At 66.6% G+C, this 45,270-nt stretch carries 47 protein-coding genes and 1 pseudogene (1 of these 48 cut by a window edge); 29 read left to right on the top strand and 19 right to left on the bottom strand.

Features of this window, described 5'->3' with window-relative positions; all coding sequences use genetic code 11:
* Positions 1–93: 93 nt before the first annotated feature.
* The 3 genes from FFS09_RS14250 to rsgA are packed head-to-tail and all read left to right on the top strand — an operon-like array spanning position 94 to position 2,627.
* Positions 94–1,356, top strand: a complete 1,263-nt coding sequence (locus FFS09_RS14250; RefSeq protein ID WP_137919551.1) for a M48 family metallopeptidase — start codon at positions 94–96, stop codon at positions 1,354–1,356.
* 12 nt (positions 1,357–1,368) lie between these two features.
* Entirely contained in the window at positions 1,369–1,689 is a 321-nt protein-coding gene (locus tag FFS09_RS14245) for a 4a-hydroxytetrahydrobiopterin dehydratase (RefSeq protein ID WP_137919550.1), read from the top strand.
* Positions 1,689–2,627, top strand: coding sequence for a ribosome small subunit-dependent GTPase A (gene rsgA / locus FFS09_RS14240; RefSeq protein WP_137919549.1), 939 nt, complete (start codon positions 1,689–1,691; stop codon positions 2,625–2,627). The genes FFS09_RS14245 and rsgA overlap by 1 nt, the downstream gene beginning before the upstream one ends.
* Positions 2,628–2,637: 10 nt before the next feature.
* On the opposite strand, the gene FFS09_RS14235 is transcribed toward rsgA, so the two are convergent.
* The 6 genes from FFS09_RS14235 to rpsP form a co-directional block, all read right to left on the bottom strand.
* The gene (locus tag FFS09_RS14235; RefSeq protein ID WP_137919548.1) at positions 2,638–3,567 is read right to left on the bottom strand and encodes a CobD/CbiB family protein; all 930 of its coding nucleotides are present in this window, start codon (positions 3,565–3,567) and stop codon (positions 2,638–2,640) included.
* Positions 3,568–3,630: 63 nt separating this feature from the next.
* Positions 3,631–4,314 (bottom strand): CoA pyrophosphatase, encoded by a 684-nt coding sequence (locus FFS09_RS14230; protein WP_137919547.1) that lies wholly within the window; start codon positions 4,312–4,314, stop codon positions 3,631–3,633.
* Between the two features lie 146 nt (positions 4,315–4,460).
* Complete coding sequence (rplS, locus tag FFS09_RS14225; protein WP_137919558.1) at positions 4,461–4,817, bottom strand: 50S ribosomal protein L19; 357 nt, start codon at positions 4,815–4,817, stop codon at positions 4,461–4,463.
* 132 nt (positions 4,818–4,949) lie between these two features.
* Positions 4,950–5,714 (bottom strand): tRNA (guanosine(37)-N1)-methyltransferase TrmD, encoded by a 765-nt coding sequence (gene trmD, locus FFS09_RS14220; protein ID WP_137919546.1) that lies wholly within the window; start codon positions 5,712–5,714, stop codon positions 4,950–4,952.
* Positions 5,715–5,736: 22 nt separating this feature from the next.
* Positions 5,737–6,336 carry a ribosome maturation factor RimM gene (gene rimM / locus FFS09_RS14215; RefSeq protein ID WP_137919545.1) on the bottom strand — a complete coding sequence of 200 codons (600 nt, stop codon included), beginning with the start codon at positions 6,334–6,336 and terminating at the stop codon, positions 5,737–5,739.
* A 16-nt stretch (positions 6,337–6,352) separates the two neighbouring features.
* The gene (gene rpsP / locus FFS09_RS14210) at positions 6,353–6,607 is read right to left on the bottom strand and encodes a 30S ribosomal protein S16 (RefSeq protein WP_137919544.1); all 255 of its coding nucleotides are present in this window, start codon (positions 6,605–6,607) and stop codon (positions 6,353–6,355) included.
* A gap of 179 nt (positions 6,608–6,786) precedes the next feature.
* Between rpsP and FFS09_RS14205 the strand changes: the two genes are divergently transcribed.
* Together FFS09_RS14205 and FFS09_RS14200 are read left to right on the top strand one after the other, a co-directional pair.
* A complete protein-coding gene (locus FFS09_RS14205) occupies positions 6,787–7,317 on the top strand; it encodes a GNAT family N-acetyltransferase (RefSeq protein WP_137919543.1) in 531 nt (176 codons plus the stop codon).
* 5 nt (positions 7,318–7,322) lie between these two features.
* Positions 7,323–7,772 (top strand): TM2 domain-containing protein, encoded by a 450-nt coding sequence (locus FFS09_RS14200; protein ID WP_137919557.1) that lies wholly within the window; start codon positions 7,323–7,325, stop codon positions 7,770–7,772.
* 9 nt (positions 7,773–7,781) lie between these two features.
* On the opposite strand, the gene FFS09_RS14195 is transcribed toward FFS09_RS14200, so the two are convergent.
* Genes FFS09_RS14195 through FFS09_RS14185 form a run of 3 tightly spaced genes read right to left on the bottom strand, consistent with a single transcriptional unit; the run spans position 7,782 to position 9,505 of the window.
* A complete protein-coding gene (locus FFS09_RS14195) occupies positions 7,782–8,738 on the bottom strand; it encodes an AEC family transporter (protein WP_137919542.1) in 957 nt (318 codons plus the stop codon).
* Between the two features lie 42 nt (positions 8,739–8,780).
* Positions 8,781–9,026 carry a hypothetical protein gene (locus FFS09_RS14190; protein ID WP_137919541.1) on the bottom strand — a complete coding sequence of 82 codons (246 nt, stop codon included), beginning with the start codon at positions 9,024–9,026 and terminating at the stop codon, positions 8,781–8,783.
* A gap of 17 nt (positions 9,027–9,043) precedes the next feature.
* A complete protein-coding gene (locus tag FFS09_RS14185) occupies positions 9,044–9,505 on the bottom strand; it encodes a Fur family transcriptional regulator (protein WP_137919540.1) in 462 nt (153 codons plus the stop codon).
* 115 nt (positions 9,506–9,620) lie between these two features.
* Between FFS09_RS14185 and FFS09_RS14180 the strand changes: the two genes are divergently transcribed.
* Positions 9,621–10,499, top strand: coding sequence for an EamA family transporter (locus tag FFS09_RS14180; RefSeq protein ID WP_212745100.1), 879 nt, complete (start codon positions 9,621–9,623; stop codon positions 10,497–10,499).
* A gap of 86 nt (positions 10,500–10,585) precedes the next feature.
* Entirely contained in the window at positions 10,586–11,137 is a 552-nt protein-coding gene (locus tag FFS09_RS14175) for a fasciclin domain-containing protein (RefSeq protein ID WP_137919538.1), read from the top strand.
* 69 nt (positions 11,138–11,206) lie between these two features.
* Here FFS09_RS14175 and msrA read toward each other — a convergent pair whose 3' ends face one another.
* Entirely contained in the window at positions 11,207–11,743 is a 537-nt protein-coding gene (gene msrA, locus FFS09_RS14170) for a peptide-methionine (S)-S-oxide reductase MsrA (RefSeq protein WP_137919537.1), read from the bottom strand.
* Between the two features lie 21 nt (positions 11,744–11,764).
* Positions 11,765–12,655, bottom strand: a complete 891-nt coding sequence (locus tag FFS09_RS14165) for a LysR family transcriptional regulator (protein ID WP_137919536.1) — start codon at positions 12,653–12,655, stop codon at positions 11,765–11,767.
* 111 nt (positions 12,656–12,766) lie between these two features.
* On the opposite strand from FFS09_RS14165, the gene FFS09_RS14160 reads away from it, so the two are divergent.
* Positions 12,767–13,951 (top strand): acyl-CoA dehydrogenase, encoded by a 1,185-nt coding sequence (locus FFS09_RS14160; protein WP_137919535.1) that lies wholly within the window; start codon positions 12,767–12,769, stop codon positions 13,949–13,951.
* Positions 13,952–14,017: 66 nt separating this feature from the next.
* Here FFS09_RS14160 and FFS09_RS14155 read toward each other — a convergent pair whose 3' ends face one another.
* The gene (locus tag FFS09_RS14155) at positions 14,018–14,830 is read right to left on the bottom strand and encodes a class I SAM-dependent methyltransferase (protein ID WP_137919534.1); all 813 of its coding nucleotides are present in this window, start codon (positions 14,828–14,830) and stop codon (positions 14,018–14,020) included.
* A 252-nt stretch (positions 14,831–15,082) separates the two neighbouring features.
* Between FFS09_RS14155 and FFS09_RS14150 the strand changes: the two genes are divergently transcribed.
* From FFS09_RS14150 to FFS09_RS14080, 14 genes and pseudogenes are all read left to right on the top strand, one after another.
* Positions 15,083–15,718: a class I SAM-dependent methyltransferase gene (locus FFS09_RS14150; protein ID WP_137919533.1), complete on the top strand. Its 636-nt coding sequence runs from the start codon at positions 15,083–15,085 to the stop codon at positions 15,716–15,718.
* Positions 15,719–16,013: 295 nt separating this feature from the next.
* Positions 16,014–16,706 (top strand): 2OG-Fe(II) oxygenase, encoded by a 693-nt coding sequence (locus FFS09_RS14145; RefSeq protein ID WP_137919556.1) that lies wholly within the window; start codon positions 16,014–16,016, stop codon positions 16,704–16,706.
* A 2-nt stretch (positions 16,707–16,708) separates the two neighbouring features.
* Positions 16,709–17,359 (top strand): DNA oxidative demethylase AlkB, encoded by a 651-nt coding sequence (alkB, locus tag FFS09_RS14140; protein WP_137919532.1) that lies wholly within the window; start codon positions 16,709–16,711, stop codon positions 17,357–17,359.
* An 89-nt stretch (positions 17,360–17,448) separates the two neighbouring features.
* Positions 17,449–18,105, top strand: a pseudogene (locus tag FFS09_RS14135) (bifunctional transcriptional activator/DNA repair enzyme AdaA); the annotation flags it as partial.
* A gap of 10 nt (positions 18,106–18,115) precedes the next feature.
* Complete coding sequence (locus tag FFS09_RS31685; protein ID WP_502703733.1) at positions 18,116–18,973, top strand: 2OG-Fe(II) oxygenase; 858 nt, start codon at positions 18,116–18,118, stop codon at positions 18,971–18,973.
* 335 nt (positions 18,974–19,308) lie between these two features.
* The gene (locus tag FFS09_RS14120; RefSeq protein WP_137919530.1) at positions 19,309–20,454 is read left to right on the top strand and encodes an efflux RND transporter periplasmic adaptor subunit; all 1,146 of its coding nucleotides are present in this window, start codon (positions 19,309–19,311) and stop codon (positions 20,452–20,454) included.
* Between the two features lie 12 nt (positions 20,455–20,466).
* Positions 20,467–23,643 (top strand): efflux RND transporter permease subunit, encoded by a 3,177-nt coding sequence (locus tag FFS09_RS14115; protein ID WP_137919529.1) that lies wholly within the window; start codon positions 20,467–20,469, stop codon positions 23,641–23,643.
* A 52-nt stretch (positions 23,644–23,695) separates the two neighbouring features.
* A complete protein-coding gene (locus FFS09_RS14110; protein WP_137919528.1) occupies positions 23,696–24,388 on the top strand; it encodes a protein-L-isoaspartate O-methyltransferase family protein in 693 nt (230 codons plus the stop codon).
* 13 nt (positions 24,389–24,401) lie between these two features.
* The gene (locus FFS09_RS14105) at positions 24,402–24,752 is read left to right on the top strand and encodes a rhodanese-like domain-containing protein (protein ID WP_137919527.1); all 351 of its coding nucleotides are present in this window, start codon (positions 24,402–24,404) and stop codon (positions 24,750–24,752) included.
* Between the two features lie 46 nt (positions 24,753–24,798).
* Positions 24,799–26,175, top strand: a complete 1,377-nt coding sequence (locus FFS09_RS14100) for a TolC family outer membrane protein (protein ID WP_502703732.1) — start codon at positions 24,799–24,801, stop codon at positions 26,173–26,175.
* A gap of 76 nt (positions 26,176–26,251) precedes the next feature.
* Positions 26,252–26,992, top strand: coding sequence for a glycosyltransferase (locus FFS09_RS14095; RefSeq protein ID WP_137919526.1), 741 nt, complete (start codon positions 26,252–26,254; stop codon positions 26,990–26,992).
* Positions 26,968–29,010 (top strand): 3-deoxy-D-manno-octulosonic acid kinase, encoded by a 2,043-nt coding sequence (locus FFS09_RS14090; protein WP_137919525.1) that lies wholly within the window; start codon positions 26,968–26,970, stop codon positions 29,008–29,010. The genes FFS09_RS14095 and FFS09_RS14090 overlap by 25 nt, the downstream gene beginning before the upstream one ends.
* A gap of 34 nt (positions 29,011–29,044) precedes the next feature.
* Positions 29,045–30,271, top strand: a complete 1,227-nt coding sequence (locus FFS09_RS14085) for an O-antigen ligase family protein (RefSeq protein ID WP_171020026.1) — start codon at positions 29,045–29,047, stop codon at positions 30,269–30,271.
* A complete protein-coding gene (locus tag FFS09_RS14080) occupies positions 30,268–31,335 on the top strand; it encodes a hypothetical protein (RefSeq protein ID WP_137919523.1) in 1,068 nt (355 codons plus the stop codon). Before FFS09_RS14085 ends, FFS09_RS14080 begins: the two co-directional genes overlap by 4 nt.
* Positions 31,336–31,353: 18 nt before the next feature.
* Here FFS09_RS14080 and FFS09_RS14075 read toward each other — a convergent pair whose 3' ends face one another.
* Genes FFS09_RS14075 through FFS09_RS14065 form a run of 3 tightly spaced genes read right to left on the bottom strand, consistent with a single transcriptional unit; the run spans position 31,354 to position 34,549 of the window.
* On the bottom strand, positions 31,354–32,253 hold the full coding sequence (locus tag FFS09_RS14075) for a glycosyltransferase family 17 protein (RefSeq protein ID WP_171020025.1): 900 nt from the start codon (positions 32,251–32,253) through the stop codon (positions 31,354–31,356).
* Between the two features lie 41 nt (positions 32,254–32,294).
* Complete coding sequence (locus tag FFS09_RS14070; RefSeq protein ID WP_137919521.1) at positions 32,295–33,170, bottom strand: glycosyltransferase family 2 protein; 876 nt, start codon at positions 33,168–33,170, stop codon at positions 32,295–32,297.
* Positions 33,167–34,549 (bottom strand): phosphomannomutase/phosphoglucomutase, encoded by a 1,383-nt coding sequence (locus tag FFS09_RS14065; protein WP_137919520.1) that lies wholly within the window; start codon positions 34,547–34,549, stop codon positions 33,167–33,169. Before FFS09_RS14065 ends, FFS09_RS14070 begins: the two co-directional genes overlap by 4 nt.
* 106 nt (positions 34,550–34,655) lie before the next feature.
* Here FFS09_RS14065 and FFS09_RS14060 point away from each other — a divergent pair, with 106 nt between their 5' ends.
* From FFS09_RS14060 to FFS09_RS14050, 3 genes are all read left to right on the top strand, one after another.
* Positions 34,656–36,173 carry a DNA-3-methyladenine glycosylase 2 family protein gene (locus tag FFS09_RS14060; protein ID WP_137919519.1) on the top strand — a complete coding sequence of 506 codons (1,518 nt, stop codon included), beginning with the start codon at positions 34,656–34,658 and terminating at the stop codon, positions 36,171–36,173.
* Positions 36,170–36,667 (top strand): methylated-DNA--[protein]-cysteine S-methyltransferase, encoded by a 498-nt coding sequence (locus tag FFS09_RS14055; protein WP_137919518.1) that lies wholly within the window; start codon positions 36,170–36,172, stop codon positions 36,665–36,667. The genes FFS09_RS14060 and FFS09_RS14055 overlap by 4 nt, the downstream gene beginning before the upstream one ends.
* 87 nt (positions 36,668–36,754) lie before the next feature.
* Complete coding sequence (locus tag FFS09_RS14050; RefSeq protein WP_137919517.1) at positions 36,755–37,669, top strand: DMT family transporter; 915 nt, start codon at positions 36,755–36,757, stop codon at positions 37,667–37,669.
* Here FFS09_RS14050 and FFS09_RS14045 read toward each other — a convergent pair whose 3' ends face one another.
* A complete protein-coding gene (locus FFS09_RS14045) occupies positions 37,670–38,638 on the bottom strand; it encodes a LysR family transcriptional regulator (RefSeq protein WP_137919516.1) in 969 nt (322 codons plus the stop codon).
* A 112-nt stretch (positions 38,639–38,750) separates the two neighbouring features.
* On the opposite strand from FFS09_RS14045, the gene FFS09_RS14040 reads away from it, so the two are divergent.
* The 4 genes from FFS09_RS14040 (at position 38,751) to FFS09_RS14025 (ending at position 43,173) form a co-directional block, all read left to right on the top strand.
* Entirely contained in the window at positions 38,751–39,710 is a 960-nt protein-coding gene (locus tag FFS09_RS14040) for a Bug family tripartite tricarboxylate transporter substrate binding protein (RefSeq protein ID WP_137919515.1), read from the top strand.
* Positions 39,711–39,853: 143 nt separating this feature from the next.
* Positions 39,854–41,008: an iron-containing alcohol dehydrogenase gene (locus tag FFS09_RS14035; RefSeq protein ID WP_137919514.1), complete on the top strand. Its 1,155-nt coding sequence runs from the start codon at positions 39,854–39,856 to the stop codon at positions 41,006–41,008.
* Between the two features lie 3 nt (positions 41,009–41,011).
* Complete coding sequence (locus FFS09_RS14030; RefSeq protein ID WP_137919513.1) at positions 41,012–42,484, top strand: aldehyde dehydrogenase; 1,473 nt, start codon at positions 41,012–41,014, stop codon at positions 42,482–42,484.
* Positions 42,485–42,531: 47 nt separating this feature from the next.
* Complete coding sequence (locus tag FFS09_RS14025) at positions 42,532–43,173, top strand: LysE family translocator (protein ID WP_137919512.1); 642 nt, start codon at positions 42,532–42,534, stop codon at positions 43,171–43,173.
* A gap of 2 nt (positions 43,174–43,175) precedes the next feature.
* Here FFS09_RS14025 and FFS09_RS14020 read toward each other — a convergent pair whose 3' ends face one another.
* The 3 genes in view from FFS09_RS14020 to FFS09_RS14010 are tightly spaced (at most 3 nt apart) and all read right to left on the bottom strand, a layout consistent with a single transcriptional unit that may run on beyond the window.
* Positions 43,176–44,585, bottom strand: coding sequence for a TRAP transporter large permease (locus FFS09_RS14020; protein ID WP_137919511.1), 1,410 nt, complete (start codon positions 44,583–44,585; stop codon positions 43,176–43,178).
* Positions 44,586–45,185, bottom strand: a complete 600-nt coding sequence (locus FFS09_RS14015) for a TRAP transporter small permease subunit (protein WP_137919510.1) — start codon at positions 45,183–45,185, stop codon at positions 44,586–44,588.
* 3 nt (positions 45,186–45,188) lie between these two features.
* A protein-coding gene (locus tag FFS09_RS14010; RefSeq protein ID WP_171020024.1) for a TRAP transporter substrate-binding protein crosses the window boundary here: on the bottom strand, positions 45,189–45,270 show its 3' portion. Its footprint extends 989 nt past the window's final position; the window shows 82 of its 1,071 coding nt (coding positions 990–1,071); the start codon falls outside the window, past its right edge; its stop codon occupies positions 45,189–45,191.

Genomic DNA, 45,270 nt, shown 5'->3' with positions numbered 1-45,270 from the left:
GGGGAGGGGCAGAAGTCATGGCGGGGATTTTCGCCGATCCGCTGGAAGGCCCATCGGCGCGCGATCCGGGCCCATTTCGATAGACTCGGCCCCATGGACACCGCCTCGCTCTCTTTCACCGCCCTTTTCTGCGCCTTGCTGGTGCTTGGCCTGGTCGTGCGCACCGTGCTTGCCAGCCGGCAAATGCGCCACGTCGCACGCCACCGCGGGGCTGTGCCGACCGCCTTCAGCAACACCATCTCGATCGAAGCCCACCAGAAGGCCGCCGACTACACCCTCACCAAAACCCGCTACGGCCTGCTCGAATCCACCATCGACGCCGCGCCGCTGCTGGGCTGGACCTTGCTCGGCGGCCTCGACTGGCTCAACCAGGTGTTGCTGGAAGCCATGGGCGGCGGTCTGCTGCAGCAACTCGCGCTGCTGGCGGCCTTCGTGCTGATCGGTGGCCTCATCACGCTGCCGTTGAGCTGGTACGCCACCTTCCGCATCGAAGAGCGCTTCGGCTTCAACAAGATGACCCTGTCGCTCTGGCTGGCCGATCTTTTCAAGGGTGCGCTGGTCGGCGCACTCATCGGCCTGCCCATTGCGGCGCTGGTGCTGTGGCTGATGGGTGCCGCCGGCCCGACCTGGTGGCTCTGGGCCTGGGGCGTGTGGATGGCCTTCAACCTGCTCGCGCTGGTGCTCTATCCCACCGTGATCGCGCCGCTGTTCAACAAGTTCGAGCCGCTGTCCGACGAAGACCTCAAAGCCCGCGTGAACGCGCTCATGCAGCGCTGCGGCTTCGCGGCCAAGGGCCTGTTCGTGATGGACGGTAGCAAGCGCAGCGCGCACGCCAACGCCTACTTCACCGGCTTCGGCGCCGCCAAGCGCGTGGTGTTCTTCGACACCCTGCTCAAGCAGCTCAGCCCCGAAGAAATCGACGCCGTGCTCGCGCACGAGCTGGGTCACTACAAACGCCGCCACATCTTGAAGCGCATCGTGCTCATGTTCGCGTTGAGCCTCGCGGGCTTTGCGTTGCTGGGCTGGGTGTCCAGCCAGGCCTGGTTCTACAGCGGCCTGGGCGTCACGCCGTCCATGGACACGCCCAACGACGCACTCGCCCTGCTGCTGTTCATGATGGTGGTGCCCCTGTTCACCTACTTCCTCTCGCCGCTCATGGCGCAGCTCTCGCGCAAGCACGAGTTCGAGGCCGACGCCTATGCGGTCGAATACACCAACGGCCGCGACCTCGCCAGCGCCTTGCTCAAGCTCTACAAAGACAACGCCAGCACGCTCACGCCCGACCCGCTGTACGCGCGCTTCTACTACTCCCACCCACCCGCCAGCGAGCGCCTCTCGCGCCTGCAAGCCGCTTGAAGCGAGCCCAACATGAATCCGATCCACCAGAACCGACGCGCCCTCTCCGCCACCGAAATCGTGACGCAACTCACCCAGCTCAATGGCGATGCCGCCCAGGGCTGGAAGCTGATCGATGGCGCGTTGGAGAAAACCTACAACTTCGCCAACTTCCACGAAACCATGGCCTTCGTCAACGCGCTGGCCTGGATCGCGCACCGCGAAGACCACCACCCCGACCTGGCGCTGGGCTACAGCCGCTGCACGGTGCGCTTCAACACGCACGACGTGAACGGCATTTCGGTCAGCGACTTCCACTGCGCTGCCGCGGTGGACGCGTTGCAGAAGGCCTGATGGCCGATCTCCAGCCCGGACTGGTGGTGGCCGCCCATGGGCGCCACTGCCTCGTCGAAAGCCCGGACGGCGAACGCCGCATCTGCCACCCGCGCGGAAAGAAAAATGCCGTGGTCGTGGGCGATCGCGTGCAGTGGCAGGTCACCGGCGACGAAGGCAGCATCGAGCGCGTGGACGAGCGTCGCAACCTGTTCTACCGGCAGGACGAGATGCGCACCAAATCGTTCGCGGCCAACCTGGACCAGGTGCTGGTGCTGGTCGCCGCCGACCCCGAGTTCTCCGAAAGCCAGCTCACGCGCGCGCTCATCGCGGCGCAGGCCGAACACATCGACGTGCTGATCGTGCTCAACAAAAGCGATCTGCAACCCGCGTTCGATCGCGCCTGGGCCCGGTTGGAGCCGTACCGCCGCATGGGTTGCACGGTCCTGCCCTTGCGCCTGAAATCGGCCGACGGCACCGAAGCCGGTCTGGAAGAACTGCAAGCGCGCCTGTTGAACAAACGCACGCTGGTGCTCGGCCCTTCGGGCGTGGGCAAGAGCACGTTGGTGAACCGGCTGGTGCCCGAGGCGCGCGCGCAGACGGGTGAAATCTCGCGCGCGCTCAACTCGGGCAAACACACGACCACCAGCACCACCTGGTACTGGGTGGACGCGGCGCGCCAGACCGCGTTGATCGATTCACCGGGGTTTCAGGAATTCGGCCTGAACCACATCGAGCCGATGCAGTTGGCCCACCTCATGCCGGACCTGAACGCCACCCTGGGGGAGTGCCGCTTCTACAACTGCACGCACCTGCACGAACCCGGTTGCGCGGTGGTGGCGCACGTGCAGACCGGGGAGGCGCACCAGCCCACGGACGATGCGCTGGCGATCAGCGAGAACCGCTACCGCCTCTACCGCGAGTTATTCGCAGAACTATCGGACAAGCGACGGTATTGACCGCAAAGGGCTAAAGCCCTGCCAGCGTCAGCAGCGCGAGCAGCAGCATCCACAGCACCACCGAGCGCCACACCAGGCCCACCACGCTGCCCAGGTGCGCGAGTTGCGGCTCGGGCCGGTCGCCGGGGTCGTCGTCTTCCGGCAAGGCCAGCGCGTCGGGCTGCGGCGCCAGCCTCACGTTGAGCGCGCCCGACGTGGCGGCCAGCACCACGCCGTCGCTGCCTGGCGCGAAACGCTCGGCATCGGCACGCCAGCTCGCCAGCGCTTCCTCGAAATTGCCGACGACGGCAAACCCGAGCGCCGTGACGCGCGCCGGCACATGGTCGATCCAGCGCCAGGCCGTGGCGGCCGCATGCTGCAGGCCCAGGCTGGGCGTGCCATCGGGCCGCGCGCGCCAGTTGCGCGACAGGTACTCGGCCATGCGATAGAACACCGCGCCCGAGGGCCCGAGGCCCAAGGCCCAGAACACCACGAAGCACACCAACACACCAAACACATGCCGGTGCGCTGCGAGCACCGAGTGTTCGATCACCTGGCGCAGCAGTTCGGCGCGCGGCAGGCTGGACGCATCCACCCGCAGCCAGCGGGCCAGCTTCTCGCGCGCGAGCATGTCATTGCCCTCGTCCAGCGCCTGGCGGATCTCGCTGAAATGGTGGCTGAACTGGCGAAACCCCAGCGTGACGTACAGGATGCCCACCACCCACACGAAGGCCAGCACCGAGCTGAATTGCCACAGGCCCCAATACACCAGGCCCGCGACGACAGCAGGGATACCCACGGCCAAGGACCAGGCGACCCAACCGTGCGAGGTCTGGCCCGCGTCGAGGTTGCGCCGCACGGTGCGCGCCCAACCGCGCAAGCCCGCGTGCACCGGGTTGTCGAAAGCGAGCGGGCGGGCCTGCTCCAGCAGCAAGGCGACAAGGATGGCAAAGAAACTCATGGCGCCATCATAGTGGCGTGCTCCGCCCCGCTCCACAAGCCGCGGGGCGGGAATGTTGGCCCGTCAAGCGCTGAGCATGCGGTAGAAATTGCGCAGCATGCCCGCGGTGGCGCCCCAGATGAAGCGCTCGCGGTCGCCATCCTGGTACGGCATGGAATACCACTGGCGCACGACGCCTTCAAAGTCGTGCGCATGCCGCCGGTGGTGCAAGGGGTTCATGAGGTACGCCAGCGGCACCTCGAACACGTCGGCCACCTCGTCCGGGTTGGGCGTCAGCTCGAAGCCGGGCTGCACCAGCCCCACCACCGGTGTGACCGTGAAGGACGTGCCCGTCACATACACCGGCAGCGTGCCCAGCACCTCCACCTGCTCGGGCAACAAGCCGATTTCTTCGTGCGCCTCGCGCAAGGCCGCCGCGATGGCATCGGCGTCCTCCGGGTCGAGCTTGCCACCCGGCAGGGCGATCTGCCCCGAGTGGGTGGACAGGTGGGTGGCGCGCTGCGTCAGGATCAAGGTGAGCTCATCGCGCATGACCAAGGGCAACAACACCGCCGCCTCGGCGGGCATGCGGTCGGCAAATTTCGGCTCACGGCGCAATTCGGGCGTCCACACGGGAGGCCGGGCGAAGAGTTCGCGCATGCCCACGGGTGTGAGGCGATGCGCTTGCGCGGGTGGCAGGATTTCGTCGTCGGCATCCGCGACGATAGGGATCAGGCGCGGGTCAAAGGCGGGAAGAAGCTGGGTCATGTGAGCGCCAAGCATAGCGACATGTCCCCTCCCCCGCTGCCGCGCGGGTTGCACGCGCTGGAGCGGTGCGAACGGACGAAAAAAAGCCGCTCCGAGGAGCGGCTTTTTTTCTGGGGCAGGGTACCGGAGGGTTGCTCCGATGCGCCTTACGCGCCCAACTTTTCCTTGATGCGGGCCGACTTGCCGCTGCGTTCGCGCAGGTAGTACAGCTTGGCACGGCGCACGGCACCGCGGCGCTTGACTTCGATCTTGGCGATCAGCGGGCTGTACAGCGGGAACGTACGCTCGACGCCTTCGCCGTTGGAGATCTTGCGCACGATGAAGCTGGAGTTCAGGCCACGGTTGCGGCGGGCAACCACCACACCTTCATAAGCCTGCACGCGCTTGCGCGTACCTTCGATCACGTTGACGCTGACGATCACGGTGTCGCCAGGGGAGAACGGGGGGATGACTTTGCCGAGGCGAGCAATTTCTTCTTGCTCAAGGGTCTGGATGAGGTTCATGGTTTCCTGTTCGTCGATCATGACCGCGCTGCACTAAAGGCTGCGAATCCGGCAATGGCCCTGTCCATTCCCTCTCGGGTTTGCGGGCTGGCCCGGTCACAGCGGCCGGTCAGAGGATCGAAAAGCCCTGGATTATAGCAAGCCCTGAGAGCGCAGGAAAGTCTGGTCGGCCTTGTCGAGCAAGCCCTGCTCCCGCGCCCGTTGCAACAGGTCGGGCCGCTGGCGCGCGGTGAGCGCCAGGCTTTGCTCTCGCCGGTGGCGGGCAATGCGTTCGTGGTGCCCCCCCAGCAGCACCTCGGGCACCGGCTGGCCGTGCCATTCTTCGGGGCGGGTGAAATGCGGGCTGTCGAGCAGGCCGTCGAGCGCGGGGTTAAAGCTGTCCTGCTGGTGGCTGCCCTGGTCGCTGAGCACACCCGGCTGCAGGCGGGCAACCGCGTCGAGCAAGGCCATGGCCGCGATTTCGCCGCCGGAGAGCACAAAGTCGCCCAGGCTGATCTGCAGGTCCACGCAGGTGTCGATGAAACGCTGGTCAATGCCTTCGTAGCGACCACACACCAGCACAGCGCCCCGGCTGTGCGACCAGCGCTCCACGCTGGCGTGGTTCAGCGGTTCGCCAATCGGTGAGAACAACACGACCGGGGCGTGTTCACCGTCAGGATCCGCGCGAGAAGCGCGAACGGCCTGCAGGCATTGCCACAAGGGCTCGGCCATCATGACCATGCCGGGCCCGCCACCGAACGGGCGGTCGTCCACACGTCGGTAGTTGCCTTCGGCGAAATCGCGCGGATTCCAAAGGCGCACATCCACCAGGCCGGACTCGAAGGCGCGGCGGTTGATGCCGTGTTGCAGGAACGGCGCAAAAAGCTCGGGGAACAGGGTGATGACGTCGAAGCGCATGGCGGTGTGGCCGGCGCGGGCGTCAGTAATCGGGTTGCCAGTCGGCGGTGATGCGGCGCTGGGCCTTGTCCACATCGTCGATATAGGCCGCGACGAACGGGATCATGCGCTCGGCGGTCTGCTCGGCGCCGTCCACCGTTTCGGTGTATTCGAGCACCAGCACCGAGGTCGGCCCGGTGGCGACGAGGTCGCGCACCACGCCCAGGTGCACGCCTTCGCGATTGACCACGTCCAGGCCGAGCAGGTCGACCCAGTAGTACTCACCTTCCGGCGTGGCCGGGAACGCGCTGCGCGGCAGGTAGATGCGCACGCCCTTGAGGGCCTCGGCCGCGTTGCGGTCGTCCACACCTTCAATCTGGGCGACCAGGCCGTCGGCATGTGCCTTCACTTCGACCACGCTGACGCCGACGCAACCCGCAAACGCCGAAAAGCCGCGCGCGAAGCGGGCTTCGGGCGGCTGCAGGAACCATTTGGAGGATGCGAACAGCGCCGAGGTGTCGGCGCTGTGGGGCAGGATCCGAACCCAGCCCTTGATGCCCCACGCGTCCTGTATGCGGCCCAACTCGACGGCATCGTCAGGTTGGGGCGACGCCTTGAAGGCGCCGGACGCGTGAGTGCTCACCTGAGTGAAGGTGAGATCAGGCCGCTGCCTTGGCGGCGTTTTGCTTGACCAGACGCGCCACGGTGTCCGAAGGCTCGGCGCCGACGCCGGTCCAGTAGGTCAGGCGATCGACGGCGATGCGCAGGGGCTCTTCACCACCGCGGGCCAGCGGGTTGTAGAAGCCGATGCGCTCGATGAAGCGGCCATCGCGGCGGTTGCGCTTGTCGGCAACCACGATGTTGTAGAAAGGACGGGCTTTGGAGCCGCCGCGGGAGAGTCGAATGACGACCATGATTTATCCTTCGGGTGGAGAGGTACCAACATCGGTACTTCACTGGATCTTGCGACCCGCTTTTCTGCAGCGCTTGAGACACACGACTGACCACCCGGCCAGCGAAACGCCACGAAGCCCGCGATTATAGCCCGTCCGCTGGTTTCGACCGTCCCCTCCTCCCCGAGCCCCACAGACCCATGCCCCTGATCCGCCCCAGCCGCGACGAAGACCTCGACGCGATCACCCGCATTTATGGCCACCATGTGCTGCACGGCACCGGCACCTTCGAAACCACCCCACCCACTCTGGCCGACATGACGGCGCGCCGCGCCGATGTGCTGGGCAAGGGCCTCCCCTGGCTCGTGGCCGAGGACGGCGGTCAGGTGCTGGGTTTCGCTTATGGCAACTGGTTCAAGCCGCGCCCGGCCTACCGCTTTTCGGTCGAGGATTCGATCTACATGGACCCCGCCGCCCACCGCAAAGGTCTGGGCCGCGCGCTGCTGACCGAGTTGTTGGCGGTGCTGGAACGCACCGGCACGCGCAAGGTGATGGCGGTGATCGGGGATTCGGCCAATGCCGGCTCGATCGGCGTGCACAAGGCGCTGGGCTTCGAGCCCGTGGGCGTGGTGCAGTCGTGCGGCTGGAAGTTCGACCGCTGGCTCGACATCGTGCTGATGCAGAAAACCCTGGGTGCGGGCGACAGCATTCCTCCGAACGGGGGCGCGTGAACATGATGCGCAAGAACAAGACCGTGGCGGTCTGGTTGGCCCTCTTCGGGGGCATGCTCGGCCTGCACCGCTTTTACCTGCGTGGCCTGGGCGACTGGGTGGGCTGGCTGCACCCGATTCCGGCGGCATTGGGGCTCTGGGGTGTGGACCGCGTGCTGATGTACGGGCAGGACGACAAGCTCTCCTGGCTGCTCGTCCCGCTGCTGGGCCTGACGATTTCCGCCGGTTGCCTGGCGGCCATCGTCTACGCGCTGACCGACCGCGAGAAGTGGAACCGCCAGTTCAACCCGCAACTGCCCGCCGACGCGGTCTCGGGCGGCACCAACTGGCTCACCATCGGAGCACTCGTGTTCGCACTGCTGCTGGGCACCGTCGCGCTCATGGGCAGCCTGGCGTTCGGCTTCCAGCGCTACTTCGAATACCAGGTCGAAGAAGGCCGCAAGATCAGCCAGTGAGCGTGGCGCTCAATTGAGCCAGGCCATGAGCATCATGGTCAGGCTCAGCGTGAACAAGGCGAGCACGGTGGACAGGCCCATGCTGGCGATGGTGACCTCCTGCGCCACCTCGTAGCGTTGCGCGAACAGAAACACGTTGGCACCCGCCGGTAGCGCCGCGGCCACCACCAGGACGGTGAGCGGCGTGCCGGTGATGCCCAGGCCCCACGCGCTCAACCCCACCAGGACGGGCAACACCAGGTTCTTGGCAACGCTCACCCACAACGCCTCACGCAGGTGGCCCGCCATCGACGTGCGCGCGAGCGTGACACCGACCAGCACCAGCGCGATCGGGGCGAATGCGCTGGCCAGCAACTGCAGCGGCCGGTCGACCACCGTAGGCAGCGTCAGACCGGTCTGTGCGAACAGCAGGCCGCAGAGGATGGGCAAAGGGATCGGGTGGATCAACGCGCCTTTGATCGCCGACCACGCGGTGGCCAGCACGTGCGGCGCGCGTTCGCCGCCCGCTCGGGCTTCGCGCGCCACCGCCAGTTCCAGCACGATGGAGCCGACCGTGAGCAGGATCAGCGCATGCACCGACACCAGGGTGAGCAGGGTGAGCTGGGCCTCCTTGCCGTAGGCCAGCTCGACCAACGCGATGCCGATCATCACCATGTTGGAGAAGGTGCTCGCCAGACCCAGCACCACGCTGCGGCGGTTGAAGCCGCGCCACGCGATGCACACGCCCAACAAGCTCAGCGCCGCCAGGAAATACGCCAGCACCGGCCGCCAATCCAGGGTGTCGAAATGCACTGACGCCATGGTGCGAAACATCAGCGCTGGGATCAACAGCAGGAACACGAGGTTGGACAAGTCCTTGACCGAGGACTCGCGGATCCAACGCCGCAGACCGGCGAGGTAACCGAGCGCGATCAGCAGGAAAACCGGGGTGAGAGAGGCAACAACGGGATGGGTGGCGATGTTCACCCGGCGATGGTACTCACTCGACCACGCGAGAGATTCAGGCCATCAGTGGGCGTGGCGCATGCCGCAGTATTTTCCGAGGGCCATACCTTTGCAGGCGACCGACAGTTCCTGCATGCAGATTTTTTCGCCCTTGCCCGCCTCCAGACACTTGGCCGCGCCCTCGTGCGCCACGGCCATCGCACGGTGGCGGGCGACGTCCTCCTTGGTTTCCTTGTCGGAATGCTGGGCGAGCGCGGCGGACGCCAGCAGGGTGGCCGCGAACAGACACAGGAACGGTTTTTTCTTCATGGCATTGCCCTCGGGTTTCAAAAGTTGTGTGTGCAGTCCGAGCAGGTGCCCCGCACGGCCACCTGCTCGCCGATATGGCCCTGGCGCGCGATGACGCGCAAGAGTTCGCGCGCCATCTCTCCCGCGTTACCGAGCGCAAATTGCCGGTGACACGCACCGCACTCGAAGTGCGGCTGCAGGCCTTCCTCGTCCACCGGCGCGAGGCTGAAGCGCCAGGTGCGGGCCTGGTCGTCGGTGTGGCGCTGCAGCACACCGCAGGCGGCCAGCCGGTCGAGCAGACGGTAGAGCGTCACACGGTTGATCTCGAGCCCGCGCGCGGTGAGCGCGTTCAAGGCCTGCGCGTGGGTCAGCCCGCCCTGCGGTTGCGCCAGGAACAGGCCCAGCACGGCGCGCGTGGCCAAGGTGCGGCGCAGGCCAGCGGCCTCCAGACGGGTCTGGATCGCGGCGGGCACGCCACTGAGCATCGTGCGAGAGGACATGGTGGGCGGCTCCGTTATTGCAACCAAGTTGCCATTCACGGCGATGTTATCGCAATTCGGTTGCAACAAGAGGGCGCTGGCTAAACTGGCCATCACCACTCCCACGGAACACCCCTTGCCCACGACCCACCTGCTCCTGGCCCTTTCGGTGGTGTTCGTCTGGGGCACCAACTTCGTGGTGATCCGCTGGGGCCTGGACGGCTTGCCGCCGTTTCTCTTCGCCGCGCTGCGTTTCACTTTCTCGGCCCTGCCCTGGCTGCTGTTCATGCCCCGCCCCACCGCGCCCTGGCGCAAGGTCGCGGCCTTCGGCGTGTTGCTCGGCGTGGGCCAGTTCGGTCTCTTGTTCCTGGCCATGCGCAGCAGCATCTCGCCCGGCATGGCCTCGCTGGTGGTGCAGTTGCAGGTGTTCTTCACCATCGGCCTGTCGCTGTGGCTCATGAAGGAGCGCGTGCGCGGCTTCCAGGTCGCCGGCCTGCTGCTCGCGCTCGCGGGCTTGGGCCTGATCGCGGCCAACCTCGATGCCTCGGTCACCCTGTGGGGCATGGGCCTGGTGTTGAGCGCGGCCTTCTTCTGGTCGCTGGCCAACCTGGTGGTGAAGTCGCTCGGGCCGGTGAACATGCTGCACTTCATGGTCTGGAGCAGCCTGTTCGCGGTGCCGCCACTGTTGGCGCTGTCGTGGTGGCTCGAAGGCCCGCAACTGATGCGCACGTCGCTCGAACAGGCCAGCGGCCTGGTGTGGGCCAGCGTGCTGTGGCAAGCCGTGGGCAACACGCTGTTTGGTTATGGCGCGTGGAACTGGCTGCTGGCGCGGCACCCGGCCGCGACGGTCACGCCATGGGCCTTGCTGGTGCCGGTGTTCGGCATGGGCGCCTCGGCCTTCTCGCTAGGCGAAGCGCTGCCGGGCTGGAAGCTGGGCGCCGCCGCGCTCGTGCTGATGGGTCTGGCGGTGATCGTCTGCTGGCCGTTGTTGCAGGCGCGGCTTCGCGCGAAATGATTTTTCAGTCTTTTTGAATCCAGTGCGTGGTCGCGCTGCGTATCTCCTACAGCCGCAGTTCCGGCTTCAACCCTCAAGGAGACTTCATGATCACGCAAACCATCCGCAAGACCGTTCTGGCCTTCGCCATCGGCACGGCATCCCTGGGCGCTTTCGCGCAAGTCATGGTCGGCGGCGCGCCGATGCTGGCGAGCAAGGACATCATCGACAACGCGGTGAACTCCAAGGACCACACCACGCTGGTGGCCGCGGTCAAGGCAGCCGGCCTCGTCGACACGCTCAAGGGGCCCGGCCCGTTCACCGTGTTCGCGCCCACCAACGCGGCGTTTGCCGCGCTGCCCGCCGGCACCGTGGACACGCTGCTCAAGCCCGAGAACAAGGCCATGCTGAGCGGCATCCTGACCTACCACGTGGTGCCCGGCAAATGGGACGCGGCGGCCATCAGCAAGATGATTGCGGACGGCAAAGGTTCGGCTTCCATCAAGACCGTGGCCGGTGGCACGCTGGTGGCCAAATCGGCTGGCGGCAAGGTCAGCGTGACCGATGAAAAAGGCGGTGTTGCCACCGTCACGATTGCCGATGTCTACCAATCGAACGGCGTGATCCACGTCATCGACAAGGTGCTGCTGCCCAAGTAAGCGGCGGTAGAAAGCACAACGGGCGGCCTCCCCGGTTTCGGGAGGCCGCCCGTCTTTGTTCTGACGTGCTTATTTCGCCAGGCGCGCGAAGGTCTTGCGGAACTTCGCCACCTTGGGCGCGGCCACGGCCATGCAGTAGCCCTGGTGCGGGTTGCGCTCGAAGAAGTCCTGGTGGTAGTCCTCGGCGGGCGAGTAGTTGTCCAGCGGTGCTACCTCGGTGACGATGGGCTTGCCGAAAGCATCTTCTTTCGTCAGCTCGTTGATCATGTCCTGCGCCACCTGTTGCTGCTCGGGCGTGGTGAAGTAGATGCCGCTGCGGTACTGCGTGCCCACGTCGTTGCCCTGGCGGTTGAGCGTGGTCGGGTCGTGCACCACGAAAAAGATTTCCAGGATCTCGCGCGTGCTGATCCGCGCCGGGTCGTATTCGAGCCGCACCACCTCGTTGTGGCCGGTGGTGCCGGTACACACCATCTCGTAGCTGGGCTGTTTCACCTGGCCGTTGCTGTAGCCGGACTCGACATCGGTCACGCCCTGCACTTCCTTGTAGACGGACTCGGTGCACCAGAAGCAGCCACCACCCAGCACCAGCACTTGTTTGTCGCTCATCGTGTTCTCCAGTTGAGCGGCCTACTCTAGCGGCTGCGCAAAGGCCCGCACGGCTTCCAGGAATGCCGCCAACGCCGCCGGGCTGCGCGCGCCGATCCAGAGGCAGTGCGTGTCATAGGGCGGCGTCTGCGCATCGAGCGGCACAAACACCGCGCCAGGCAAGCCGGCCTGCTGCATCGCGGCCGGCACCAGCGCCACTGCCAGCCCCTGGGCCACCAGCGATACCACGCTGAGCCAGTGGCGCAACTCATAGCGGATCTCCGGCGCAAAACCGGCGTCCGCGCACAGGCTGAGAAAGCGCTCGTGGTAGTCCGGTGAGACAGCGCGCGACACCATGGCAAACGGCTCGCCCTGCAGTTGCGAGAGCGACAAGCGCTTGCGGCGCGCCAGCGCGTGGCGGGCCGGCAGACAGGCCACAAAGGGCTGGCTCGACAGCAGGATCTGCGAGAAGCCCACCGGCACGTGCGTGGTGTGCACGAAGCCCACGTCCAGCCTCTCGTGCCGCAGGTCGATGAGTTGCTCGCTCGAACTCATCTCCCGCAATACCAACCGCAAGCGCGGGTGCGCCTCACCAAACGATTGGAGAATGCTGGTCAAGCCTCGGTACAGCGCCGTGCCCACGAACCCGATCTGCAGGCTGCCCATCAGCCCCTGCGACACGTCGCGCGCCTCGCGCGCGGCCTGGCTCGCCTGGTCCAGCAAGTCGCGCGCGGCGGGCACGAAAGCCTGCCCGGCCGCCGTGAGCTGCACACCGCGGCTGTTGCGCGTGAACAGCTGCGCGCCCACAGACGCCTCCAGCTGCTGGATGTTGAGCGAGAGCGGCGGTTGCGTGATGGCCAGTCGCTGGGCCGCGCGGCCGAAGTGCAGTTCTTCGGCCAGCACGAGGAAGTAACGCAGATGCCGGAATTCCATGAATATAAAAATCCTATTGATGGATACACCATCCATATTAGACAAGTATTCATGCGGAACGGACAATCGCGCCATTCGCGCCATTCGCCCCATCCAACCCGGAGACACACCATGAGCACCGCCAAAGCCCGCTTCAGCTGGGAAGACCCGTTCCACCTCACCGCGCAACTGACCGACGACGAGCGCCAGGTGCAGGACGCCGCCCGTGCCTATTGCCAGGAAAAGCTGCTGCCGCGCGTGACCGAGGCCTTCCGCCACGAGAAGACCGACGTGGCCATCTTCCGCGAGATGGGCGAACTCGGCCTGCTCGGCCCGACCATTCCCGAGGCCTACGGCGGCAGCGGCCTGAACTATGTCTGCTACGGCCTGGTGGCGCGCGAAGTGGAACGCGTGGACTCCGGGTACCGCTCCATGATGAGCGTGCAGAGCTCCCTTGTGATGGTGCCGATCAACGAATTCGGCACCGAAGCGCAGAAGCAGAAGTACCTGCCCAAGCTCGCCACCGGCGAGTGGATCGGCTGCTTCGGTCTGACCGAACCCAACCACGGCTCCGACCCCGGCAGCATGGTCACGCGCGCCAAGAAGGTGGCCGGTGGCTACAGCCTGAGCGGCGCGAAGATGTGGATCACCAACAGCCCGATCGCCGACGTGTTCGTGGTCTGGGCCAAGGACGACGAAGGCGCGATCCGCGGTTTCATCCTGGACAAAGGCATGAAGGGCCTGAGCGCCCCGGCGATTCACAGCAAGGTCGGCCTGCGCGCGTCCATCACCGGCGAGATCGTGCTGGACGAGGTGTTCTGCCCCGAAGAAAACGCCTTCCCCGACGTGCGCGGCCTGAAGGGCCCGTTCACCTGCCTCAACAGCGCGCGCTACGGCATCGCGTGGGGCGCGCTCGGCGCGGCGGAAGACTGCTACTTCCGCGCCCGCCAGTACGTGCTGGACCGCCAGCAGTTCGGCCGCCCGCTCGCGGCCAACCAGTTGATCCAGAAGAAGCTGGCCGACATGCTGACCGAGATCAGCCTGGGCCTGCAGGGCTGCCTGCGGCTGGGGCGCATGAAGGACGAAGGCACGGCTGCAGTCGAACTCACCTCCATCCTCAAGCGCAACTCTTGCGGCAAATCGCTCGACATCGCCCGCCTGGCGCGCGACATGATGGGCGGCAATGGCATCAGCGACGAGTTCGGCGTGGCGCGCCACCTGGTGAACCTGGAGGTGGTGAACACCTACGAAGGCACGCACGATGTGCACGCGTTGATTCTGGGGCGGGCGATCACGGGGATTGCGGCTTTCAACTGATGCGCTGACGTAGCAAGCTCATTGGCCGCAAGACCTGCGAGGGCGCTGGGCCTGCCACGGGGCTCCCTATCCCGCCGCGACGATCACATGCGCCTGAATTTTGCCGGCCACCGGGCCTTCGCCATGGCATCTGGCGATCGCCTCCGTCGCGCGATCCGTCGCGCGCTGTAGCAAGCTGGCGTCGCGCGCCTCGATTTCGTTGCGCAGTGGCGTTCCCTGGCAGTAGGCGATGGCGGCGTCACGTGCCGAGGGCGCGCGACTCAGCTTCTCGTGCGTCCCGATCTCGATGTCGGCAAACCCTGCGCGCTTCAGCTCCTCGCGGATCAATGCGATGTCGTGATAGCCGTGCGGCGTGCGGACGAGGAATAGAGGCGGATCTTGTGGAAACACCGCAGCGACGGCATGGGTGACCTCATCGGCAAAGGCGTTCTCTTCAATGCGATCCCAGACACTGAAGACAAAGCGCCCGCCTCGCCTCAGCACGCGGCGCGCCTCGGCGTAGCCGGCAACCCGATCGGGGAAAAACATGGCACCGAACTGGCAGCACACGGCGTCGAACGTGGCATCTTCGAATGGCAGGGCGAGCGCGTCGGCCTGCCGCCATTCGATGCGGCTATCGGCCCCCTGTCGGGCGGCGGCATAGTCGAGCATGGGCTGGTTGAGGTCGGTCACCACGTAGCGCGCGTCGGTGCCGAGTTTTGGCGCAAGCGCCCGCGTGACCACGCCGCTTCCGGCTGCCGTTTCAAGCACCGCACCGGGCGAGAAGGCCGCGACAAGCTCCGCCATATCGGCGGCATAGCCCCCGAAGATCAGGGGGACCATCAACGTGTCGTAGAACTTCGGGATCGCGCCCGCAAACACCTTGTCGCTCTGAGCCATGAGACCTCCTTGGACGTCTGGAATGGTGCCCTTGTCCACCCACTCCGGAACGGGCCATGTGTCTGCCGCCTCATTGGGGATGGGACGGTGCGCCATGGTGGCCGCGCATGCCTGTCGCGTCAACTTTGCGCTACGGTCTTCTCCGCGCTTCAGGCGCACGCAGCCCGGAAGATCTGGAAAAAGGACGCAAGACACGGTCACTTGAACCGATCACCGACGCAGCTACCATCTCGGCCCAAGGAGGATGAAGCCATGCATGCCTACTACTCGGCAAGGGCCCTTGAATACGACAAGATCTACCTGAAGCCCGAGCGGCAGCCCAATCTGCGGGAGATGGAGGCGTGGATTTCCCGTGTTTTCGAAGGACGGTCCGTGCTCGAAGTTGCTTGCGGCACGGGATACTGGACGCAGTTCTTTGCGCCATATGCGGCCAAGGTCGTTGCGCTGGATGCGGCGGACGAAACACTGCAAATCGCGCGGGGTCGCGTCCCTCCCGAGAAGGTCGAATTCATCAGGGGCGACGCCTATGACATTCCCATGCACGCTGAGCCCTTCGGCGCAGCCTTTGCCGGCTTCTGGTGGTCTCATATCCCGCTGGACCGCGTGGAGCCATTTCTTGCCGGGTTGCACAGAGCGCTCCAACCGGGCGCCACCGTGGTGTTTATCGACAATCGCTTCGTGCCAGGCAGCAGCACGCCTGTTTCGGAGGAGGATGCCGACGGGAACACCTACCAAACCCGCACGCTGTCAGACGGCTCCACGCACCGGGTCCTGAAGAACTTCCCCTCGCGTGATGCGTTGCTGCGGGCGGTCCAACGATTTTCGCCATCCGCGGCCTACCGGGAATGGGACTACTTCTGGGCGCTTGAGTACACCCTGACGGCATAGAAGACGCCGCCATCGGGATCGCATGGAAGGTAGGGCAGTGATCTGCCTTCGATGCCGCTCTCTGTTTCTTGCCCTCGAAATACCCAGCCTTCGGCGCGCGGCATGTGCTGCAAAAACACGCTCCAAAAATTCAACCGCAAGGAGCGGAGTTTCAAGAAGGGGAGTGGACTTCTAACCTGATCTCACCCCGTAACCACAGAGGGAGATCGCCATGAAGCCCCCTTCCGTTTCCACGTTCCCGTACAACTTCCGCACCCCGGGAACCACCGAAGCCGTGGCAAACCAGGACCGCACCATGAAGCCAGAAGCCTACGATTGGACAGACATCGAGCACGCACTCGATGCGCGTGGAAATGCCGTGCTGCCCGGTCTTCTGACGGCCGAGCAATGCCATGGCCTCGCGGCGCTCTACCCGCAGAAGGAAGGCTATCGCTCGCGGATCGTCATGGCCCGCCACGGATTCGGGCGCGGCGAATACAAGTACTTTGCGTACCCGCTGCCATCGTTGCTCGAACAGCTGCGCCACGCGCTGTATCCCTGGCTCGCGCCGATCGCCAACCGCTGGAACCGGCAATTGGGGAGCAACGTGCAGTACCCCGACGAGCTGGCGGCATTCCTGCGGCGATGCCACGAAGCGGGCCAGACGCGACCCACGCCGCTGATCCTGCAGTATGGCGAAGGCGACTACAACTGCCTCCACCAGGATCTCTACGGCGAGCACGTCTTTCCATTGCAGGTGGCCATCCTGCTGTCGGAGCCCGGCAGGGATTTCGCCGGTGGCGAGTTCGTCATGACGGAGATGTCGACCAGGGGCCAGCACGCGGATGTCGTCGCGCTGCGCAAAGGCGATGCGGTGGTGTTCACCGTCCATCAACGGCCGGCGATGGGTCGGCGCGGCATCCGTAAGGTGGCCATGCGACATGGCGTCAGCCGCATCCGCAGTGGCAAGCGCCACACGGTTGGCCTGATCTTTCACGACGCGAAGTGAACATGGAAACGCTCGAACTTTTCGAGTCGCCGCCGCCGAACCCGCGCCAGCGCCTGGGCCCGGCTGCCATGGTGCTGCGTGGCTTCGCGCTGCCCTACGTGCAGGAGGTGGTGCCCGCCATTGAAGTCATTGAGGCGATATCGCCATTCCGGCACATGGAGACCCCCGGTGGCTTCACCATGTCGGTCACACTCACGAATTGCGGCGCGCTCGGCTGGACGACCGATCGGCGTGGCTATCGCTATACCGCCGTGGATCCCGACACCGGTGAACCCTGGCCGGTCATGCCCGAGGCATTTGCCCGACTGGCGATCCAGGCCGCCGCCGCGGCGGAGTTTGACGACTTCGAGCCCGATGCCTGCCTGGTCAACCGCTACACACCAGGCGCGCGGCTCTCGCTGCACCAGGACAAGAACGAACGGGACTACGGCGCGCCCATCGTTTCCGTATCGCTGGGCATGCGGGCCACATTTCTGTTCGGCGGCCATGCGCGCACCGACCCCACGGCCAAGGTACCGCTGCACCACGGCGACGTGGTGGTGTGGGGCGGCGTCGATCGCCTGCGCTACCACGGCGTGATGCCGCTCAAGGACGAGCCTCATGCATTGATGGGCAGCCGCCGCATCAATCTCACTTTCCGCAAAGCGGGATGACGCTCGGAATTCACCCGCAAGAATCGGAGTGCTTGCGATTGAAATCTTTTCTATCCTGACCCTGTGATGGATTTGACAGGACTTCTGACATGAATACGACCATGGCTTACGAAACCGAGGACGAACGCTGGACAGCCGTGCAGGCACGCGATGCCGCTGCCGATGGTCACTTCGTCTGTGCCGTGCGCACCACGGGCGTGTACGGAAAGCCGAGTTCGACGGCACGGCTTCCCAAACGCGAGAACGTGGAATTCTTCGATTCGGCCGAGGCCGCCGAGGCGGCGGGCTACCGTTCCAGCCGCCGCGCCCGAGCCGACCAGACCAGTGCAGCAGCCGAACGCACTGCGTTGGTGGCGCGCGTGTGCCGGCTGATCGAGGCATCCGAGACACCGCCCCCACTCGACGACCTGGCAACCGAAGTGGGCATGAGCCCGTTTCACTTCCATCGCCTGTTCAAGGCCGAAACCGGCCTCACGCCCAAGGCGTACAGCTCGGCCTACCGCGCCCGCAAGCTGCGCGAGGAATTGAGCAGTGCCGACGCCTCGATCACCGACGCCATCTATGGCGCAGGCTTCAACTCCAACAGCCGCTTCTACGAAGCCTCTGAGCAATTGCTGGGCATGCGCGCGCGGGACTACCGGGCAGGCGGCGCCGGTGCGGTCATTCGCTTCGCGGTGGGCCAATGCTCGCTGGGGGCCATCGTGGTGGCCCAGAGCCAACGCGGCATTTGCGCCATCCTGTTGGGCACCCGACGCAATGCTCGATCGCCTGAACTGGGCGGACATCGGCATGCAGCTCGATGCCGAAGGCTATGCCGTGCTGCCCGGTCTGCTGGGCACCGATGTGGCGCGCAGCCTTGCGCAACAGACCACGGCGTCAGGCTTCAGCCGGGTCCATTTGGAATCCAGCGATCTGGGGCGCGGCGAGTTGTTCTACTTCGGTGCCGGCATGCCGGCGCCGCTGGAGCAGTGGCGCACGGCCTTCTACCGCCGCCTGGTGGCCGTCGCCCATCGCTGGGACGAAACCCTGGGCATCGGTCACCGTTATCCGGCGGAACTGGAGGCCTTTCTGCGCAGCAACCAGAAGGCAGGCCAGACGCGGGCGCAATCGCATCTGAGCCGGCTGGGCCTTGAAGACCATATGTCGCCGCACCAGCGCAATGCTGGCGAGCACCGTGACGCGGGAGGAGCACTGCGTCGACGGGTCCGCGGGCCCAGCGGGCTGGGTTATATTAATAACCCATCGGTCATTAGCCAACATCCATGCCTGCCGCCCCACCCTCCACCGCTTCCGATCACGACGCCGAGCCGCGCCAGCGCCGCGCGCGGCGCAAGGAAGCGCGCCCGGGTGAATTGCTGGACGCGGCGCTGCAACTCTTCGTCGAAAAAGGCTTCGCCGCCACCCGCGTCGAAGAAGTGGCCGCGCGGGCCGGGGTGTCCAAGGGCACGCTGTTTCTCTATTTCCCGAGCAAGGAAGAGCTTTTCAAGGCCGTGGTGCGCGAGAACCTGGCCGGGCGCTTCACCGAGTGGAACGCCGAGTTCGAGCAGTTCAGCGGCAACAGCGCCGAACTGGTGCGTTATGCCCTGCACACCTGGTGGGAACGCATCGGCATGACGCCGGCCTCCGGCATCACCAAGCTGGTGATGAGCGAGGCCGGCATGTTTCCGGAGATCGCCGCGTTCTACCAGCAGGAAGTTGTCGGCCCGGGCCATGCCCTGTTGAAACGCATCGTGCAACGCGGCATTCACAGCGGCGAGTTCCGCCCGCTGAACCTCGACTACACCGTCTACAGCCTGATCGCACCCATGATCTTTCTGCTGATGTGGAAGCATTCGATGGCCCCGTGTGCACCGGCCACCGAGAACATCGATCCCATCGTCTTCATCGACAACCAGGTCGACCTGCTGCTGCGCGGCATGCTCGCACCCGGTCACAACACCTGATCGCCCATGCACCTGCCGCGCGCTCGCTCCTCCTGGATCAAATGGCTGTTGCTGGCCTTGCTGGTGATCGGCATCGGCGTGGGCCTGGTGCGTGCGCTGGACAAGCGCAAGACCACCGCCACCTCCGCGCGCGCCGCGGCCGAGGCGCTGAAGACCGCGCCGGTGTACACGCTCTCCGCGAGCGACGTGGTGACGGTGCAGGCGCTGGAACTCACGCAGACCGTGTCCATCTCGGGGTCGGTCACAGCGCTGCAAACGGCGGCCATCAAGGCGAAGACGGCGGGTGAGATTCAAGGCTTGAGCAAACGCGAAGGCGACAGCGTGAAGGCTGGTGAGGTGGTGGCGCGCATCGACAGCACCGAAGCACAGGCCCGCGTGCGCCAGGCCGAGCGGCAGGCCGCGTCGGCGCAGTCGCAAGCGGCGATTGCCAAGCGCACGTTCGAGAACAACCAGGCGCTCGTGCGCCAGGGGTTCATCTCGGCGACCGCGCTGGAAACGTCCACCGCCACCCTGGCCGGCGCCGAGGCCACGCACCAGGCCGCGCTGGCCGCGCTCGACATTGCGAAGAAGTCCTTGGCGGATACCACTTTGCGCTCGCCGCTGAATGGCCAGATCTCGGCGCGGCTGGTGCAGAACGGCGAGCGCGTGGGTGTGGACACCCGGGTGTTCGATGTGGTGGATCTGTCGGCCTTCGAGATGGAAGCGGCGATCACCCCGGCCGACGCGGTGGCGGTGAAGGTGGGCCAGGCCGCGACCTTGCGGGTGGAGGGCCTCGCCGATGCCGTGAAGGCCACCGTCTCGCGCATCAACCCGAACGTGCAGGCCGGCAGCCGCAGTGTGCTGGTCTACCTGCGCGTGCCGCCCACCGATGGCATGCGCCAGGGCTTGTTCACGCAGGGGCAGATCGTCATCGGCGCGATCACCGCGCCCGCGGTGCCGCAGTCCGCGGTGCGCAACGACAAGCCGCAGCCTTATGTGCAGGTGGTGCGCGACAGCAAGATCGCCCACGTGACCGTCGAGGGCGGCGTCACCGGCCTGCAAGGCTCGGAGCCGATGCGCGAGGTCAAGGGCCTGCCGGCCGGCACGCAGGTGCTGAGCGCGCAGGCCGGCTCGATCCGCGAAGGCACCGCCATCCGCCTGGCCACGCCCTGAGCACGCCGCACCATGTGGTTCACCCAGGTCTCGTTGCGCAACCCGGTCTTCGCCACCATGGTGATGGTCGCCTTCGTGGTGCTCGGCCTTTTCTCGTTCAACCGCCTTCAGGTCGACCAGTTCCCCAACATCGACTTTCCCGTGGTCGTGGTCCAGGTGGCCTACCCGGGTGCCTCACCCGAAATCGTTGAATCCGAGGTGACGAAGAAGGTGGAGGAAGCGGTCAACGCGATCGCCGGCGTCAATACCCTCACCTCGCGCAGCTACGAAGGCCAGTCGATCGTCATCATCGAATTCCAGCTCACGGTGGACGGGCGCAAGGCGGCCGAAGACGTGCGCGAGAAGATCGCGATTCTGCGGCCGGTGTTCCGCGACGAAGTGGAAGAGCCGCGCGTGCTGCGCTTCGACCCGGCGAGTCGTTCGATCTGGTCGGTGGCGGTCATTCCTCAAGAAGCGAACGGCAAGACACCGAGCGCGGTCGAGCTCACCACCTGGGCCGAGCAGGTCTTGAAGAAGCGGCTGGAGAACGTGCGCGGCGTGGGCTCGGTAAACCTGGTCGGTGCGACGCGGCGCGCGATCAACATCGAGCTCGATCCCTCGGCCATGGAAGCGCTGGGCGTGACCACCGAGCAGATCAATACGGCTGTGCACAACGAGAACCAGGACCTTCCCGTGGGCACGCTGAAAACCGGCGAGGCCGAGCGCGTGGTGCAGGTGCTCTCGCGGCTGCAGAACCCGCAGGACTTCGAACACATCATCGTCGCGCGCCGCGGCGGGCAGGCGGTGCGCCTGGGCGAGGTGGCGCGCGTGAGCGACGGCACGCAGGAAGTGGAAAGCCTGGCGCTCTACAACGGCCAGCGCACGCTGCTGCTGCAGGTGCAGAAGGCGCAGGACGAGAACACCATCGCCGTCACCGATGGCCTGAAAGCGGCAGTGGCCTCGCTGGGTGCCGAGCTGCCGCCGGGCATGCGGCTGGAGCAGATCGCCGACGGCTCGCGGCCCATCCGCGTCTCGGTCGAGAACGTGCGCCGCACGCTGATCGAAGGCGCGCTGCTCACGGTGCTGATCGTGTTCCTGTTCCTGAACTCGTGGCGCTCGACCGTCATCACCGGCCTCACGCTGCCCATCGCGCTGATCGGCACCTTCTTCGTCATGAACCTGTTCGGGTTCACCATCAACATGATCACGTTGATGGCGCTCACGCTGTCGGTGGGCCTGCTGATCGACGACGCGATCGTCGTGCGCGAGAACATCGTGCGGCACGTGCAGATGGGCAAGAAGCCGTTCGACGCGGCCATGGACGGCACGCAGGAGATCGGGTTGGCCGTGCTGGCCACCACGTTGTCCATCGTGGCGGTGTTCCTGCCCATCGGCTTCATGGGCGGCATCATCGGCAAGTTCTTCCACGAGTTCGGCATCACCATGGTGGCGGCCGTGCTCATCTCCATGTTCGTGAGCTTCACGCTCGACCCCATGCTGTCGTCGGTGTGGCACGACCCCGAGATCGAAAAACACGGCAAGAACACCGGCCCCAAGTCGTTCTACGACAAGACCATCGGCCGCGTTACCGGCTGGTTCGACCGCGTGCAGGACGACCTGAGCGACACCTACCAGGGCACGCTGCGCTGGTCGCTCAAGCACAAGCTCGCCACGCTCGGCCTGGCGCTGGCCACGTTTGTCGGCAGCCTGTTCATCGTGCCGCTGCTGGGCACCGAGTTCGTGCCCGTGGCCGACTTCTCCGAGACCTCGCTGAGCTTTCACACGCCGGTGGGCTCGTCGCTCGAAGCGACCGAGGCCAAGACACGCGAGGTCGAGACCATCCTGCGCGAGTTCCCCGAAGTGAAGTACACCCTGTCCACCCTGAACACCGGCAACGCGCAGGGCACCATGTACGCCAGCATCTACGTGCGCCTGGTGGACCGCAAGGCGCGCACGCTCAGCGCCATTGAGATGTCCGCGCGCCTGCGCGACCGGCTGCGCAGCGTGCCCGGCATCACCGTGACGCACGTGGGCCTGACCGACTCGGTGGGCGGCGGCAAGCAGGTGGAGTTCTCGCTGCAGGGCGACGACCTGGCCGAACTCGATCGGTTGACGCAGGTGGTGATGGAACGCATTCGTCCCATCGTCGGCCTGGTCGATCTGGACGCCAGCGTGAAGCCCAACAAGCCAACGGTGGACGTGAAGATGAAGCGCGAGCTGGCGTCCGACGCCGGCGTGGGCGTGGCCGCCGTGGGCGCGAGCCTGCGCACGCTGGTGGCCGGTACCACCGTGGGCAACTGGCGCGCGGCCGACGGGCAGAGCTACGACGTCAACGTGCGCCTCGCCCCCAGCGGGCGCGAGCGCGCGAGCGACCTCGAACAACTGCCCTTCATGGTCGGCAGCCCCGCCGCCGACGGCTCGGTGCGCGTGGTGCGCCTGGGCCAGGTGGCCGACGTGGTGGCCGCCACCGGCCCGAACCAGATCAACCGCCGCAACCTCAACCGCGAGGTGTCGATCAACGCCAACGTGTACGGCCGCTCCCCGGGCGAGGTCTCGGGCGACATCCAGCAGGTGCTCGACAGCATCGCCTTCCCGCCCGGCTACCGCTACGAGTTCGGCGGCTCCACCAAGAACATGCAGGAGTCCTTCGGCTACGCGCTCTCGGCGCTGGCATTGGCCATCATCTTCATCTACATGATCCTGGCCAGCCAGTTCCAGAGCTTCCTGCAGCCGCTGGCGCTCATGACCTCGCTGCCGCTCACGCTCATTGGCGTGGTGCTCACGCTGCTGATGTTCGGCTCGAGCATGAGCATGTTCTCGGTGATCGGCATCGTGCTGCTGATGGGCCTGGTGACGAAGAACGCGATCCTGCTGGTCGACTTCGCGATCCGCGCGCGCGAAGGCCGCGCCGGCCAGCCGCCGATGGACCGCGAAAGCGCCCTGCTGCTGGCGGCCAAGGTGCGGCTGCGCCCCATCCTGATGACCACGCTGGCCATGGTGTTCGGCATGGTGCCGCTGGCGTTCGCGCTCACCGAAGGCTCCGAGCAGCGCGCGCCCATGGGCCAGGCCGTCATCGGTGGCGTCATCACCTCGTCGCTGCTCACGCTGGTGGTGGTGCCGGTGGTCTATTGCTACATGGACGACCTGGCCGCCTGGTGCCGCCGCCGGCTCGGCCTGCGCCCCGCCGAACCGACAGGGACCATTCCTTAAAATTGCCGGCTTGCCCCGCCCCTCGACACCCTGTTTTAAACGAGTTGATGCCATGACCACATCCCCCGCCGCCCTCAGCCAGGCCCGCTTCAACATGATCGAGCAGCAGATCCGCCCCTGGGAAGTGCTCGACTCGCGCGTGCTGGCGCTGCTGGACCAGATGCACCGCGAGAACTTCGTGCCCGCCGCCCACAAGGCCCTGGCCTTCGCCGACCTGGAACTGCCCCTGAACAACCCCGCCGTGGAAGGCCAGGCCATGCTCGCGCCGCGCGTCGAAGCGCGCCTGCTGCAGGACCTGCAACTCAAAGCTACCGACAAGGTGCTCGAAGTCGGCGCCGGCAGCGGCTTCATGGCCGCCCTGCTCGCCAGCCTGGCGCAGCGCGTGGTGTCGATCGAGATCGACGAAGCCCTGGCCCGCACGGCGCGCGAGAACCTGCAGAAGGCCGGCATCGCCAACGCCGAGGTGCGCTGCGCCGACGCCACCGCCAACGGCTTTGCCGCCTGCAACGCCGACGGCCCGTTCGACGCCATCGTGCTCAGCGGCTCGGTGGCCGAGATCCCGTCCGCCCTGCTCAACCTGCTCGCCCCGGGCGGGCGCCTGGCCGCCATCGTGGGCTTCGAGCCCATGATGCGCGCCACCTTCGTCACCCGCACGGGCGACGCCGCGTTCCAGACCGCACAGCCGTGGGACACCGTGGCACCTCGCCTGCGCAACTTCCCCGCTCCGTCGCTCTTCAAGTTCTGAGGCCCTGACCACCATGAACGCGATCTCCCCCGCTCAACTGTCGGACTGGCTGCAACATGCCGCCGACCCGGCCACAGCGCCAGCGCTGCCCATCGTGCTCGACGTGCGCGAACCCTGGGAACTGCAAACCGCATCGGTCAAGCCCGACGGTTTCGAACTGGTCGCCATGCCCATGCGCAGCGTGCCCGCGCGCTTCGCCGAACTGGACCGCGACCGGCCCATCGCCTGCCTGTGCCACCACGGTGCGCGCAGCGCGCAGGTGGTGCAGTTCCTCGAAGGCCAGGGTTTCACCCACGTGGTGAACATCCATGGCGGCATCCACGCCTGGTCGCAGGAACGCGACCCGGGCGTGCCGGTGTACTGATCTCCACTGCACACCAACCCGCCAGCCCGCCCACAAGGAAGCCTGAATGAACGCTGCCCCGTCCGCACGCCGCCTGGCGACACCCCGCCGGTCGATGACCCCGCGCCATCTGGCGCTGGCCGCGGCACTCGCACTGGGTCCGTTCTTCGCCACCGGCGCGCAGGCGCAAAGCCTGGTGCAGCTGTATGAAGCCGCGCGCGGCTTTGACGCCCCTTACCTCGCGGCCCGCTCGCAGTACGACGCCAGCCTGGCCCAGGCCGCGCAGGCGCGTGCAGGCCTGCTGCCGCAAGCGGGGCTGGGGGCCGCGGCCAACTGGGCCCGGCGCGACATCAGCAACAGCAGCGCCTTCGATGGCAACAGCAACAACCAGAGCGCCACGCTCTCGGCCAGCCAGCCGCTGTACCGCCCGGTCAACAAGCTGACGAACGACCAGGCCGAGCTCAGCACCGACATCGCCCGCGCCCGCCTCGTGCAGGCCGAGCAAGACCTGATCGTGCGCACCTCGCAGGCCTACTTCGACGTGCTCGCCGCGCAGGACACGCTGGCCTTTGTGCAGGCGCAGAAGACCGCCGTGGCCGAGCAACTGGCCGCGGCCAAGCGCAACTTCGAGGTCGGCACCACCACCATCACCGATTCGCGCGAAGCGCAGGCGCAATACGACCTGGTGCTGGCGCGCGAAATCGCCGCCGCGAACGACCTGCGCGTGAAGCAACTGGCGCTGGACCAGCTCGTGGGCCGCAGCGCCGTGTCGCCGCGCCCCCTGGCCGCGCCGGTGGCCCTGCCCGATCTGCAGCCGGCCGACCCACAAGCCTGGGTCAACCGCACGGCCGAGACGCACCCCGCCATCCTGCAAGCCACGCGCAACCTCGACATTGCCCAGCTCGAAACCCGCAAGGCCGAGGCCGGACACAAACCCACGCTGGATCTGGTGGGCCAGTACCAGGTCGCCAAAGGGCCGTCCACCACCCTGCCGGTCGCCGGCAATGTGCGCTCCAACACCGCCAGCGTGGGCGTGCAGTTCAACCTGCCGCTGTTCGCCGGCTTCGCGGTGCAGAACCGCGTGAAGGAAACGCTGGCGCTCGAAGACAAGGCCCGCTCCGACCTGGATGCGGCGCGGCGCAATGTCGACCTCGCCACGCGCAGCGCCTACCTGGGCGTGGTTTCGGGCCAAGGCCAGGTCAAGGCGCTCGAAGCCGCCGAAGCCTCCAGCCAGAGTGCGCTGGATGCCAACCGCCTGGGCTACCAGGTCGGCGTGCGCATCAACATCGACGTGCTCAACGCGCAAAGCCAGCTGTTCCAGACCAAGCGCGACCTGGCCCAGGCGCGCTACAACGTGCTGCTGGGCAACCTGCGCCTGCGCCAGGCCAGCGGCGCCCTGCTGCCCGAAGACCTGCTGCCCATCGACGCCCTGCTGGTGAAGTGAGCAGGCGGGCCGCTCCGCTACACTCGACCGCCAGGTTGGCGCCAGCCAACCCACACGCACCGCATAAGAGGAAGCCATGCAAACCGTCAACGTGTTGTGCATCAAATGGGGCAAGAAGTACGGCCCCGACTACGTCAACAAACTCCACAGCATGGTGTCGAGGCACCTGCACCGGCCCTTTCGTTTTGTCTGCCTGACCGATGACGGCGCGGGCATTCACCCGTCCATCGAAGTCAAGCCCATTCCCATGGTGGGCTTCGACGAGTTCGACCAGCGCAAGCCCTGGAGCTTCGGCCACGGCTGGCTCAAGCTCACGAGCTTCGCCGACCCGCTGTACGACCTCACCGGCCCCACGCTGTTCCTCGATCTGGACATCGTCATCGTCGGCAGCCTGGACGAGTTCTTCGAGCAGCCGGGCGAGTTCATCGTCATCAAGGAATGGGACAAGAAGGACGGCACGGGCAACACCTCGTGCTACCGCTTCACCATCGGCGCGCACACCGACGCGCTGGAACACCTGAAGAACGGTTATCCGCAGTCCATCGCCGACGTGCGCAACGAGCAGGAATACATCACCGGGTTCCTCAACCGCCAGGGCAAGGTCAGCTACTGGCCTGACGCCTGGTGCCGCAGCTTCAAGCGCCACTGCATGCGCCGTGGCCTCATGGGCTGGTTCTCGCCGCCCACCATTCCGCCCGGCGCGAAGATCATCGTGTTCCACGGCAAGCCCAACCCGCCCGACGTGATCGCCGGCGTGAGCGGCAAGTGGTACCGCCGCGTGCTGCCCGCCCAATGGGTCTCCGACCATTGGCGCTGAGCGCCGTCTCCCTGCCCCAGCGGGCGTACCGACTGGCCAGCCGCGCGCTGGCCTTGCCTTTGCTGGGCTGGTTGTGGTGGCGCGGACGGCGTGAGCCCGGCTACCGGCAGAACCTGCGCCAGCGCCTGGGCTTCATCCCGATCGAGCCCGAATCCTTCGGTTGCATCTGGGTCCATGCCGCGTCCGTGGGCGAGGTGCAGGCCGTGCAGCCGCTGCTGCACGCGCTGCAGCGGGAATGGCCGGCCCACGCCATCGTCGTCAGCACGCAAACCCCCACCGGCGCGCGCGCGCTGCACACGCACTGGGGCGATCAGCTGCGGCATGTCTACGCACCGATCGACACGCCCGGTGCGGTGGCCCGCTTTCTCGACCGGCTGCAACCGCGCCTCCTGATCCTGGTGGAGCGCGAGCTCTGGCCCGATTGGCTGCAGCAGTGCCGCGCGAACGCGGTGCCCGTGGCGCTCGTCAACGCGCGGCTCTCCGACCGCTCGGTGCGCACCTACCAGCGTTGGCAAGGCCTGATGCGCCCGGTGTGGTCGCAGCTCACGGTGCTGGCCGCCGACGGCGACAGCGCCGAACGCTTTCGCGCGCTCGGCGTGCCCGCGCCGCGGTTGCACCAGACGGGCAATCTGAAATTCGATGTGGCTGTGCCTGCCGCGCGCGTGGCGCTGCCTCCCGAGCTGCAACCGCGCAAGCTGATCGTGGCCGGCAGCACGCACGAAGGCGACGAAACCGTGTGGCTGGAGGCCTGGGCAGAACTCTCGCCTGCGCACCCCGACTGGCTGCTGGTGCTGGTGCCACGCCATCCCCAGCGCTTCGACGAAGCGGCACAGCTGGTGCACGGCCGTGGCTTTCGCTTCGTGCGCCGCAGCAGAGGCGAAGTGGTCAGCGCCGACACGCAGGTGCTGCTGATCGACACCATGGGCGAACTGCTGCACTGGTACCAGCACGCCGCCTTGTGCTTCGTGGGCGGCACACTCGCGCCGGTGGGCGGGCACAACCCGCTGGAGCCCATGTCGGTCGGCCAACCGGTGCTGTTCGGCCCGCACACGCACAACGCCGCGCCCTTGTTCAGCGACATCGAACGCACCGGCGCGGGCACGTGCGTGCGCAACGCGCGCGAGCTGGCGGACACGGCGCAGCAGTGGTTGACGCAAACCGCCGTGATGCACGCCCGCGCCACCGCCGCCCGCGAGTTGATCGCGCACAACCAGGGCGCGTCCGAACGGAGCCTGGCGGTGCTGCGGCCGCTGTGGGCACCCGCGCACACCGGCAACCTGTCGCGCGTGCGCGCCGTCGCACTGCCCGGGCGCACCGGCTGGTTCGACCCACGACACCTGAGCGAGGTGTCCGAGCAGACCTTCGATCCCACGGCCCACACCCACGGCACCGCGCTGGCGACAGGCAGCGGCCGCGGTCAGGCCTTGTTGATCAGCGACGGCGGGCGCGGCTACGTGCTGCGCCACTACCGGCGCGGTGGCCTGGTGGCACGCCTGAGCAACGACCGCTTCTGGCGCACCGCGCCGCACCACAGCCGCGCGATGCGCGAGTTCAGCCTGCTGCGCTTGATGCGTTCATGGCAGTTGCCTGTGCCCGAAGCCGTGGCCGCCAGCCACCGGCCGCGCGGCCCGTGGTTCTACGAGGCCGACATCCTGGTCGGCCTCATTCCTGGCAGTGCGAATGTGGTGCAGCTGCTGCAGCAGCGTGCGCTCACCCCCGACGAATGGGCCACGCTCGGCCAAGCCATTCGCCGCCTGCACGATCGGCAGGTGTTCCATTCGGATTTGAACGCGCACAACCTGCTGCTCGACGATGTGGGTCAGGCCTGGGTGGTGGACTTCGACAAATGCGGGGTGCGCGCCGGCGACGACTGGAAAACACGCAACCTGGACCGCTTGCTGCGCTCGCTGCGCAAGGAAGCCGGACGCGTGTCGCCGTACCACTGGGCCGACGCCGAGTGGGCTCATTTGCAAACAGGGTATGACGATGCGCCAGAGGACTTGGATGCCCTGGCGTGACATCTCAAAAAACGTACATCTCGCTCACATCCCAATGTCCACCGAACAATTCGTGCAGAACGGCGCAAAGGCGTCCCTGGTTGTCGTTTTCTTTGCCTTCCCCACCTCAGTGGCGCTGGCCAACATGGCGCTCTTGTCGACCCTGTTGTTCTGGCTGCTGGGCTTTTGTGTCTGGTCTTCAACCCGCCGGTTGACGTGGCAGGCGATGAGCAATCCTGTCGCTTCTGCCGCAGTCGCCCTGTTTGCCTGGATCGCCATCGCCACGATGTGGTCGCCCGCCGACGGTTCAACGGTTCTCGGCGCGCTGCAGAAGTACATGAAGTTGCTGATGATCCCCGTCTTCATCGGCTTGCTGCAAGACCCTGCCACACGCGGGCGATGCTGGAAGGCATTCGCCGCTGCGATGCTGCTCACGCTGGTGGTCACCTGGCTCAATGTCTGGTTCGATTTCGAATGGACACGCACCCACAACCAGGGCTTCGGCAAGGACCATACGGTGTTCAAGGACCGCATCGCACAAGGCATGCTGATGTCGTTCTTCACTGTTTTAGCGGCGTACTACGCGCGGCGTACCCCCATTCGCACGGTATCCTTGCTGGCCTGGACTGTTGCCGCGTTGGCCGCATCCAGCGTGCTGTTTCTCTCGGCAGGCCGCACAGGCTATCTGTCTCTGCCGATCGCCCTGCTGGCCTTCGTCATGTTCTCTGTCGGCCTGCAGGCTCGCAAGCTCGCCCTTGCCACTACCGCCGTGATTGCAGTCATCGCCATCGCCTTCACCATGTCCACGGTGTTGAAAAGCAGAACCGCGCTGGCCTGGGAAGAGATCACAACCAGTTCCCTGACAGGGCCGGTGACTTCCGCTGGATCGCGCGTGGAGATGATCCGCTTCTCGATCGATAGCGCCCTGGACAATCCCGTTCTAGGGCATGGCACGGGTTCCTACGCGGTGCTCGCCAAGCAGCACTTCACCGATGCCGAATGGTGCTCCGTGGTCTGTGTGCACCCGCACAACCAGTTCCTGTTTTTCCTGTTTGAACACGGCCTGATCGGCCTGCTGCTGTTCTTCTGGTTCATTGTTGCCATCGGCCGCCAGGCCTTGAGGGAAGATGCCTCGCGGCGAGGCCTGGTCATGGCCTTTCTGGCCATCTTGGTCGTCTCCAACATGACGCACAGCTCGTTCTGGCTGTCGACCGAAAATCACTTCTTCAGCCTGATGACCGCGCTGCTCATGGCCGCAGCACGCCCCAAGGCGCAAGCATGAAGAAGACGATTGCCTTCCACTCCAACCAGCTGTCGATCCGGGGCACCGAGGTCGCGCTGTACGACTACGCGCTGCACAACGAGGCCGTGCTCGGCCACAACAGCGTCATCGTCTACAACGCCGACAGCCCGCACAACGACGCGGCCGCCCTGGCCAAATTCCGGGACCGTTTTGAGGTGGTGAGCTACCGTGCGCGCAGCGAGCTCGACGGGCTGCTCGGTCAATGCAAGGCCGACCTGCTCTACGCCATCAAGGCCGGCAAGAACGACGGGCTGTGGTCGCGCACCGTGCCGACCATGGAGCATGCGGTGTTCCCGACCCACCCCGCGCAGGCGCACGGCGCGTCGTATGCCTTCATTTCCGAGTGGTTGAGCCGGCATTGCGCGAACGACAAGATTCCCAGCGTGCCGCACATCGTGGACCTGCCCGATGTGGATGGCAACCTGCGCGATGAACTGCAGATACCGCGACACGCCACGGTGCTGGGCTGCTACGGTGGTGCGCAGAGTTTCGACGTGCCCAGTGCCGTGGATGCGGTGCGGCAAGTCCTCGCGCAATCGACCGACACCTGGTTCGTCTTCCTCAACATCACCCGCTTCGTCGACCACCCGCGCGCCCTCTTCCTGCCCGGCAGCAGCGACATGGTCACCAAGACGCGCTTCATCAACACCTGCGACGCGATGCTGCACGCGCGCCTGCAAGGCGAGTCCTTCGGGCTGGCCTGCGGCGAGTTCTCGATCCGCAACAAGCCGGTGATCACCTACGCGCGCAGCAAACACCGGCACCACATCGACGTGCTGGGGGATGCGGGTTTCCTGTACACCGATGCACCATCGCTGGTCGAGATCATCGAGAAGCTGGACCCTGTCGCGCTCCAGCAGCGGTCGTGGGACCGCTACTCGGCGCGCTACAACCCGCAGGTGGTGATGGGCCTGTTCGACCAGCACCTGATCCAGCCCGCGCTGCGCAACCGCGATCTCGCCAAGCCCGAACTGAACCTTCGCTGGACCGACAGCCTGCCCTACTACCGGCTCAAGCTGAGCATGCGCCTGGCACGGCTCTGATCCTGCGGGTGACGCGGGTCACCACGCGTTCCACACACGCAGTTGGAGTTTTTCCCAGCCGGACGCTTTGCCCTTGCGCCTGCGCTCGGCCAATACGACCGCCACGTCGTCCACCGGCTTGATCGCCGCCGGTGAAAACAGCTCCGGGCGCTGCGCGAACCACTGCGCCACCTCGGCGCTGCCAAAGTCGCCCATGTGCACGCGCCCCCAGCGCTTGGCCCGGCGGTAGATGTCCTTGCCGGCGTAAATGCGGGCGAGGTTGTTCTCGCGGTCCTTGTAGCGGGGCTTGTTGAGGTTCTGGTGGGAAAAGCGCTCGAGCTTGCGCTCGATCATGTCCATGCCACCGAGGTAGCTGAAGTGCCACCCGGCGTCCGGCACGTCGACCACGTGCGCGCTGGCTCTCAGGCTGGCACTGTTGCGAATGTCTTCGGCCTCGTGCGCCAGCGCGTAAGCGCCATTGACCGCCACCGCCTTGCGCCAGAACGGCTCCGACACCATCAGATAGTCGCAGTAGAAGTACAGCATCAGCATTTCGAAGACATGCACGCTGCCCGGCGCGACCGCACCGATCTTCTCGGGGCGGATGACTTCGTCCACGTCGGCGATGATGACCACGTCGTGTTCCGCCGCATCGGCGTAGCCACGGCGCAAGGCGTTGCGCTGGAAGCGTTCGCGGTCCCAGGCGGTCTGGCAGGCCGCGAATTCCGAAGCCTGCAGCGTGATGTAGCGGATCTTCGAACTCGCCCAGGCGTATCGGGCGGCGTCGAACTGCAGCGCCTTCGGCGTCCCCGCGAACGTCAACTCTGCTTCGACGATGACGAAGTGGTCGACGCGGCCCCAATGGGTGCGCAGGCGCAGATCCAGGCAGTCCTCGCCGTCGAAGGTGAAGCAGTCGTAGACCTTGTAGGGATGTGCCATGGGTATTGTCAGAATCGATTCGAATCGCATGCGCGCCGTGTTCAGTCGCGCAAACGCCACCGCACCAGCCCCATCCAGCGCCCCGCCATGCGCGCGAGCAGGCGCGGCGACCACGCGATCGCGCGCAGCGGAAGGGCCACGGTGGTCCCCAGCAACACCGACCAGCGCTGGCTCCGCGCCTGCGCGTGCGAGCGGTGCTTGGCGGTGTAGATCAGTTTGGACTGCGCGTGGTGGTAACCGCGCAGGTACTCGCTCTTCCACGGCGTCTTGCCTTTGACCGAACCGCGCGCGCGGTGCACCGCCGCCACGCCCGGCCACACGACGATGGGCCGGTGGTTCTGAAACAGCCTCAGGCAGAGATCGTCGTCTTCGTAGTACAGGAAGAAGCGCTCGTCGAAGAAGCCCACGCCCTCGAAACGCGACAGGCGAAACAGCATGGCCGCGCCCACCACGAATCCCACGCAAGCGGGTCCGTCCGCACCAGGCCCGCGCGACTTCCACGCCGTGCTGGGCCAGCGGTAGTTCACATCGGGCTTGCCCGGGGCGCCCTCCAGTTGCGGCGCGACGATGGCGGCCTCGGGCATGTCATTCGCCACACGCACCAGCTCGCGCAAGCCCTCGGGCGTGACCTCGCAATCGGGATTGACCAGCAGCGCCAACGGCGTGCGGGTCGCGGCGATCGCGCGGTTGTTCGCGGCACCAAAGCCCAGGTTGCGGCCATGCTCCAGCACGGTCGCCTGCGGCCAGCGCGCGCGCGCCAAAGCGGGCGTGTCGTCGCCGCTGCCGTTGTCGGAAATCACCACGTGCGGGCAGTGCGCCAGCAGCGCGTCGAGCGCGTCCAGGCAATGAGCGCTGTGGTAGGTGACCAGGATCACCGTGACCTGGTTCACCAGGTCGGTGTCGTTCGACGTGTTCAATGCGCGCTCGCGCCGAAGACCGCGTCGGGCTTGACCTGTTTGAGCAAGGCCAGCATCGCCGCTTCGATGCGGTGCAGCGCGTCCTGGGTCTGGCCTTCGAAGCGCAGCACCAGCACCGGTGTGGTATTGGAGGCACGGATGAGGCCGAAGCCGTCGGGCCAGTCCACGCGCACGCCGTCGATGGTGGACACCTTGGCGGGCGCGTCGAACTTCGCCAGTGCCACCAGCTTCTCGACCGCCGCGTGCGGCTCGCCTTCGGCACAGGCCACGTTGAGTTCGGGCGTGCTGAAACTGGTGGGCAATGCGTTGAGCACGGCGCTGGCATCCGGGCTGCGGCTCAGAATTTCCAGCAGGCGCGCGCCGGCGTAGGTGCCGTCGTCGAAGCCGAACCAGCGTTCCTTGAAGAAGATGTGGCCGCTCATCTCGCCACCGAGCGGGCTGTCGAGTTCCTTCATGCGCGCCTTGATCAGCGAGTGGCCGGTCTTGTAGATGTGCGCCACGCCGCCCGCTGCTTCGATCGCCGGCGCCAGGCGCTGCGAACATTTCACGTCAAAGACGATGTCGCCGCCGGGCACGCGCGAGAGCACGTCTTGCGCGAACAGGATCATCTGGCGGTCGGGGTAGATGGTCTCGCCATCTTTGGTGACGATGCCCAGGCGATCGCCATCGCCATCGAACGCCAGGCCGAGTTCGGCATCGGTCTCGCGCAATGTGCGGATCACGTCCTGCAGGTTTTCGGGTTTGCTGGGGTCGGGGTGGTGGTTGGGGAAGTTGCCATCGACTTCGCTGAAGAGCTCGATCACCTCGCAGCCCAGCGCGCGGAAGATCGCCGGGGCCGATGCGCCGGCCACGCCGTTGCCGCAATCCACCACCAGCTTCATCGGGCGCGAGAGTTTCACGTCCGAGACGATGCGGTCCTTGTACGCCGCCGACACGTTGATGAGCCGCACGCGTCCGCCGTCGGCGCGCACATGCGATTCAGATTCCATGGTCTTGCGCAGCGCCTGGATGTCGTCGCCATAAATCGCGCGGCCGGCCAGCACCATCTTGAAGCCGTTGTAGTCGCGCGGGTTGTGGCTGCCGGTCACCTGGATGCCGCTGTGGCACAGCGTGGCGGCCGCGAAATACAGCATGGGCGTGGTGGCCAGGCCGATGTCGATCACGTCGACGCCCGCGGCCACCAGGCCACGGATCAAGGCCGCCGACAGCCCCGGCCCGCTCAGGCGGCCATCGCGCCCCACGGCCACGGTCTTCTCGCCCAGCGTCAAGGCCCGGGTGCCAAACGCCAACCCCAAGGCCTCGGCCACGTCTTCGTTGAGATCGGTGGGCGTGACGCCCCGGATGTCGTAGGCCTTGAAGATGGACGCGGCAACTTGCATGAGGATTCCTCTGGACGGGCAAAAAAGGCATTGTAGGAGGGGGTATGGACGTATCAGGATGTTCATGTCCGAAAACGGCCAGTCAGACCCGTGCACAAGGCCTACCATGACAGCCATGAACCCGATCCCCCGCATTGACGACGACGCCTGCTACCGCGCGCTGTGCTCGCACGATGCGCGCTTTGACGGGCGCTTCTTCACCGCCGTCACCTCCACCGGCATCTACTGCCGCCCGGTCTGCCGCGTGCGCACGCCGCGGCGCGAGAACTGCCGCTTCTTCGAGCACGCGGCCCAGGCCGAGCACGCGGGCTTTCGCCCCTGCCTGCGCTGCCGGCCCGAGCTGGCACCGCTGGAGCGGCACTGGTCGCTGGAAGACGCCTCGACCATCCTGGTGCAACAGGCCACGCTGTGGCTGGACGACCCGCAGCACTGGCTGGACGACGACGCCGGCACGATGAGCGAGCGGCTCGCGGCCCGCCTGGGCGTGAGCGACCGCCACCTGCGGCGCGTGTTCGAAGACCGGCTGGGCGTCTCACCGCTGCAGTATCTGCTGACGCGAAAACTGCTCACGGCCAAACAGCTGCTGGCCGACACCGACATGCCCGTCACGCAGATCGCCCTGGCCAGTGGCTTTGCCAGCGTGCGCCGCTTCAATGCCGCCTTCGTCGAACACTACCGCCTGAACCCGACCCAGTTGCGGCGCGAAACCGCCCGCGGCCACACCGACCAGGGCACGACCGTGCGCCTGGGCTACAGGCCACCTTACGACGTGGCTGCGACCCTTGCTTTCTTCCGACAACGCATGATCGAAGGCGTGGCTTTTCTCGACGAGCAGCCGCGCCTGGGCCAGACCCTGCGCATGGACCTCGGTGGCAAGAGCCACACGGGCTGGTTGCTCGCCGAGTTCGACGAGACGCGCCACCAGCTCGTGCTGCGAGTGAGCGATTCGCTGCGCGAGCTGCTGCCGCCCGTGATCCACCGCGTGCGCGCCGCGTTCGATCTGGACGCCGACCCCACCGCCATCAACGCCGTGCTGCACAGCCCCTTCCCCAGCGGCGATGGTCTGCGCGTGCCGGGCGCGCTCGACGGCTTCGAGCTTGCGGTGCGCGCGGTGCTGGGCCAACAGATCACCGTGGCCGCCGCGCGTACCCTGGCACAGCGCCTGGTGAACAAGTTTGGCGAGCCGATCGACACGCCTTTTGCGCAGCTCACGCGCCTGTTCCCCACGCCCGCCGTGCTGGCGCAGGCCGAGGGCGACGCGCTGGGCCAGTTGGGCATCGTCAAACAACGCCAGGCCGCCATCGTGGCGCTGGCGCGTGGCGTGGCCGAGCAAGGCCTGGTCCTCAACGGCAGCGCCGATGTGCCGGCCACGATCACCGCCTTGAAAGCCCTGCCCGGCATCGGCGACTGGACCGCGCAATACATCGCCATGCGCGCGCTGCGCTGGCCCGACGCGTTCCCCGCCGGCGACGTGGCGCTGCACAACGCGCTCGGCGTGCGCGATCTCAAACACCCCGCTCGCGAAGCCGAGGCCGCCTCATTGGCGTGGAAGCCCTGGCGCAGCTACGCCGTGATCCGCGCATGGGCAGCGGGTCAAGTTGCATCACCTGGAGTTGACCTATGAAACACGATCCCCTCACCGTCTTCACCACCTGGAAGAGCCCGCTGGGCGACATGATCCTCGCGGCCACCTCGCGCGGCCTGAGCGGCGTGTGGTTCGACGGACAACGCCACGGGCCCGATACCTCGGCCTGGCAGCGCGACCCCGCGCACCCGGTGCTGCGCCAGGCCATCGAGCAACTCGCCGGGTACTTCGCCGGCACGCGCACGCGGTTCGAACTGCCGCTCGACCTGCAAGCCGGCACGCCGTTCCAGCAACAGGTGTGGCAGGCCCTGCTGGGCATCGCTCCGGGTGCCACCACCAGCTACGGCCACCTGAGCGCGGCCATCGGCAAACCCGCCGCGGTGCGCGCGCTGGGCGCGGCCGTGGGCCGCAACCCGGTGAGCATCGTCGTGCCCTGCCACCGCGTGCTCGGCGCCGATGGTTCGCTCACCGGCTACGCGGGCGGGCTGGACCGCAAGACCGCGTTGCTGACACTCGAGGGCGCAAGCCTCTGATTGAGTCGCCGCCCTCATCAATGAACACCCCATCCGGCATCAATGGCACGCCAGCGTGCCTTGAGGCAAGGTGCACAATTTGACGCCATGAGCCCGATCCTCTCCCTGGAATTCCTGTTGCTGGCCGCCCTGTGGGGCGCGTCGTTCCTGTTCACCCGGCTGGGGGCGGCCGAGCTCGGGGCCTTGCCCACGGCGGGCATGCGAGTCACCCTGGCCGCCCTGTTTCTGCTGCCGGTGTTTCTGGTCAAGGGCGTGTGGGCGGACTTCCGCGCGCACGCCAAAGGCATCCTCTTCATGGGCTTGTTCAACTCGGGCCTGCCGTTCGCCTTGTACGCGTTCGCGGTACTGCACATCACCACGGGCCTGAGCTCCATCCTCAACGCCACGGTGCCGCTCTCGGGCGCGCTGGTGGCCTGGCTCTGGCTCAAGGACCGCCCCACCAGCTCGCGCATGCTCGGCCTGGCCATCGGCTTCGCTGGTGTCACGCTGCTGGTGGTGGGCAAGTCCGGCTTCAGCGCCAGCGGCCTGGCCTCGCAAGGCGACAGCACCACCACCTTGCTGGCCATGGGCGCCTGCCTGCTGGCCACGCTGAGCTACGGCCTGGCCGCGAGCTTCACCAAAAAGTACCTCACCGGCGTGCACCCGCTGGCCACCGCGACCGGCAGCCAGATCGGCGCGGCGCTCGGCCTGGCCATTCCCACCCTCTGGCTCTGGCCCAGCCAGCCGATCAGCCCCACGGCCTGGGGCGCGCTCGCGGCGGTGGGCCTGCTGTGCACGTCCATCGCGTACATCCTGTTCTTCCACATCATCGAGAAAGCCGGCCCGAGCCGCGCGCTCACCGTGACCTTCCTGGTGCCGGTGTTCGCGCTGTGCTACGGCGCGGTCTTGCTCGGCGAGGTGATCACGCCCTGGATGATCGGCTGCGGTGTGGTGATCGTCTGCGGCACGGCCTTGTCGACCGGGCTGTTGAAGGTGCGCTGGCTGGAGCCTCGCGCCAACTGATCACTTCGCTGCGCGCGAGCGCGCGCGGCTTTTCCCCAGCGTGCCCGCGCCCGGCAACGCCAGGGCCACCTCCTCGATGTAGGTGGCCAGCACCTGCGCCTCGTCGCTCAGCGGCCGGATGGCCGAGTGGTAGATCTCGGTCCAGAGTTCGATGCGGGGCCGGAACGGCCGCGCCACGATGTCCGGAAAAATGCCCGTGGACAACAGCATCGGGTTGATCAACCCGATGCCCACGTTCTGCTGCACCAGCGCGCACACGCCCATGGACGTGCTGGCCATGATGCCCTTGCCCGCCTGCACACCCGCTTCCTGCATGGTCGCGCGCAGCAGCAGCGAGGTCGGCGACTCCTCGGGCAGTGCAATCACGTCCAGGCCCACCAGGTCCTCCGGGCGCACCACGCTCCTGGCCACCAGCGGGTGGCGCCGGTGCATCACCGCCACCATCAGGTCTTCGGAAATCGTGCGCCGCTCGCACATCTGCACGTAGCTGATGGTGTTGGGCGCGGGCGGATTGGTCACGCCCAGGTCCACCTCGTGGTGCGCCACCTGCTTGAGCACCTCCGGCGGCCCCACCACCTGCACGCGCACGTTGACCTGCGGGTGCGACACCTGAAAACGCTGGATCGCCTTGGGCAGCAAAGCCATCAAGGGCGGCGCGTGCGCCGCCACCGTCACGGTGCGGGTGGACGCCTGCCCGAGCGCGGTGGCCTCTTCCAGCGCCCACGCGAGGTGGTTGGCCGCCTGTTCGGCGCGCGGCAACAGCCGCCGCGCCGCGGCCGTGGGCTCCAGCCGCCCGTGCTCGCGCACGAACAACGCCACGCCGGTCTCGCGCTCCATCAGGCTCAGCGTCTTGCTCACGGCGGCCTTGGAAATGCCCAGTTTGAGCGCCGCTTCGGCCAGTCCGCGGCTGCGCAGGACGGCGGTGAAGATCTGGAAATGGCGGCCGTTGAGAAGCGAGGGATCGGGCATGGGAACTGGGCTTGTTTCGTTAACCACAGGTTAACAAGAAAGCGCCATCCGGCGCGGTCGGCTGCCTAGAATTTCCCCCATCCCATCCGCCCATTCACCGAGAAAGTTCCCCGTGATTCGCCAACTGATCCCCGCTCTCGCCCTGTCCGCTTGCGCCACCGGCGCACTGGCCCAAGCCTTCCCCAACAAGCCCATCACCATCGTGGTCTCGGTGCCCGCTGGCGGCACCATCGACGCGATCGCCCGCATGGTCGCCAAGGACATGGGCGAAGCCCTCGGCCAGCCCGTGGTGATCGACAACCGCGCCGGCGCCAACGGCAACATCGCAGCCGACTTCGTGCGCCGCTCGCCGGCCGATGGCCACACACTGCTGATGCTGGCGTCGAGCACACTCACGCTCGGCCCCTACGTGATGGACAAGGTGCCGTTCGATCCGATCAAGGACTACACGCCCGTGGCCATGACGGCCGGCCTCAACATGGCCTTGCTGGCCCACCCCAAGCTGGGCGTGAGCGACGTCAAGGGCCTCGTGGCCGCCATGAAGGCATCGCCCGGCAAGCTGAACTACTCCTCCACCGGCAACGGCTCGTTCCCGCACGTCGCGGGCGCCTTGCTCAACCTGGAAACGAACACCACCGCCACCCACGTGCCCTACAAGGGCCTGGCGCCGTCGATCCAGGACCTGCTGGCCGGCGTGGTCGACTTCACCTTCGACTCCGGCAGCGCCATCCACGTGAAGGGCGGCAAGCTCAAGGCCCTGGCCGTGATCGGCCCCAAGCGCGCCGCCGCCCTGCCCGACGTGCCCACCTTCCGCGAACTCGGCCTGCCCGAGCTGGAGAAGGTCAGCGGCTGGCACGGCGTGTTCGCGCCGGCCGGCACGCCGGCCGCTGTGGTGAACCGCCTCAACGCCGAGATCAACAAGAGCCTGAAGAAGCCCGAGTCCATCGAGCGCGTGCAGGCCATGGGTTTCGAAAGCGTGACCACCACGCCCGCCGAACTCGGCACGGTGCTGCAGCGCGACCACAAGACCTTTGGCGAGCTGATCACGAAGACCCGGATCTCCGTCAACTAAGCCCGCCCGGTCGCACCGAGGGCGCTGCTCTCGGTGGCCTTCCCTTTCTCCGTCTGTCACATCGCACGTCCGGCATGCGAGGGGATTGCTCCGCCTCACGAACCGGATGGCGGCCTTTTTTTCGCCGCATCGCGCGGCCCACCATGCTTCGATTCCAGTTCGACTCCCCGCCCCGCATCCTCTGCGAGCGCGGCGCGGCCCTTCGGCTCGCGCCCCTGCTGCAAGGCAAGGGCTGTGCGCATGCTTTCGTCGTGACAGACCCGGGTCTGGTTCGCGCGGGCATGGTGGATGCCCCTGTGGCCGCATTGCGCGACGCGGGCCTGCGCGTGACGGTGTACGACCAGGTCGAAGCCGACCCACCCGAACACGTGGTGCTGGCGGCGACGGCAGCAGCGCGTGCGGCGGGCGCGGATGGCGTCATCGGCCTGGGCGGCGGCAGCTCGCTGGACACGGCCAAACTCGTGGCGCTGCTGGCCGCCACGCCACAAGCGCTGGCCGACATCTACGGCCCGAACCGCGCACGCGGTCCGCGCCTGTCGCTCATTCAGGTGCCCACCACGGCGGGCACGGGGTCGGAGGCCACGCCCACGTCCGTGGTGTCCACGCCCGACCACCAGAAGCGCGGCGTGATCAGCCCGCTGTTGTTGCCCGACGTGGCCGTGCTCGACGCCACCCTGACGCTGGGCCTGCCGCCCGCGCCGACCGCCATGACCGGCGTCGACGCGATGGTGCACGCCATCGAGGCGTACACGACGCGGCATCTGAAGAACCCGGTGTCCGACGCGCTCGCGGTGCGCGCGTTGCAGCTGCTCCACACCCACCTCGGGCGCGCGGTCGCGCAGGGCAATGACATCGAAGCCCGCGAAGGCATGCTGCTGGGTTCTGCCTTGGCCGGCATGGCCTTCGCCAACGCGCCGGTCGCCGCCATCCATGCGCTGGCGCACCCCCTGGGCAGCCACTTCCATATGCCGCATGGCCTGGCGAATGCCTTGGTGATGGTGCCGGTGCTGCGCTTCAACCGGTCGGTCGTGGGTCATCGGTATGCCGAACTGGCGCGCGCGCTGGACCCCGTGTGCCTGGGCCAGGACGATGCAGCCGCCGCAGACGCCTTCATCGCCCTGATGGAGCAACACGTGGCGCAAGCCCCGATCCCGCAACGCTTGCGCGACGTGGGCATTGCCGAGGCCGACGTGCCCACACTGGCGCGCGCGGCCATGGACGTGCGGCGCCTGCTCGACAACAACGCGCGCGATGTGAGCGAAAGCGAAGCGCTGGCCCTCTACTCAGAAAGCTTCTAAGCCATGACCGAACCACTCAAGAGCTTCATCGCCGGCCAATGGCGCGACGCCTCCGGCCCCGAATACACCACCGAATACCCGCACGATGGCAGCGCCGTGGCGCGCCTGAACGCCGCCACCGCCGCCGATGTGGACGAGGCCGTGCAAGCCGCAGAGCGCGCGCGCATGCAGCCGGCCTGGGCCAAGCTCAAGCACCACGAACGCGCCGGCATCCTCTACCGCATCGCCAACGGCATCCGCGAGCGCGGCGAAGAGCTCGCGCAGCTGCAACGCCTGGACAACGGCAAGCCCATCAAGGAATGCCGCGCCCTCGTGGCCAGCGCCGCCGGCACCTTCCAGTTCTTCGGCGCCGCCGCCGAGACCTGGGAAGACACCATCACCCCCTCGCGCGGCGATTTCCTGTCGATGAGCGTGAACGAGCCCCTCGGTGTCGTGGGCGCCATCACGCCCTGGAACTCCCCCATCGCCAGCGAAGCGCAGAAGCTCGCGCCCGCGTTGGCCGCCGGCTGCGCCATGGTGTTCAAGCCCGCCGAGATCACGCCGCGCATGGCGCTGGAGTTGGCGAAGATCGCGCAGCAGGCCGGCGTGCCCGACGGCATCATCAGCGTGCTGCCCGGCAAGGGCAGCATCGTCGGTGATGCGCTCGTGAAGCACCCGCTGATCAAGCGCATCGCCTTCACCGGCGGCACCACCGTGGGCATGGGCATCCAGCGCCTGGCGGCCGAGAAGCTGATGCCGACCTCGCTCGAACTCGGAGGCAAGTCGCCCACCATCGTCATGCCCGACGCGGACCTGGACCACGCCGTGGCCGGGGTGCTCTACGGCATCTTCAGTTCCTCCGGTGAGTCCTGCATCGCCGGCTCGCGCGCCTTCGTGCACGAGAGCGTCTACAACGAGTTCAAGGCGCGCCTGCTCGAGGGCGTGAAGAAGCTGCGCGTGGGCGATCCATCGAGCGAAGACACGCAGATGGGCCCGCTGGTCAACCTGGGCCACCGCGCTTCGGTGGAGAAGTACGTGCAGATGGGCCGCGACGAAGGCGGCACCGTGTTGTGCGGCGGCGAGCGGCCCACGGGCAGCTTCTTTGACGGCGGCAGCTACTACCTGCCCACCATCTTCGAAGGCCTGCCCAACAGCGCGCGCATGTGCCAGGAAGAGATCTTCGGCCCGGTGCTCGCGCTGCTGCCGTGGAAGGACGAAGCCGACCTGATCGCCCAGTGCAACGACAACATGTTCGGCCTGGCCTCGGGCATCTGGACGCGCGACTTCAAGAGCGCCTGGCGCATCGGGCGCGCGCTGCAGACCGGCACGGTGTGGATCAACACCTACAAGGTGTTCTCCATCAGCACGCCTTTCACCGGCGTGAAGATGAGCGGCTACGGCCAGGAGAAGGGCCGCCTGGGCATTCTCGAATACACCAGCCAGAAGAGTTTCTATTGGGGGCTCAACGAAGCGCCCCTGCCCTGGGCGAGCACATAAGCCCCCGCGCGGCGATACTGGTGAACCCAGCCCTCCGTGGAGTTCCCATGTTGCCCGAAACGCCTTTGCTCCTGGCTTTTGTGGGTGCCAGCCTGGTCCTGGCCCTCACCCCCGGCCCCGCCGTCGTCTACATCGTGGCCCGCACCCTGGCGCAGGGCCGCGCGTGCGGTCTCGCGTCCGTGCTCGGTGTCGCGCTGGGCAATCTCGCCAACGCCTTGGGCGCGGCGCTCGGCCTGGCCGCCTTGTTCGCCGTGTCGTCGGCCGCGTTCACCGTGGTGAAGTGGGCCGGCGCCGCCTACCTCGTGTACCTCGGCATCCGCATGTGGAGGGCGGCTTCGCCGGTGGCCGACACCGCAACCTCGCAGGCGCCCGCACAGCCCTTGCGGCACGTCTTTCGCGACGGTTTTGTGGTGGCGCTGCTGAACCCCAAAACCACCTTGTTCTTCGCCGCTTTTCTGCCGCAATTCATGCACACGCATGGCAACCCGCTGGTGCAGACCCTCGCGCTCGGCGGCGTGTTCATTGCCATCGCTTTCTGCACCGACGTCATTTACGTGCTGACGGCAAGCCTCGTCGCGCCGCGCCTGGGTCGGGCCGCCAGGCACCGTCTGTGGGGCAACCGGCTCGCGGGCACCTCGTTCATCGGTCTGGGCGTGCTCACGGCCATGGGCACGCGCCCAGGGCGCTGAACTTATCTTGCCTGTCCCACCAGCCACATCGCGATGTCGGGGAACACCAGCAACAGGCACACCGCCAGGATGTACACGAACATGAACGGCATGACGCCGGAGAACACGTCCGTGATCGGCCCGGGTTGCCGCCGCATGCCCTGCAGCACGTAGAGCACCGTGCCATCCGGTGGGCTGATCATCGCGATCTCGACCAGCATCGTGATCACGACGCCAAACCAGATCGGGTCATAGCCCAGCGCCACCACCACCGGGAAGATCAGCGGGATCGTGGTGATCACCATCGCCATGCCTTCCATGAAGGTGCCCATGGCGAGGTAGAAGCAGATGATGATCAGCATGACGCCCCAGCCCGGCAGCGGCAGTTCGGTGAGGAACCTGGCCAGCATCTGCGGCACGCCGAGCGACGACAGGATGTAGTTCAGGAAGTACGCGCCGTACAGGATCAAGGCGATCATCGACGTGGTGCGCGCTGTGGCGCGCATCGAGTCCGTCAGCATCGACCACTTCAGCTTGCGATCGACCAGCGAAATGACGATGCTGCCAGCCACACCCAAGGCCGCCGACTCGGTGGGCGTCGCCCAGCCCGCGTAGATCGAACCGAGCACCAGCGCGATCAGGATCACCGTGGGCAACAGGTCGGCCAGCGAGGCCACGCGGTGCCGCCATGTCAGGCTCTGCCTGGCCTCGCCCGTGTCCTGGTAGTTCTTGTTGCGGCTGTGAACCATGATCACCGCCGTGAACAGCAGGATGACCAGCAGGCTCGGTCCCACGGCCGCCAGGTACAGGTCGCCCACCGAGGTCTCGGTGATCAGGCCGTAAATGATGAAGGTGATGCCCGGTGGAATGAGGTTGCCCAGTGCCCCGCCCGCCGCGAGCGAGCCCAGAACCATCTTGGGTGAGTAGCGGCTCTTCTCGAAGTAAGGCAGCGCGACAGACCCCATGGTCGCAGCCGTGGCCACGCTCGAGCCGGCAATGGCGGAGAACACGCTGCTCGACGCGATGTTGGTGTGCAGCATGCCGCCCGGCAGCCGCCCCATCCAGATGTTGAGCGTGCGGTAGAGCTTCTCCGAAATGCCGGTGCGCAGCATCACCTCGCCCATCAGCAGGAAGAGCGGCACGGACACCAGCACGAAGTTGTTCGACGGCGCCCACAACATGTCGCCAATGGAATTCCAGAAGGGACGGTCGGACAAACCGAAACCGGCCAGCAACCCCAGCAGACCGAGCGCCGCGCCGACGTACACGCCGCCGCCAAAGAACACGACGAAGGCTGCCAGCACCGCGCCCAGCGCCCACCAGGGCACGGCCGTGGCCACGGACGCTGCGGCGCTCGCGTGCGAGCCCGCGCCAAAAAGAGACGCGATGCCCAGCACGAGGCCCACGATGACGATGAATCCGATGGCTAGCATTTACAACTTTCCTGCCTGGGCGTTTGTCTGGGCGTTGGCTTGTCCGACCGCTTCCAATGTTTCCGTGGCCTCATCCACATAGCTGCGCGCCACCAGCAGGCGGTCCACGCCCTGGTAGTCGCGCTTCAGCATGAGCGACGCCGCCCGCGCGATGAGCGCGAGCACACCGAGCAGCAACAGCGCGAACCCGGCGGCCCAGATACCTTGGGGGATCGCCAAAGGGATGCTCCAGACCGAAAGATCGGTCGCGCCGAACTCGTAGGTTTCCAGCGTCATGTGCACGGCCCCCCAGGCCATGAAGATGCCGAAGACCAGCAGCGCGGTGATGGCAATGGCATGCAGCCACACGCGCACCGGGAGTGGCGCCTTTTGCACCAGCACGTCGATGCGCACGTGGGCACGCTCGATCAAGGTGCCCGCCAGGCCCCAACTCATGGCGGCCGCCATGAGGTAGCCGGTAAGTTCCGTGGTGGACCCGGTGGAAAAGCCGAGAAGCCGTCGGCCCACGACATCGAAACAGATCAGCAGCGTGATCGCCAGGTAGGCGAAGCCTGCGGCCGCCAAGGCATGGCGGCTGAGCCAAGTGATGAGACGCAGCATGCTTTACCGTGGTGTGACCTGGATGCCCGTGATGGGCGCGATGACTTCCTTGTAAGCGTTGAGGCACTTGTCACCACAGCGCTTG

This window comes from Hydrogenophaga sp. 2FB, assembly GCF_005503365.1.
Lineage (GTDB): Bacteria > Pseudomonadota > Gammaproteobacteria > Burkholderiales > Burkholderiaceae_C > Hydrogenophaga.
This window is presented reverse-complemented; position numbering and strand designations above follow the sequence as displayed.

Bases quoted from the DNA above. Each gene is read 5' to 3' on its own strand.
- rplS (WP_137919558.1), bottom strand. From the start codon at position 4,817: ATGAACCTCATCCAGACCCTTGAGCAAGAAGAAATTGCTCGCCTCGGC.
- FFS09_RS14015 (WP_137919510.1), bottom strand. From the start codon at position 45,185: ATGCTGCGTCTCATCACTTGGCTCAGCCGCCATGCCTTGGCGGCCGCA.
- FFS09_RS14150 (WP_137919533.1), top strand. From the start codon at position 15,083: ATGCATGCCTACTACTCGGCAAGGGCCCTTGAATACGACAAGATCTAC.
- FFS09_RS14230 (WP_137919547.1), bottom strand. From the start codon at position 4,314: ATGACCCAGCTTCTTCCCGCCTTTGACCCGCGCCTGATCCCTATCGTC.
- FFS09_RS14200 (WP_137919557.1), top strand. From the start codon at position 7,323: ATGCGCAAGAACAAGACCGTGGCGGTCTGGTTGGCCCTCTTCGGGGGC.
- FFS09_RS14060 (WP_137919519.1), top strand. From the start codon at position 34,656: ATGACAGCCATGAACCCGATCCCCCGCATTGACGACGACGCCTGCTAC.
- FFS09_RS14035 (WP_137919514.1), top strand. From the start codon at position 39,854: ATGCTTCGATTCCAGTTCGACTCCCCGCCCCGCATCCTCTGCGAGCGC.
- FFS09_RS14100 (WP_502703732.1), top strand. From the start codon at position 24,799: ATGAACGCTGCCCCGTCCGCACGCCGCCTGGCGACACCCCGCCGGTCG.
- FFS09_RS14250 (WP_137919551.1), top strand. From the start codon at position 94: ATGGACACCGCCTCGCTCTCTTTCACCGCCCTTTTCTGCGCCTTGCTG.
- msrA (WP_137919537.1), bottom strand. From the start codon at position 11,743: ATGAGCGACAAACAAGTGCTGGTGCTGGGTGGTGGCTGCTTCTGGTGC.
- FFS09_RS14105 (WP_137919527.1), top strand. From the start codon at position 24,402: ATGAACGCGATCTCCCCCGCTCAACTGTCGGACTGGCTGCAACATGCC.
- trmD (WP_137919546.1), bottom strand. From the start codon at position 5,714: ATGCGCTTCGACGTCATCACCCTGTTCCCCGAGCTTTTTGCGCCGTTC.
- FFS09_RS14080 (WP_137919523.1), top strand. From the start codon at position 30,268: ATGAAGAAGACGATTGCCTTCCACTCCAACCAGCTGTCGATCCGGGGC.
- FFS09_RS31685 (WP_502703733.1), top strand. From the start codon at position 18,116: ATGCTCGATCGCCTGAACTGGGCGGACATCGGCATGCAGCTCGATGCC.
- FFS09_RS14185 (WP_137919540.1), bottom strand. From the start codon at position 9,505: ATGTCCTCTCGCACGATGCTCAGTGGCGTGCCCGCCGCGATCCAGACC.
- FFS09_RS14095 (WP_137919526.1), top strand. From the start codon at position 26,252: ATGCAAACCGTCAACGTGTTGTGCATCAAATGGGGCAAGAAGTACGGC.
- FFS09_RS14120 (WP_137919530.1), top strand. From the start codon at position 19,309: ATGCACCTGCCGCGCGCTCGCTCCTCCTGGATCAAATGGCTGTTGCTG.
- FFS09_RS14020 (WP_137919511.1), bottom strand. From the start codon at position 44,585: ATGCTAGCCATCGGATTCATCGTCATCGTGGGCCTCGTGCTGGGCATC.
- FFS09_RS14055 (WP_137919518.1), top strand. From the start codon at position 36,170: ATGAAACACGATCCCCTCACCGTCTTCACCACCTGGAAGAGCCCGCTG.
- FFS09_RS14160 (WP_137919535.1), top strand. From the start codon at position 12,767: ATGAGCACCGCCAAAGCCCGCTTCAGCTGGGAAGACCCGTTCCACCTC.
- FFS09_RS14145 (WP_137919556.1), top strand. From the start codon at position 16,014: ATGAAGCCAGAAGCCTACGATTGGACAGACATCGAGCACGCACTCGAT.
- FFS09_RS14065 (WP_137919520.1), bottom strand. From the start codon at position 34,549: ATGCAAGTTGCCGCGTCCATCTTCAAGGCCTACGACATCCGGGGCGTC.
- FFS09_RS14115 (WP_137919529.1), top strand. From the start codon at position 20,467: ATGTGGTTCACCCAGGTCTCGTTGCGCAACCCGGTCTTCGCCACCATG.
- FFS09_RS14075 (WP_171020025.1), bottom strand. From the start codon at position 32,253: ATGGCACATCCCTACAAGGTCTACGACTGCTTCACCTTCGACGGCGAG.
- FFS09_RS14085 (WP_171020026.1), top strand. From the start codon at position 29,045: ATGTCCACCGAACAATTCGTGCAGAACGGCGCAAAGGCGTCCCTGGTT.
- FFS09_RS14175 (WP_137919538.1), top strand. From the start codon at position 10,586: ATGATCACGCAAACCATCCGCAAGACCGTTCTGGCCTTCGCCATCGGC.
- rpsP (WP_137919544.1), bottom strand. From the start codon at position 6,607: ATGGTCGTCATTCGACTCTCCCGCGGCGGCTCCAAAGCCCGTCCTTTC.
- rsgA (WP_137919549.1), top strand. From the start codon at position 1,689: ATGGCCGATCTCCAGCCCGGACTGGTGGTGGCCGCCCATGGGCGCCAC.
- FFS09_RS14235 (WP_137919548.1), bottom strand. From the start codon at position 3,567: ATGAGTTTCTTTGCCATCCTTGTCGCCTTGCTGCTGGAGCAGGCCCGC.
- FFS09_RS14155 (WP_137919534.1), bottom strand. From the start codon at position 14,830: ATGGCTCAGAGCGACAAGGTGTTTGCGGGCGCGATCCCGAAGTTCTAC.
- FFS09_RS14090 (WP_137919525.1), top strand. From the start codon at position 26,968: ATGGGTCTCCGACCATTGGCGCTGAGCGCCGTCTCCCTGCCCCAGCGG.
- FFS09_RS14050 (WP_137919517.1), top strand. From the start codon at position 36,755: ATGAGCCCGATCCTCTCCCTGGAATTCCTGTTGCTGGCCGCCCTGTGG.
- FFS09_RS14245 (WP_137919550.1), top strand. From the start codon at position 1,369: ATGAATCCGATCCACCAGAACCGACGCGCCCTCTCCGCCACCGAAATC.
- alkB (WP_137919532.1), top strand. From the start codon at position 16,709: ATGGAAACGCTCGAACTTTTCGAGTCGCCGCCGCCGAACCCGCGCCAG.
- FFS09_RS14045 (WP_137919516.1), bottom strand. From the start codon at position 38,638: ATGCCCGATCCCTCGCTTCTCAACGGCCGCCATTTCCAGATCTTCACC.
- FFS09_RS14025 (WP_137919512.1), top strand. From the start codon at position 42,532: ATGTTGCCCGAAACGCCTTTGCTCCTGGCTTTTGTGGGTGCCAGCCTG.
- FFS09_RS14030 (WP_137919513.1), top strand. From the start codon at position 41,012: ATGACCGAACCACTCAAGAGCTTCATCGCCGGCCAATGGCGCGACGCC.
- FFS09_RS14205 (WP_137919543.1), top strand. From the start codon at position 6,787: ATGCCCCTGATCCGCCCCAGCCGCGACGAAGACCTCGACGCGATCACC.
- FFS09_RS14110 (WP_137919528.1), top strand. From the start codon at position 23,696: ATGACCACATCCCCCGCCGCCCTCAGCCAGGCCCGCTTCAACATGATC.
- FFS09_RS14190 (WP_137919541.1), bottom strand. From the start codon at position 9,026: ATGAAGAAAAAACCGTTCCTGTGTCTGTTCGCGGCCACCCTGCTGGCG.
- FFS09_RS14165 (WP_137919536.1), bottom strand. From the start codon at position 12,655: ATGGAATTCCGGCATCTGCGTTACTTCCTCGTGCTGGCCGAAGAACTG.